This window comes from Pontibacillus yanchengensis (genome assembly GCF_009856295.1).
Classification (GTDB): Bacteria; Bacillota; Bacilli; order Bacillales; family BH030062; genus Pontibacillus; species Pontibacillus yanchengensis_A.
Map to the genome: position 1 here is coordinate 115343 of NZ_WMEU01000004.1, position 57671 is coordinate 173013.

The following is a 57671-nucleotide window of genomic DNA, read 5'->3' on the forward strand; positions in this document are numbered from 1 at the left end:
TTTTGTTTTTTTCTACTTAATAAATATTGACCAAAATCATTTTATAACCTCTAATGAAAATAGGTACGGACATACGATGCGCTATTTTTAACACTCCAAGTGAACATATGGTTTCTTAATTTAACATATCCAAACAATCATAAGCTCTGAAAATATAAAATAGCGTACCAGATGTCCTCAAAATTTATGATAAGCCACTTTTCTACAAGTGAGGCATAATCCAGCCAAGATAGAAAGTATTCTATTATTTTCTTTCAACAATTTTTACCAACATACCAGTCGTTTTTACCGCAAACATCCCCGGTAAATCAACAATCATCCAGAAATATCATAGTGGAACGACGAATTACGACTAAATACGACATAATTTTTCAGAAATTTGCGAAGAAAATAAATTGTTATCATATCTCGGTAATTTTATAATGAAAGTATGTACAAGAGTAACGTATTAAATTTTGATAGACGAGAAGGAGTGTCGGTGTGGTAGTTAATACAGCATTTGAGCATGATGTTTATTTATTTCACCAAGGTAATCTTCGTTATAGCTATCAGCTTCTCGGGGCACATGCAGTAACTCAAAATGGAGAAAATGGGATCCGTTTTGCTGTTTGGGCACCAAACGCTGTTCAGGTAAGTGTAGTAGGAATGTTTAACAATTGGGATGGTCGCGAACATCAAATGGTCAAGCTTAATGACAATGGGATATGGTACATCTTTATTCCAAGGTTAGAAAAAGGAACAATCTATAAGTATGAGATATTAACTGCGCATGGACATTTATCACTGAAAGCAGACCCTTATGCATTTTCGAGTGAGTTACGTCCAAATACTGCTTCTGTCGTTTATCCTCTAGAACCCTATGAGTGGGGTGATGGAGAATGGATGAAGCATAGACAACAAACCAATCTCTATGAATCTCCTATGTCTATCTATGAGCTTCATTTAGGTTCTTGGAAGTATATTGAAGAAGAAGTGTTCTATACATATAGAGAGTATGCAGATATGGTCATTCCTTACGTGAAGGAGCTTGGCTATACGCACATTGAACTCCTACCGTTGACGGAGCATCCCTTTGATCGTTCTTGGGGATATCAAGCCACAGGATATTTTGCTGTAACGTCTCGTTACGGAACACCTGATGATTTTCGGTACTTTGTAGATCAGTGTCACCAAAATGGGATTGGGGTTATTCTAGATTGGGTTCCAGGTCATTTTTGTAAAGATCAGCATGGTTTAAGAAGATTTGATGGAGAACCGTTATACGAATATTCCAACCCTAGTAAAGCGGAGAAGACGCAGTGGGGTACGTTGACATTTGATTTTGGCAGAAATGAAGTACAAAGCTTTCTAATCTCTAATGCAATTTACTGGTTGAAGGAGTATCACTTAGATGGGTTGCGTGTAGATGCGGTAGCAAGCATGTTATACCTTGATTTTGGTAAAGAAGAAGGTGAGTGGGAACTAAACGAATATGGTGGACGAGAGAATATTGAAGCAGTGTCCTTTATTAAGAAGATGAATGAAGCCATTTTTGAAGAGGTCCCAAATGTACTGATGATGGCAGAAGAATCAACTTCATGGCCTTTAGTCAGTGCTCCAACGTATATTGGTGGGCTTGGTTTTAATTATAAATGGAACATGGGCTGGATGAATGACATGCTGAAATACATGGAAATGGATCCAATCCATCGAAAATATCATCACAATTTAATTACATTTTCTCTGTTTTATGCGTTTTCCGAGAACTTTGTATTGCCGATTTCCCATGATGAAGTCGTTCATGGGAAGAAATCGTTATTAAATAAAATGCCAGGTGATTATTGGAAGAAATTCGCAAGCTTACGAGCGTTTTTAGCTTTTATGTATGCTCATCCTGGGAAGAAACTGCTATTCATGGGAAGCGAATTTGGTCAGTTTGATGAGTGGAAGGACATGGAGGATTTGGACTGGGAGTTATTAGATTATGAATCTCATGCTTCTACTTTAGAATATATGAAACAACTTCATAAACTGTACAAGGATATGCCAGCTTTATGGGAGTTAGATCATGAACAAGAAGGTTTTGAGTGGATTGATCCTCATAATTACGAACAGAGTGTCATATCATTCGTTCGTAATAGTCGTTCTTCTAATGATCAATTAGTGGTTGTGTGTAATTTCACACCTCAGGTACATCATGATTACAGAGTAGGCGTGCCTAAGGTGGGTTCATATAAAGAAGTGTTCACAAGTGATGCAACGCATTTCGGTGGCTCTGGCCAAACCAATGGACGTCTTTTAGAAACGATACCTGAACCATGGCAAGGACAACATCAGCATATATCGATGACCATCCCACCACTTGCCGTTAGCTTCTTGAAGCGAACTTCTACACCAAAGGAGGAAAATGCATGAAACAAAAAGAATGTGTAGCCATGCTTTTGGCAGGTGGCCAAGGAACTAGACTAAAATCCTTAACAAAGCAAATTGCCAAACCGGCAGTTTATTTTGGAGGGAAGTATCGAATTATCGATTTCCCTCTTAGTAATTGTACAAATTCAGGCATTGATACAGTTGGTGTATTAACGCAATATGAGCCGTTAATTTTGAATGATTACATTGGAATAGGCTCTTCATGGGATCTAGATCGCAAATTTGGTGGTGTATCTGTCCTTCCTCCATATATGCAAGCTGATGGTGGTGATTGGTACAAGGGGACCGCAAATGCTATTTATCGAAATATTAAATTCTTAAACCAATATGAGCCAGAGCATGTGCTCATTCTATCTGGTGATCATATTTACAAAATGGATTATGAAGAGATGCTTGATTATCATAAGACAACAGAAGCGGATGCGACTATCTCTGTATTAGAAGTTCCTTGGGCGGATGCAAGTCGCTTTGGAATTATGAATACGAATGAAAGCGGTCGTATTGTTGATTTTGATGAAAAGCCAGCTTACCCATTAAATAACCTCGCTTCTATGGGTGTTTATATTTTTAAATGGGATGTATTAAAGCAGTACTTAATCGAAGATGAGCAAGATCCAAATTCCTCTCATGACTTCGGTAAAGATATTATCCCTGCATTTCTAAATGATCAAAAGCGCATGATGGCGTACACATTTAAGGGGTATTGGAAGGATGTTGGTACAGTAGATAGTCTTTGGGAAGCAAATATGGATTTACTAAGCGAAAATCCTGAGCTTAACCTTAATGACTACTCCTGGCAGATTTATTCGAAAAATCCGAATCAACCAGCTCAATATATTGCACCAACAGCATACGTACGTAACGCATTGATCAATGAAGGGTGTCGGATACATGGAACGGTGGACACGTCCGTTATCTTCTACGGAGTCCACATGGAAGATAGTGCACTCGTAAAAGATTCCGTCATTATGCCAAATGTGAAGATTGGAAAGAACGTGAAAATCTATCGCTCTCTTATTGCAGAGGGAAGTGTGATTGAAGATAATACTGTCATTGGAAATCCTGAACCAGACAGTGATATTACCTTACATGCAGAAGAAGGTAGCGTTATGGCGACGAACTATGCTGTTACGAATTAACGAGGGGGATATTATGGATCGTATAGCTGGAATTATAAATTTAGATCATGAGCAGGATTTGCTAGATGAATTAACGTATTTCAGGTGTGGGGCAGCGGTTCCATTTGGTGGACGCTATCGTATGATTGATTTTGCTATATCTAATATGGCGAACTCTCGTATTGAATCCATCGCCGTATTTGCCCGTCGAAAATATCGCTCATTAATGGACCATCTTGAGCAAGGAAAGGCGTGGGATCTCGACCGTAGAAGCGGAGGGCTGTTTATTCTTCCTCCTGATTGGAATGATCCTACTGATATCTCTCGAGGTGATCTTCAACACTTCCATAATAATATGGACTTTATTAATCGTGCACGCGCTGATTATATATTAGTGTCAGGTTCACAAAATATTTGTAACATTAATTTTCAAGATGTACTAGAGGAGCATAAGGCAACAAATGCAGATGTGACGGTCATCTATAAAGATGTAGATGAATTATATCCGGAGCACCGCCTAGCGCACAAACTTAGTATAGATGAACAGAACCGGGTATTGGATATTCATAATGACCAAAAGAATACTAAGGTTTACATGGATATGTATTTGGTTGAGAAGAATTACATGAACGAATTGATTGAAGCAAGTATTGCCCATGGTCATTCTCATTTCTTCCTAGAGGGGATTAAAGGTAGATTACAAGAGATGAATGTCCATGCTTATGAATATAAAGGGACTCATGCCCTTGTAAATTCAATAGAGAGTTATTTTCGTAATAGCAGAAAACTACTAGATCGGGAAGAGCATGATGGTCTTTTTAAAGAAGACTCTCCAATCTTAACAAAAGTCAAGAATGAGGCTCCAGCTAAGTATTTACAAGACTCTGATGTAAAAAATACATTAGTCGCCAATGGCTGTCTCATTCATGGACATGTAGAAGATAGTATTCTATTTCGTGGTGTAAAAATAGGAAAAGGCGCCGTTGTTAAGAACTCTATCATTATGCAGCGATGTGAGGTTGAGGATAATGCGGTGCTTGAAAATGTCATTATTGATAAAGATTGCAAGATTACAGGAGGACGCACCTTTATAGGGGCTCCTGAGAAGCCATATGTTTTAGCGAAGCGAAAATCTATGTAAGTCATCACAGGACTGTCTGAACCCATTATTCTGGCAGTCCTTTTTTACAATAATATGTTTTATAAATTATGAAGGAGTGACGTACACGTGAAAGTATTAATGGTTGGATCCGAATGTACACCTTTTATCAAATCTGGAGGATTGGCAGACGTATTAGGTTCGCTGCCACAAGCTCTTCAAGAGCAAGGTACAGATGTACGTGTTATATTACCAAAGTATCAGGAAATGAAAGATGAGTGGAAAGAACAGCTGATGCATCTGGATGAACTGAACGTGCATATGGGATGGCGAAATCAATATGCAGGTATTGAATACTTGGAACATAATGGGGTTATCTTCTACTTTATCGATAATGAATACTACTTTAAGCGCTCAAACCTTTATGGATATGGTGATGAAGCAGAGCGTTTTGTCTTTTTTAATCGTGCCGTTATGGAGATGATTCGTGCGTTGGAGATGGAATGGATTCCAGATGTTATCCATTGTCACGACTGGCAAACTGGTTTAATTCCTGTTCTGTTACATACTCACTATGAAAATGATGAGTTGTTCCAAGGTATAAAAACAGTATTTACGATTCATAATTTAAAATATCAGGGAATTTTCCCTCAATCTGTTTTACATGACTTAATCGACTTAGATGAGGGTATGATGATAGAAGACGGGATGGAATTTTTCGGAGATATTAATTTTATGAAAGGTGCCCTCAACTACGCTGATACCATTACTACGGTTAGTGAAACCTACGCAAAAGAGATTCAAACACCTTATTATGGGGAAAACCTAGATGGAGTATTACGTAAACGCGCTGATCAACTAGTTGGCATTGTAAATGGAATCAATGATAAAGATTACAATCCAATGAGAGATGACGCGCTAGAATTTCCATACCGTAGTTCCTTAACGAAGAAACGCCAAAACAAAATGTGGCTCCAGGAACAGCTCGGGTTACCTGTAAAAAAAGATGTACCGATGATTGGTATTGTATCTAGACTAGTAGAACAAAAGGGATTCGATCTTATTGGTAGAGTAATTGATGAATTATTACATGAAGAAGACATCCAAATTGTATTACTAGGTACAGGTGAGTACCAATATGAACAAATGCTTCAGTGGGCACAAGATCGTCACCCAACCAAAATGTCTACCAATATCCAGTTTTCTGAGACGCTTTCCCGTCAAGTATATGCAGCAAGTGATTTATTTTTAATGCCTTCTAGGTTTGAACCTTGTGGTATTGGTCAATTAATTGCACTTCGTTATCTTACTGTACCAATTGTTCGTGAAACAGGTGGTTTAGCAGATACAGTACATGCATTCAACGAAAACACCGAAGAGGGAAATGGCTTTACCTTCACCAATTACAATGCTCATGACATGTTATTCACAATCAGACGAGCATTAGAGCTTTATCAAGATATGCCTACGTGGCAACAACTGGTGAAGAATATAATCAAAAGCCAATTCTCTTGGAAGTATTCTGCTAGCCAATATATTGATTTATACAACTCGATACGTGTATATGAATCAATGGAAAAGTAGTGGAGTATGAATGGAGGAAAACTATCATGTTCAGCGAGAAAGAGGAATTTAAGAAAGCTTTTTCAAGAAAGCTACAAGCAGAGCTTGGAGTATATGTAGAAAATGCCACAGAATTTGATATTTATAGAGCTCTTGGATCGCTGGTACAGGATAAGATAGGGGAAGGTTGGCTTCAAACCCAACAGCAGTATAAGGATAAGAAAGAAAAACAAGTTTATTATTTTTCTATGGAGTTCCTGATGGGGCGACTGCTCGGGAATAACTTGCTCAATTTGCAAGTACTGGAAATGGTAGAAGAAGGCCTAAGTGATTACGGATTTTCGTTATCTAGAATTGAAGATCAGGAGCATGACGCTGGCTTAGGTAACGGAGGCTTAGGTCGATTAGCGGCATGTTTCTTAGATTCGTTGGCGTCGTTGGAATTACCAGGTCATGGATGCGGATTGCGCTATCGGTATGGCATGTTCGATCAACGATTTATGAATGGCTACCAAGTAGAGCTTCCAGATAATTGGCTATCGGATCAATTTATTTGGGAGGTACGTCGACCAGAAGAAGCCATAGAAGTGAAGTTTGGTGGTCACGTATCAACGGCTAATAATGGATCAGGTGAGCTTGCGTTCCGTTATAAGAATTATAACACCCTTCGTGCTGTTCCTTACGACGTACCTGTAGTAGGGTATAACAATGAAGTCGTCAACACACTGAGGCTTTGGTCAGCTGAGCCGACGGAGAAGGATATTCTTACAGTTGCCAAGCAACAAAATGATTATACAAATATGTTGAATCATCAACGCTCATTGGAGTCGATTTCCGATTTCTTATATCCTGATGATTCTACTGATGAAGGAAAGACGCTGCGTTTGAAGCAAGAGTATTTTCTTGTATCTTCTGGTGTGCAGAGTGCTGTTCGACAGTTTGAACAATTAGAATTACCTTGGTCTTCGTTCTCAAATCAAGTCGCCCTTCATATTAATGATACACACCCAGCATTGGTGATTCCTGAACTGATGCGTATTCTCCTAGATGAGAAGGAACTAGGTTGGGAGGAAGCATGGGAGGTTACGCAATCGACTGTTTCCTATACGAACCATACAACGTTAAGTGAAGCGCTTGAAACGTGGCCTGTTGATCTAGTTCGTAACCTACTACCGAGAATTTTTATGATTATTGAAGAAATGAATGAACGGTTTTGCCAATCGCTATGGAAAACCTACCCTGGTGATTTTGACCGTATTGCGAGCTTAGCCATTATTGCAGATGGACAGGTGAAAATGGCTCATTTATCGATTGTCGGGAGCCATAGCATTAATGGTGTGGCAAAACTTCATACAGAAATACTGAAAAAACGAGAAATGAAAACATTCTTCGAGACCTTCCCAAACCGTTTCACAAATAAGACCAATGGTATTACGCACCGCCGCTGGTTAATGCACGCCAATAGACCTCTATCCCAACTCATCTCAGATCATATTGGCGAACAGTGGAAAGACCATCCTGAACAGTTAACAGATCTACTAGCAAAACAAGAAGATCCTTCCCTCTTAGATAGCCTATATGATGTAAAACAACAAAATAAGGAGTCCTTCGCGAATTGGGTGCACAAAGAAACAGGAATTATGGTTGATTCATCATCAATCTTTGATGTTCATATCAAGCGACTTCATGGTTACAAACGACAGTTACTTAATGCGCTTCATATCATGCACTTATACAATGAGATTAAATCAGGACATGCGAGAAACATGGTCCCAAGAACGTTCTTTTTTGGTGCCAAGGCAGCACCTGGGTATCATTTTGCTAAGAAAGTTATTAAGCTCATCAATCGCATATCCGATGTCGTCAATAATGACACAGATGTGAATGAACAGTTGAATGTTGTCTTTTTAGAAAATTATTCTGTGTCTATGGCTGAGAGAATCATTCCAGCGGCGAACATAAGCGAACAAATTTCAACTGCAAGCAAAGAAGCATCTGGAACAGGTAATATGAAACTCATGATGAATGGTGCGTTAACAATAGGCACGCTTGATGGAGCAAATATTGAGATCAATGAAGTCGTTGGAGATAATAACATGTACACCTTTGGGCTCCGATCCAATGAAATTCTTCGTTATTATAAAGAAGGCGGATATTCATCAAAAGAAGTGTACGATACTGATGAACGTATTCGACACACGTTAGATCAATTGATTCATTATAGCCCTTTTTCAAAAGGGGAAACAGAGTTCAAGGATTTGTATGATGCCCTTCTCACATACAATGATGAGTTTTTTGTACTCAAAGACTTTGCTAGCTATGTAGAGGCGCAGCAGCAGATTGATGACGATTATAAGCAAACAAGAGAATGGTGTAGGAAAAGCTTGATTAATATCGCTCACTCAGGAAAATTCTCAAGCGATCAGACCATTCAGTCCTATGCATCAGATATATGGCGTTTACAGCAAGTGAAAACGTTACGTTGATCGATTAAAGGAGGACATTATGTGAAGCAGCATGACATGTATCATAATAGCTTTTTACAGTCTTATAGGGAGCCTTTCGGTGCTGCACCGAGAGGCTCAAACGTTTCATTAACGATTGATGTCCACAATCACCATCAGGTTCAAAAGGTAATTGTCCATTATATTTATGATAAATCTGATGAAGAACAAACGAAGGAACTGGATTTATATAGTGAAAAGCATTACTACAACAGTTTCGAGGCGACCATAAAAATGCCGGATGAGCCTCAACTGGTTTGGTATTATTTTGAGATTGTATTAGAAGAATACACGTTTTTCTACGGACGCTTATCGATTGAAGAAAGTGGAGAAGGCGTTTTATATGAACACATCCCTCCGTCTTGGCAAATAACGGTGTACGACCCAGAGTACCAGACACCTAGGTGGTGGAAAAATGCCACCATGTATCAAATCTTTCCTGATCGATTCCATGTAGAAGGAGATCCGGAACTCGAGAAAGCTCCAAAATCGAGTTTAATGCATACGCATTGGGAGAATGATCCATATTACATTAGAGATGAGAATGGAGGAGTTGTTCGATGGGACTTTTTCGGCGGGAACATCCAAGGCATTATACATAAATTAGATTATATCAAATCGCTAGGGGTTACCGTCATTTACTTGAACCCTATATTTGAAGCTGAAAGCAACCATCGATATGATACAGGGGATTATCATAAGATTGATCTATTACTAGGCACAAAAGAAGACTTTGAACAGCTTATCGCTGAAGCGAAAGATAGAGGCATCGAAATTATGTTGGATGGTGTATTTAGCCATACAGGTAGTAATAGTATCTATTTCAATCAAAGAAATGAATACGATTCTCTAGGCGCATATCAATCCAAATCATCTCCCTACTATGATTGGTATATGTTCCATGAGTGGCCAGATGAGTATGAGGCGTGGTGGGGAGTAGGAACGTTACCTACGCTCAATAAGGAAGTGGAAAGCTATCAACAATTTCTCGTTCATAATGAAGACAGTGTCATAAAAACATGGCAACAATCTGGTATGAATCATTGGCGTCTGGATGTTGCGGATGAATTAACAGATGATCTAATTAGACAAATTTATCAGCAGTTGAAAACGAATGACGAATCTAGTGTTCTATTAGGTGAAGTGTGGGAAGATGCATCAAATAAATCAGCCTATGGGAAACGAAGGGAGTATTTTCTTGGAGGCGTACTTGACTCCGTCATGAACTACCCACTTCGCGATTTAATGCTAGATTTTATCAAGGGGGAAGTAGACGCTTACTTCCTCCATCGTCGCTTACTCACGTTACGAGAGCATTATCCTAGAGAGTATTTTTATGCTTTAATGAACATGCTCTCTAGCCATGACGTAGAACGAGTTAAAACGATGCTCGATGCATTTTTGCCTGATGACTTATTGGATGAAGAACGAAGGAACATTATACAACAACAAGTCAAAGCTTTAAGTTTATGGCTCTACACGTTTCCTGGTATCCCATCTTTGTATTACGGAGATGAAGCGGGCGTGACAGGAGGAAAAGACCCCGATAATCGTAAGCCATTTCCTTGGGGGAGAGAAGAGAAAGAACTCGTGCATTGGTACACCAAAATTGGTCAATGGCGTAGCAACCACGCTGCCCTTCGAACAGGAAGCTTTAAACCTCATGCTTTACACGAGGATGTGTATGCATACGAGCGCTGGGTTAAAAATGGGGTGGATGAGTTCGGGAAGAAAGCCAATAACGAACACATGCTGTATCTCATCAACCGTAACTACCAGGAAGAAATTGAAGTGACCTTGTCCATTAGAAAAGGAAGATGGCAGCACATGCTTGACCACCGAATGTTCCGTACTAAAAAAGGAAAGCTTACTATTACATTAGCTCCTTGTGAGAGTATGTTGTTGAGACATATACATTAGATAGAAGTCCTCTGGATGCTCCAAAGCAACCAGGGGATTTTTTATAATTTCATTAGGTATATGGAAGTCCAAATAGATAAAGATAATAAAAAGAGTTCAAAGTTTGAGAAAACGTGCGGATTCTTCAGGTATACTATCCTCATAATACATAATTAATAGTACTTACTGAGTAAGTATCTCAATGTTGATTCATCTAAAATCCTAGAATTTTTCCATCCTTTGTGTGTTTTTTCAATTCTTATGGGTAAAAGAAGTTAATTGATTGCAAGATTAGGGAAAAGATTTTGTATAAATAAGCGAATAGCGGGGTGAATACATGGACAATACATCGCTAACCTTACAGATTGATGGCATGGGACGCTTTGTGATTCCAAAAGAAATGCGTGATGCTTTAGGGTTTGAGGATCAAGGACTCGTCATTAACTCTCTATCTAAGCGAAGAGGGATTTCCATATCTAAGGCGTCAGCTAATACGGCTAAAAAAAATACAAAACGACTAGATGTAGATGGTCGGCTGTTAATACCTGCTCAATTCAGAAAAGAGCTTGGATGGGTGAAGGGAAAAGAGCTCGAGCTAGAAATAGAAAAAGATTATGCCGTGCTACAAGAAAGCCCTAGTCGATGTATTATTTGTGGGAATAAAAAGCAGTTACTTGAAGTGAAGGAATCATTTGTATGTGAGGATTGTTTGTCTACGGCGAATGTCGTTTATATCGAAAGATGGCAGAAAGGTCTAGATAAGCTAGTCCACCAATATAAGTCCTATTGCGAGCAAGCTTTGTCTTTTGAAGATGGAAAGGAACTCCATCAAGCACGTGTGAAGGGAAGACGACTTGAAACCATCCTGTTCTTTATAGGAGTAGGGAAGGACCATGCACTTATTGAACGAATTCAAGAAGCACATGATCGCCTCGGTAAGGTACGTGAAAGTGATGTATTCATAGACTCTTTCAAGAAAAGAGCAGAACAAGAAGAAGATTCAAGCCATGCACAAGTGTACCGTCAATTTGCGGAGCTAAGAGAAGAAAAACGTGAGAAGCATCAAAAGAAGCTAGCCAAAAATTTACCGGAAATCATTGATAATCGGTTTATGGAGCTGTGGGAACAGTTTAAAACAAACGAATTACGAAACTATCTCTTACCTTTAAAGATAGATGAGAGACTAAATGAATACGAACAGACTTTTAAAGAACTAACCCAAACATTTAATGAGGAAGTAACTGAAAAGGGCAAGAATGATAAATCCTCATTAAAAACCCTACACTCCGTTCGGATTAAGGCGAAAGCATTACGGTATATTTGTAAATACCTTGGTGATATGTATGGTAAACCTTATAAGAAGAAAGCCAAACAATATAAGGAAGTGCAACGTAACCTTGGAGATATAAATGATTTACGGGATTTCTTAAAGGAAATAAAACAGAATCAGAAGAAAGTAGATGTAAGCAAACAACAAATTCAACAAGTGAGAGGTCAATTAAACCAGGAGCTTGTTGAATTGTTGGAAAGTTTTGAAGTTAAAGAGCTTACGACGACATCTTAGGTATATTGTTTCACGTGAAACATCCTCATAAAGCATAAAAATCGGTAAACTATTATTAGTTTGCCGATTTTTTGTCTTCTTCTCGCCCCAAAAAGGTTTTCTTCATAAGGGCTGCAAGTTCAAGCTTGGTAATGGTCTCACAGTATGCGGCTTTGATTTTGCCTGAGGTTGACGTATTTGGTTTGGATAAGAAGTCTACTTTATCCCAATCGTCAAACCAGTCGTCGTTACTTGCTTTTTGGTGTCTAATTTCATCCCAGACCTCTTGTAATTTTGGACTATACAATAAAGGAGCTCTCGGCTTTAACTGACACTGGTATGTTTTTAAACGTAAGGGATAAGAGGAAGTGTCTTTAGTATGGTGAAATAAGTGAGGCCAATAATCCATTCGAGATCCCGTGTGTGGATGTTGAGACGTCCAGGCTAATACATTTTTTAGTCTTCGCTTGTCGTTGAATAAAAGGTGATATAACCGCTTTCCTAGTTCAATTCGTTTAAGGATGGAAGCGAAGTGATGCACGGTTTCTCCTATTATCATGATTTCAGTACCTTTTTGATATGGAATTAGAATATGATTTAAACTTAACAAGTCTTGAAGTTTAAATTCTATCGTACCAAGCACGTTTTTCTGTATTTGTTGAGATTGCACCAATCTATCTTCAATGTAGTGTTGCTCATTTGTTATCAATGCGTAGGTTAACATCGTTTTGGAAGGACGGTACCAAAAAAAATGCCAACTTGCTTCCATGAAAGAAGAGATATTCATTGCTGGCAGAAGATGAAATAATGGTTTGTGCTGCTTTTTGCTTTCCTCATAAAGCAATAATTGAGGGTATGCATCTTGGAAAATCAACCAATTCCCTCGTTCAAGAAACATAAAAAAGTCTACCTGTTCTTGTTCGGATAGTAAGTGGGGCAAGCATTCACCCTTTAAATCAGTCATATTCCATCCGGAATTTCTAGATACTAAATGAGCTAACAAAGCCCACTCAATCTCAGGGTACTCTTGATAAAATTTCAGGTATGCTGCCGTGCGAGTCACATTGTCTTTATTATATTGGTTCGTTTTATGTGAGATATAAGTGATGATGTCTTTTTCATCATGTGATAGAGGTGAGGGGGAAGTAGGAACAAGGCTTTCTTTTACTTTATTTTCCTTTATACTTTTCTTCATTTCTTGAATCATTTGGTTGTGTTGCTTCCTATGCTTCCAACTAATTAGGCTCACTTCCCTTCCGTGGTAAAGTGGCATTGTTTGTAGATTGTATGAGGCTAGGAGATGAAACATGAAGGTAGTTCTTTTTTTACATGTTTAGGATGAAAGTTGATACGCAATTAAATCTCTGTCTATATCCAAATGTAAAAGGAGACTTTGTTAACTATTGTGGATGATGTGCCAGAATCGCTCCATTCTCTTGAAGACTTGAGTTCGAGGTAAATACTTTTATTAAGCGTGATGTTTCCGACACCTTAATATGGAATAAAGGTTGCCTGGGAAAAACTCGCGTCCTGCCTCGTGTAGTGCCGCAGGAAAGCTAACTATTTCCCGGCCTTTCTTTTCTCCTATCAATGCAATGGAAACACCCCATTCCCCCCAAACTCTCTCAACTTCAAATCTTCAAGATTATGCCTCTTATGTTTCATAACTTTTTTCTATCAATCTTTGCGGACTTAAATAACCGCGGCATCTGCGTCTAAAGTGGGCGTTGTGTTATGTTGTTTTAGAATCATCCTTTGAATTAGCCCTACATGTATGACAAATATGATATGGTAATGAATAGGAAAAAATGTACGAAGCATGAATTGGAATAGTATATCAGTTAGGAGACGAATAAATGGATAGCTTTAACAGCCAGTTTTTATATTCAGTTTTAATCATCGCACTTGGATATATCTTAAAACGAACAAATTTAATTAAAGAGCAAGATGGTGAAGGTTTAGCAAGGATTATCTTTAATCTGACTCTGCCATCGTTATTAATCGTCACCTTTCATGATATTGAAATCGATTCCTCATTAATCCTGTTAATTGTAATAGCCATCGTATATGGTTTGATTCAAGCGGCGTTGGGTTTACTTCTCTTTAAAAACGAAGAAAAGCGCACAAAAGGAATGCTATCCATGATGGCGCCAGGCTTTAACATTGGACTTTTTGCGTTCCCGCTCGTTGAGGCGATTTGGGGGGAAGAAGGATTAAAATACTTTGGGATGTTTGATTTTGGAAATGCATTGATCGTATTTGGTGTTATTTATGTGATTGGCAGCATTTATTCTGATGCAGGTGAGCGAAAAGATTTGAGGCATGTGGTAGGCAAAGTAACCAAATCCGTTCCACTAATCACATACGTGACAGTATGTACATTAAATTTTACAGGAGTGACCATTCCTTCGGTTATCATTGAGGTTTCAGAAACGATATCCGTTGCTAATATGCCGTTATCTTTATTGCTGCTTGGTATCTACTTAAACTTCTCTTTCGCAAAAGGATCTAGTAGCCAAATTATTAAATTACTTTCTCTAAGATACGTAGTTGGACTAGGAATAGGGATTTTAATGTTTGTGTTTTTACCTTTTGAGAGTATGTTTAAATATACAGTACTTATTGCACTAATCCTTCCTATGTCAGCTTCTGTGTTGCCTTATGCGGTTGAATTTGATTATGATCGTAAATTTGTTGGTACTGTCTCCAACATTACCATTATCGTAAGTTTCTTCCTTCTCTGGGGAGTGGGGACCTTAATAATATAAAAAACATGCAGCGTTTAGGTATTTTTACCTATACGCTTTTTTATTAGGCTGGGGATGTTTTTTGATTATTATGAGGTAAGGCGCTTGCACATTTCTTCATTTTTCACATGTACTATATTGACATCTATTATGAAATGCTTTAAAGTTACGAGTATTCAAAAAATTATAATAAACACGTATAGAACCTATTGCTTTTATCATATAGTGGAACAAACGCTAAAGATGAAAAGGCGATATTTTTTTACCCCTAAAGCCTACAATCCCGATGAATTAACTTGGGATATCCATTTAGAACATAACTCTTATCAGGAGTGACGGAGGGAACTGGCCCGCAGATGTCCGGCAACCTGCTTACAAAAGCAAGGTGCTAATTCCAGCAAAATGACCATCATTTTGGAAGATAAGGCAACATTGCTTGTTAATCTGCCTTTCCAAAATGGGGAGGCAGATTTCGTTTGTGTAAAGCACTATTTTTATCCTGGTCAATCGTTAGGAGGTTGATGGAATGACAACAGTTACGCATGACAATTGGGAAACTAGTGAGAAGCCCGTTTTCGATATTATGACTCCTACAAAAGGAGCGCAAGAAGTGTTGGAATGGTCTTATCATCATTACGGTGATGATATTGTATATGCTTGTAGCTTTGGTGTAGAAGGAATGGTCATGATTGATTTGATTGCCAGAGTGAAGCCGACTGCAAGAATTATTTTCTTAGATACAGGAATTCATTTTAAAGAAACATATGAACTGATTGATAGAGTGAAGGAGCGCTATCCTGAATTACAGATCAAAATGGTAAAGCCTCATCTTACACTTGATGAACAGGCAGAAGAGTATGGAGAAGCCTTATGGGAGAGAAATCCGAATAAGTGCTGTAACATTCGGAAGATTATCCCTCTAGAGAAGGAGTTATCCCAAGAGGAAGCTTGGATTTCAGGTTTGCGAAGAGAGCAGTCTCCTTCTAGAGCATCTACGGATTTTCTAAACAAGGATGATAAATTTAAAGCCGTAAAAGTATGTCCGTTAATTCATTGGACTTGGCAAGATATTTGGAACTATGTGCGTAAAGAAGATTTGCCATATAATCCACTACATGAGCAAGGGTACCCAAGTATAGGCTGTTCTGTATGCACGGCTAAAGTTACCGATTCCGGTGACTCACGAGCTGGGAGGTGGGCTAACACAGACAAAACGGAATGTGGTCTTCATTCCGATTCTTAGAGTAATAGATAAGGAGATTATCCATGACAGTATTGGCGATTGCAGTAGCACTGTTTTTTGCAATGAACATAGGGGCAAGCGGCGCAGCAGCAGCAATGGGGACCACGTTTGGTTCTGGTGCTATCAAGAAAAAACGAATAGCACTTGTTCTATGTAGTGTCGGTGTTGTATTAGGAGCTTCTTTTGGTGGTCAGGAAGTTGCGGAAACGATCGGAAGTGGAGTGATCCCTTCTTCCATTATCAACCTAAAAGTTGTGTTAATTATTCTCTTTTCAGCTACCATGTCCCTATTTATCGCCAATATGCTAGGCATACCATTGTCGACTAGTGAAGTAACAGTCGGGGCTGTCATTGGAGTCGGTATTGCCAGTCAAATTCTCTTCGTAGAAAAACTTTTTTTTCTGTTATTGATTTGGATTTTGGTTCCGATTAGTGCCTTCTTGATAGCTCTATTGTCTGCAAAAGGTATAAAGCTTTTAGAGAATCATTCTACTGCAATCCATCAACCCAATTGGCAAAAACGATTCACGTTTATCTTGATTGGTGCAGGATTTCTCGAAGCAGTGGCAGCAGGCATGAATAACGTAGGAAATGCGGTAGGACCTCTAATTGGTGCAGGGGTACTTTCTATGAATACAGGCACTGTAGTTGGTGGGATTTTTGTAGCGCTTGGTGTTCTCTTGTTTGGAGGCAAGGTGCTGGAAACGAATGGGAAGCGTATTACCCGTTTTTCCTTAATTGAAGGGTGTTCCATTACAAGTATCGGTGCGGGTCTTGTGATAGCGGCATCTATTTTAGGGATTCCAGTCCCTCTAACACAAATTACTACATCCGCCATTATGGGAGTAGGAGCTGGGAAAAGTGGCCAAATCCTTTTCAAAAAGCGCATTATCAAGAGAATGTTAATGGTGTGGGCCGTATCCCCCGTATTCTCCTTAGTCTTTTCTTATGGATTAGTAAAATTGTTTTTAGAAAGTGATATGTATTCCCTTGTAGCCATTGGAAGCATGTTCTTGGCAACAGTAGGGTCGCTGTATCTTATTAAGACAGTACGGGAAGAAAAAGCAATGATTAATGAACAAGGTAGTGGCATTTAACTAATTATTGGAGGGTTACAAAATGACAAAGAGCGTACCACATGGAGGAACATTAATTAATCGATGGGATTCAGACTATTCTTATTCCCATATCCAAACAGAAATCGAACTAGATGCGATTGCATTAAGTGATTTAGAGCTTATTGGCATTGGCGGGTATAGCCCTTTAACCGGTTTTCTAGAAGAAGCAGACTATCACTCTGTCGTTGAGAATATGAAACTAGAGAACGGGCTTCCATGGAGTATTCCGATTACTCTTCCGGTTACAGAAGAGAAGGCAAATACGTTGAGCACTGGAGATGAGGTCCGCCTCGTCTATCAAGGGGATGTGTACGGTGTGCTAACCGTGAATTCGATCTTTTCACCGGATAAATCGAAAGAAGCACAATATGTGTATCAAACAACAGATGCTGCACACCCTGGGGTGAAAAAGGTGTATGATCGTCCTGATCATTATGTAGGTGGTCCGATTACATTAATCAAACGTACACCGAAGGGGCGCTTCACACAATATTATAAAGACCCTGTTGAAACAAGAAACTATTTCACAAAACAAGGTTGGGAAAACATTGTAGGATTCCAAACAAGAAATCCTGTTCATCGTGCGCATGAATACATTCAAAAGACGGCTCTTGAAATAGTTGATGGTCTATTCTTAAACCCATTAGTAGGCGAAACTAAATCCGATGATATCCCTGCTGATGTGCGGATGGAAAGTTATGAAGTCATCTTGGAAAACTATTATCCTGAAGATCGAGTGTACTTAAGTGCCTTTCCTGCAGCGATGCGCTATGCCGGGCCAAGAGAAGCTGTATTCCACGCATTGGTACGTAAAAACTTTGGATGTACCCATTTCATAGTCGGGCGAGATCATGCAGGAGTAGGCGATTATTACGGAACCTATGATGCACAAAAAATATTCTCAAACTTTACCGAAGAGGAATTAGGCATTAAGACGTTGTTCTTTGAACATAGCTTCTATTGCAAAAAGTGTGATGGAATGGCCTCTAACAAAACATGCCCACATGATAAAGAACATCATATGATGCTATCAGGTACAAAAGTAAGAGAAAAACTACAACGTGGAGAAAAACTACCTCCAGAATTTAGTAGACCAGAGGTAGTCGAAACATTAATCAAAGGGATGAAACAGGATGCGGTCCAAACAGGAGGAAAAGAGTAATGAGTGAAGAACGAAACCTAACTTGGCATGCATCTACTATCACGAAAGATCTTCGTCATCGTAAAAATGAACATAAAAGTGCCATTCTTTGGTTTACAGGCCTTTCTGGTGCAGGTAAATCCTCCATTGCCAATGCTGTATCTTTAAAGCTATTTGATGAATCCATCCAGCATTTTGTCCTTGATGGAGATAATGTACGCCATGGTTTGAATAAAGACCTTGGTTTTAGCGAAGAAGATCGCAAGGAGAATATTAGAAGAATAGGCGAAGTAGCCAAACTCTTTATTGATAGTGGCCAATTTGCCATTACAGCTTTTATTTCCCCTTTCCAGGAAGATCGAAATGATGTGCGTGAACTTGTTGAAGAAGATGAGTTCATCGAAATTCATGTGAAATGCTCGTTAGCTGAATGCGAGAAACGAGATCCAAAAGGGCTATATAAGAAAGTAAAACAAGGGGAAATTAAAAATTTCACTGGAATAGATTCTCCTTATGAAGCACCGGAATCACCAGAGATTGTAGTGGATGCAGAGAACGACTCAGTGGAAGCATGTAGTGATCAAATTATTGCATATTTACGCGAGCAACAATATATCTAATAAGAAGGAGTTAATCATAAAGGGGGCCATTAGATGGGGAAGGTATATCTTGTAGGTGCTGGACCTGGGGATGCAGACCTTATTACAGTCAAGGGACTGAAATGCATCCAACAGGCAGATGTTATTTTATACGATCGCCTTATTAACACAGAGTTACTGGAACAAGCCAAAGAAGATGTGGAGCTGATCTATTGTGGTAAGCTTCCGAATCATCATGCATTACAACAAGATACCATTAATCACTTCCTGGTGAAGCACGCTCGTAAAGGTAAGGTGGTTACTAGATTAAAGGGGGGCGATCCGTTTGTTTATGGACGTGGCGGTGAAGAAGCCGAAGCGTTAGCCAAAAACTGCGTCGATTTTGAAGTCGTCCCTGGCATTACATCTGGAATCGCAGCACCTGCTTATGCTGGTATCCCAGTCACCCATCGTGAACTTGGCTCTACTTTTGCATTTGTTACTGGTCATCAGAAAGAAGGAGAGGAAGAAGAGCTGCGCTGGGAAAGTCTAGCAAAGGGAATCGATACATTAGCTATTTATATGGGAGTGAAAAATCTTCCATATATCGTTGATCAATTAACGAAGTATGGGCGTAGCTTTTCAACCCCCGTTGCCCTGATTCATTGGGGAACAACACACGAGCAAAAGGTGACGACAGGAACACTAGCAACTATTGCAGAGGATGCGGAACGAGACGAAGTCAAAAACCCTAGTATGATTATCGTAGGAGAAGTTGTAAGATTCCGCGAAAGCATTAGTTGGTATGAGAAGCTACTAGAGGAGCAAAATGAACAAGTAGTAGCGGCAAATGTGAACTAAGGAGAGGTCGGCAATGCAAGCTGTACTATATGTATGTCATGGAAGTCGTGTAGCAAAAGGAAGACAACAGGCGGTATCATTCATTGAGCAATGCATGGAAACCATTGATGAACCAATACAAGAGGTTTGCTTCCTTGAGCTAGCTCAACCTACCATTGAGGAAGGTGTGCAGGCATGTATCGAACAAGGTGCGACGAAGGTCGCGGTAATACCGATACTGTTACTTTCTGCTAATCACGCAAAGCACGATATTCCAGATGAACTTGAGCCTATAAAACAAGCCCACCCATCGGTTCAGTTCCAATATGGGGCACCATTTGGTGTGCATGAGCGCATTGTTGATATTTTGCTAGAACGTATCCATGAACAGGGAACGGAGCCCACTACAGACGATATGATCTTACTTGTAGGTAGAGGAAGTAGTGATGAAGCAGTCAAGGAAAATTTCCGAGAGATTGAATCCTATGTAAAACAAAAAACCAACCTACATAAGGTAGAAACCTGCTATCTTGCTGCGGCTCATCCGACCTTTGCTGAGGGGTTAGAACAAGCAAAAGCTTCAGAGGCTAAACGTGTATTCGTAGTACCTTATTTGTTATTTACGGGCATTCTCATGCAAGAAATGACAGAAGCGATTGAAGAGTTATCCTCTCCTCAACCGTTCATTCTATGTAACTATCTTGGCTATCATCCTAACCTTCGTGAAGTCTTGCGAGATCGCGTGTATGAGGCAATAGGTGCATGAGTTCCTATCCGGTTATGCTGAATCTTGCCAATAAGAAAGTGCTCGTTGTAGGAGGGGGCTCCATAGCTTACCGGAAGATTTCTGGTCTACAAGATTCAGGTGCAAGTATCCATGTTGTGGCCCAGTCAGTGGATCCGTCCATTGAAGCACTTGAACAGTTAGGTGCTGTTAACGTGGAACGAAAGGCATTTGAGTCGAGTGATCTGGCTGGAGCATTTTTGATTATTGCGGCGACAGACAGCATAGAAGTCAATGAATGGATTAGCAAGGAAGCAGCTGATCATCAATTAGTAAATCGAGCAGATCGGGCCGCGTCTGGAAATACCATCATCCCTTCTAGTATTAAAAGAGGTAAACTGACTATCGCTGTTTCAACAGAAGGAGCAAGTCCGAAGCTAACCAAGAAGATTAAGCAAGAAATCGCAGAGAAATACGACGAATCGTATGAAGCGTATATTGACTTTTTACATGAAGTCCGAGGTCGTGTTCACCATTCCAATCTGAGTCAAGAAACAAAAAAACGACTCCTCGAGCAAGTACTCGAGGAAGAATACCGAACATCCCCCTCCAAGCGACAACATTTCTTGTATCAACTCGAATTTGGGTTTTTGCAAGATGAGTGAGAGGCTTGGGGCGTGTGTAAAGGTAGGAAACCACTCGTGTTGAGTGGTTTTTTTATTGCTCTCTTTCTTGTTGATTCAGAGCGAGGTTGGGAGTGTTGAGCAACTTTCTGAGAGGGGAGGGAGGTGAAATAGAGCTTGGGAGCGACATTTTGGCGAGAAAGAGGAAAAACGGAACGACAATTTCGAAATAGGGGCGACTTTTCTGAAATAGGAGCGAGCGCGGAATTCAGAGGTACCTTAACGCGCGCACCCCGTGCTCCTCCCTTTCTCTTAAATATATATCTTGCGAAAATAGTTAACCAGGTGTACTATTAATGGAGTGAATATATCGAGAAAGGAAGTTTGTGATTGGATCAAGAGAAAATGAAGCTGATTTCTGAGCTGGAAGTTACCATGCGCATGTTTATTAGAGATTTTAGGAAAGAAATGAACGAACAGCTTGGGGACGGGTTTACCAGTAGTGATGTTGCTTTTTTGCGTATAATAAATGAATCAAGTAATCAAAATGTATCGACTCTTGCTTCTACGCTGAATGTATCCAAAAGTCACGCTACCTCTGTTACAGATCGACTGGTGGAGAAGGAGCTTATTACACGGGAGCGATCGACGAGTGATAGGAGAGTTATTGTATTAGCTCTTACAGATAAAGGTAGTGAAGTGCTTACTCATTTAGAGGGCATACGTGAGAAGTATATGCAAAAACGATTTGAGCCATTGTCAAAAGAAGATCTCAAAGAACTTATTCGAATTTATAGTTTACTGAGCAGTGAGGAGGAGTAACGTGGAGCATCTTGAACACAGACAAAAAGTGACCATTATGATTGCCATTATGGCAGCGATGCTGTTCGCCGCATTGAACCAAACCATTGTCGGCACAGCGTTACCCGTCATTGTAGCGGATATTGGGGGGATGGACTATTTTAGTTGGGTCTTTACCATTTACATGTTAACGACGAGTCTTACAGCTATTCTAGTTGGTAAACTCTCCGACACCTATGGAAGAAAACCGTTTATTTTAGTCGGAATAGGTGTGTTTATTGTTGGAGCGCTATTATGTGGAACGTCCGTGAATATCTATCAATTAATCATCTATCGTGGAATTCAAGGCTTTGGAGGCGGGATGATTATGTCCACGGCATTCACAGCTATCGGAGATTTATTCCCACCACGTGAACGCGGTCGTTGGCAAGGATTAATGGCGTCTGTGTTTGGACTTTCCAGTGTCTTTGGACCAACCCTTGGTGGTTATATCGTAGACACCTTTAAGTGGAATTGGGTATTCTGGGTCTTCCTGCCGTTTGGTATTGTTGCTTTTATTATGATTTATAAAATGTTTCCGAACATCAAATCAGACGAAAAAACAACGGTCGATTACCTTGGTGCCATCATTTTAGCTTCAACCATCACACCTCTCTTATTGGCTTTTTCATGGGCAGGGGAAACGTATGCATGGGATTCTGCAGTTATTATTGGCCTGTTTAGTTGGTCTGTAGTGGCGTTAAGTGTATTTGTTTATGTGGAACAGAGAGCGAAAAATCCTGTGATCCCACTACACTTGTTTAAAAATAGTATTTTTACGATTTCAAATGTCAGTGGACTATTAATGGGGATGGGCATGTTTGGTGCTATTATGTATATGCCATTCTTTATTCAAGGCGTTATGGGCATATCGGCTACGAAGTCAGGATTTGTCATGATGTCGATGATGCTTAGTATGGTCATCACGAGTACAGTAGGTGGTCAACTGATTACGAAAACAGGGCGATATAAGGTTTTTGCCATTGCAGGACTACTTATCATGGGAATAGGGATGTTCTCGATGTCCCAGATGAATGTAGACACTACATTAATTGGAGCGGTTCGAAACTTGATGATTGTCGGATTAGGTTTAGGACTTAGTTTCCCAGTTTTAACGCTAACCGTGCAAAATGCTGTTGATTATAAATATTTAGGTGTAGCCACATCGGCTTCGCAGTTTTTCCGCCAAGCAGGAGGAACCATTGGCGTATCGATTATGGGGGCGATTATGAATCGCATTATGACGAATGAAATGCAAAGTCTATCGATTTCTTCTGGTCAAACTTCTCAGCTAGACACTGTGAAAGCAATTGAAGATCCTCAAGTATTGATGGATCCAGATAAGATTAATCAGATTAAAGAAACTGTTCCTAATGAGATGTTACCTGTATTTAACCAGGTTATTGATAAGGTGCAGATTGTGTTAAGTACTGCATTAGGTGGTTCATTTCTGTTTGGGACGTTTGTTTTGGGAGTAGCTCTAGTGCTAATTTTATTCTTAAAGGAAATTCCTTTACGCATGACGAATAAAACTGATGAAGAATCTGCCAATGAGAATACTCATGAGGGCAATGTTCAAGAGTCTGAGGCTACAGTATAAACAAAGCCCCACTGATTATCCGAATTCAGTGGGGCTTTTTAGTATTTTTATTTTAAAATAGACTCTATAGCTTTTGCTACACCGTGCTCTTCATTTGTAGCCGTTACCCAGTTTGCTTCTTTTTTCACAACATCTTGCGCATTTCCCATTGCTACGCCATAGCCTGCCTCGTGAATCATCGCTATATCATTTAAGCTGTCTCCAATAGCCATAACATGATCCATGGAAAGGTCGAGCCACTTCGATACTTTTCGAAGTGCAGTTGCTTTATTAATTCCAACAGGATTTACCTCAATATTGGTTAAGCTTGAGTTGGTCACTTCGAACGTACCTTTTTCTTTTATTTCATTCATTACAGTTTCTCGAAGTTCGTCATCATGTATCTCAAATCCGAATTTGATCCAGTCGTAATCCTCTACTTCTTTTTCGAAAGGAAGTTGGCTACTAAAGCGGCCTTGTACGGTTGAGGACCAGAAAGCTACATTGTGTCGATTCGTAAGTTCCCATAGGTGCTGAACATCTTCCATAGGGAGGGTATTCCGTTCAACAAGGGTAAAATCCTGATCGTAGATTTCTCCTCCATTGATGGTGACAAGGTAGGCAGATTCTCCAAGTGTCGTAATAATATCTTTACAGGTGGACAAGGCTCTGCCTGTGCTAATGACGACATGGATGCCTTGTTCTTTCGCTTTATGAATGGCGTTACGATTTTCTTCAGATATTTCATGATGTTTATTTAGTAACGTACCGTCCATATCTATCGCGACTAATTTAATATCTTTTTGCATGTGTTCTTGTCCTCCTTTTGTCCAACAAACAACCACTCTTATTCTAATACAAAAATCTTAATACGGGTAGGGTTGAGAGCAAGAACTTGTTTATGTCCTATATTAGAAGCAAGTTGTTGAATCTTTTACACGTGTTTCATTCTCAAGTAGTATATACGTAAACGAATGGAAAATGGAGGAGAATGCATGCCACAACAGCAGAGAAAGATAGCTGCGATTCAATTCAATCCGAAGTTAAACCGTCGAAATGCCAATATTAAGGAATTGAATGGGTTAGTCCGTGAGGCAGCTGAAAATGGAGCAGAGCTGATTGTAACACCAGAGATGGCTACAACAGGGTACCATTATCTTGATCGTTCTGCTATATCCCCATATGTTGATACAATCCCTGGACTTACCACAGCTCAGTTCAGTGAAATCGCTAAAGCATATCAGACTCATATTGTCATTGGAATGGCTGAGTTGGATAGTGAAACAGGTCTCTATTATAATTCGGCAGCGTTGGTTGGACCTGAGGGATATATTGGAAAGTACCGAAAAATTCACCAGTGGGTGGTCGAAAATTACTGGTCCTGCTGGGGGGATATTGGTTGTCCAGTATTTGAAACAGAAATTGGGAATATAGCGATGATTATATGTCAGGACGCAACGTACTTGGAGTCTGTTCGTCTTGCTGCAGTAAATGGAGCGGATATCCTATGCTTTCCAACCAATTCTTCAGGAGCATCTATCTCAATGCTTCAGCATTGGGCAGAAATGAATGGCCTCTATATTGTGAGTGCGAACCGGTCAGACAAAGAAGAAGACTTTAATATGATAGGGGCTAGCGCTATTTGGGCACCTAACGGCGAAAAGATTGCAGAAGCTCCGTTCACGAGTGAAGTTACAGGATGTTCCCCTTCTATACTCTATGGAACTATTAATACGAGTGACTACCAGAATCACGCTAAAAGTAGAATGCTGGAACGAAGAATGGATGCGTATAAAGAACTCATGCTTTTTTTAGGTCCGTGGGATTATACGAAAAATACACATTCTCGATCGATAAAGGCAGCTACTCTCCAATATGAACCAATCATTGGGGATAAACAAGCTAACCTTAGTAAGGTAAAAAAACTGGTTAGAGAAAAAGTGGAGGGTGACGTCAATTTAATTGTCTTGCCAGAGCTTTCCTTAATTGGACCAGTAAAAACGATTAGAAAACAAGACATTCATCCTTTTGCAGAAACGGATGATGGCCCCACTATACAGGAAATGAAGCAGCTAGCACGTGAGGTAGAAGCACATATCGTGTTTGGATTTGCTGAACAAGAAATGCCCCACTTTTATAATGCAGCCCTATTAATCAGTCCACAAGGAGAAGTAATTGGCAAGCATCGTAAAATTCATTTAAATGAACAGAATGATAAATGGGCTACACCAGGTGATCGAATCTTCGTGACGCCAGTGAATGGATTTGGGCGTGTTGGGATGATGATTGGGTATGATGCCACGTTTCCAGAAGTTGCCTCTGTATTAGCGGTGAAACGAGCAGATATGATTTGTATTCCAGCGAGTTGGAGTGGAGAACACGGTGTGGAACTATCTATGAACCAACAGATATTTCCGCGACCGTACCCAAAAGGGACCGTGTCTACTTGGGATGCAGTGGCTAAAGGAGCGCAGGCTTATACGATTGTATCGAATTTTGTGGGCACTTCTATAGAGTTTAAAGGACGAAGTGCAATCTACAATCTTGATCAAAATTATGTTCATGATCAAACGGTCATTGCTTCTGATAGCCAAGAGGAAGTATTAGTGAATCAATTCCATACAATGAAAACAGACTGGTGGTTAAATCAAGAAAAATTAATATTAACGAGACGAACATCTTATTACAAACCACTTGTTACGAAAGTCCCTCCCTTTTTATAGAGAGTGGGATAATAGTACTGACAATATTTTCTCAAATTTGACAATTTTACACGAAATTTACGAAAAATTAAAATAATTGAAGTGCTCTCATGTTATTCTTACAACTGTATTCAAAATATGGGAGGGGAATTTCATTGCGAAAAAATAAGCTATCCTTGAAGGTATTGTCAATTGCTGCGGTAACGTCAATGGTACTTAGTGGATTTACGGGAGTATCATCTGTAAGTGCAGATGATCATATGGACAAGAAACACAAGGAGAACAAACATCATAAGATTGAAAATGTTATCTTTTTGATTGGTGACGGTATGGGGCCTGCTTATACAACGGCCTATCGTTACTTAAAAGATGACCCATCTACAGAAATGATGGAGCCTACTGGTTTTGACCCATACTTAGTTGGAATGCAAAAAACAAACGCGGATGACCCTGAAGAGAACATCACAGACTCTTCAGCAGCAGCGACGTCGATGTCATCAGGCATTAAAACGTATAATGGTGCTGTTGCAGTTGATAATGATGAGTCTGAAGTAGAGACAGTTCTAGAGCAAGCAAAAGAAAACGGCAAATCTACAGGGCTTGTGGCAACGTCTCATATCAACCACGCGACGCCTGCTTCCTATGGTACACACAATGTAAGTCGTAATAACTACAATGAAATAGCAGATGATTATTATGATGAATTGATTGATGGGGAGCATAAAGTCGATGTCCTTCTTGGTGGCGGAACGAACTATTTTGACCGTGAAGATCGTGATCTTACAAAAGAGTTCCAAGAAGACGGTTATAGCTATGTAACGACAAGTGAAGAGCTAGAAAACGATGACAATGAGCAAGTAATCGGTTTATTCGCACCTGTTGGTCTTCCTAAAATGAAAGACCGTACAGAAGAAATCCCATCCCTAAAAGAAATGACAACAAGTGCAATTGATCGACTGAATAAAGATGAAGACGGCTTCTTCCTAATGGTAGAAGGAAGTCAAATTGACTGGGCAGGTCACGGAAACGATATCGTGGGTGCTATGAGTGAAATGGAAGACTTTGAAAAGGCCTTTAATGCAGCAATTGAATTTGCGAAAAAGGACAAGCATACATTAGTTGTGGCTACAGCTGACCACTCCACTGGTGGGTTAAGCATTGGTCGTGGTGGACCTTACAAATTTGATCCACAGGCAATAAAAGATGTGAAGCGAACTCCAGACTTCTTTGCTGAAAAGATTGAGAATGGCGCAAATGTAAAAGATATCTTGAACGAATACACAGAATTTGAAATTACCGACGAAGAAGCCCAATCTGTAGAAGAAGCGAAAGAACAATTAGATGAGAATAGTTATGCTGTGTCCGATGCAGTTGCAGAAATCTTTAACGTTCGTGCTCGTGCAGGCTGGACTACGGGCGGCCACACAGGGGTAGACGTACAAGTATATGCATACGGTCCTGGTAAAGAAATGTTCATGGGTATGACGGATAATACCGATCAAGCTAAGAGCATCTTCAAGGTGCTAGAAAATGACAAGGCACGTGATGACCATGGCAAAGATGATGACGATGATAAGAAGAAAGACCACGTGAAATTCAAAGACTTCGATAAGGACGACTTTGGTTTCAAAGAAGTACAAGATCTAGTCATGAAAGATATTATCCATGGTTTCATGGACAATACATTCAAACCACAAAATAAAATCACAGTACGCCAAGCGGAAATTCTACTTGAAAACTCCACAGATGAAGAAGTAGAAGTAGAAATGGAAGGCGACTTAACGTTTGGAAAATTAGCTGAACTTTTCGTAGATACGCTAGACCTTGGCGAAACTGGTTCTTTTGAAGAGAATGTAGAGACAATGAAAGATGCTGGTATCTTCACAGAAGTGGAATATACAGCAAACGACAACGTACCTCGAGTGAAGTTCTCTATTTTCCTTCATAGAGCTTTAAATAACTAATCTAATAATCTGTAAGTCTAGCCTCAGACTATATTGTCTGGGGCTTTTCTAATGATGTGAATCACTCAAAGAAAGGGCTCTTATATCAGGAAATCTTATGTTCTCCTTACTCCCTTTGTTCTATTGAATTTAGACAAGCATAGGATGATAACAACATAGATTTAAGTGGAAAGGGTATGCTTGTTATGATTTCTAATAGAGCGAAGATTGCAGCCTCTTTGTATGCAACGATGTCGATTAGTTTCTGGGGCATTTCGTTTGTCTCCACTAAAGCAGTCCTCGATAAGCTCGATCCCTACACACTACTAGTGATTCGATTTGGGATTGGTGCTTTGTTTTTATGTTTATTATTACTTCTTACGCGCTCCCCTTTAAAGATCCCACTCCCCTACATACCACATCTCATCGTACTTGGGATTATTGGTGTTTTCGTCCATCAAATTTTGCAAGCAACTGCCTTACTTACGATTCACGCTTCTGATGCAGGGTGGTTAATCTCGTTTTCTCCCGTCTTTACCGTTATCCTGTCGATGATTTTTTTACATGAGAAAATCACATTACCTAGAGCTGCAGGGATAATGCTAGCCGTCTTTGGTGTTCTTCTTGTAACGACCTCTGGAAATGGACAATCTCTTCACTTTGCTTTGAATATTGGGTATGTGTTAATGATTTTAAGTACATTAAATTGGGCCGTGTACTCTGTACTGTTGAAGCGTTTGAGGATTCCTCTCCCCTCTCTTGTCATTACGTTTTATATGAGTTTGCTTGGTTTTGTCCTAACGCTTCCTATTCTTATTAAAAAGGAAGGCTGGGTCCAACTTTCTTCCTTAACTTCTGTAGAGTGGGCTCATTTATTATTCTTGGGAATTTTTGTTTCAGGAGTAGCGTATTGGTACTGGGGGAAGGCCCATGAGGTGTTAGAAGCATCGCAGGCATCTGTGTTTATGTATCTTGAGCCTGTCGCCACGTTAATCGCTGCGATTTTCCTATTACAGGAGAGGATATTCCTCATAAGTGTGCTAGGAGGAATCATAATCATAATAGGGGTCGTACTTGTAAATGCACAGCGGAGTTTGGTGTTGCAGAATGTACCTTGGAGAAAGCGGAAATAGTGGTGTAGCATAGCTGAATCTCTCCTGAAAAATATCTAGCGCAATCCACGGCAGGCTCAAGCAAGTCTTAGTTGTCTCGAATGTTGCCAATAAAGGAGGATGTAGCATGACGTTGAATGACCGGATGAACAATATATTGGGTGACCTACAATCTCCCTCCTCAGAGGAAGTTAGAGCAGCATTATTAGCTTTGAATGTGTCATTGAAGGATTTGCAGGAATACCTAGATACAGCTGGTCCTAAGCCATACTATCGTAAGTTGCTATATCAAAACGAACAGGTAGAACTACTTGTGATGAACTGGTCTGAATTAGAATGTGCTCCACATGATCATGGCCATTCGTATGGATGGATTCAGGTGATTAGAGGGACATCAGAAAATACCATATATGAAGTGAACGGAAATCAGATTCCAGAAGAATTGTTTTCTATGAATGAGTCAGAAAGAAGTGTGTTTTTTGCTCCGAAAAAAGGCGTTCATAAAATGAAGGGAACTAGTGATGCAGGACTTGTAACGCTTCATTTATATGCCCCACCTATTACTGGTATGAAAGTGTATGACTTGGAGACCTGTGCGGCATGTGTTGTATCGGATGATTGTGGAGCTTGGTGGCCAGATGAGCAAAGGCAGAAGGTTAGAGAAATTAAGTTAAAGCAGAAGAATGATTAGAAAAGTTAGCTAGTGGATATATTGTTATTGAATTGGAAAAAGGAAGGTATCATCCCAAATAGATGATACCTTCCTTTTTCTTAGTATAGCCGATTTATAGTGGAGCTAGCTTGAATTTCGTTTCATCCAAGTTCCATACATCATCGAAGGAATTCGAATACACTGTGAAATCCAGTTGTTGGCCTATTTCATACTTCTCCACTCGATCAACTGGTACTTCGAATACCTTGCCATGTTGATCTTCGTTATCAGGTGCGACGGTTTTAACTAATAGAATATTTTGATCTGTAACCTTTTCAATCACATATACAGGAAAGTTATGGATGATGGTGTTCTCGCTGTCTTTCCAACGCTTAAAAGTAATAGCATTAACGATTTCAACTAGAAAAGCAAATAGGGCGTACATGTAGACACTCCTTGTATGTCATTTTCCTCATTTTAACATATGGTTTGAAAGTTCACGATACTGCCATATTACCTTATATGAGACAAGCATCTACTATGGTATAACAAAAGGGAAGAGAGTCTTTTGTATAAGGGGGAAAGGGAGAAGTGAAGTACAAAAAATCGATAACGACTCTTGTACTGGTGATTGCTTGTTTAGCTTTTGTAGCTACTATTGTTGGTATTTTTGCAAGTGGAGGTGCTGGGCCTAAGGAGATTCAAACACTTCATGATGAAGTCATTACCTTACATGGAAAAGGATTGTATCAGTTTGATTCTGTTAGCGGCGCTTCTCAAGTTATAGCCCAGGATATTGTGACGTTGTGTTTAAGCATCCCCTTGCTGTTGCTATCTTTAATTTGGTACAAAAAGGGAAGCATAAAAGGACGACTTATGCTCGTTGGAACGCTCAGTTATTTTTTATACACCTATGCCTCGTACGCTTTCTTGTTAATGTATAATCCTCTTTTTTTACTCTACGTCATTCTGTTATCAGCTAGCTTTTTTGCATTTACGTTAGTCATGGTGTCTTTTGATTATGAGAATCTGCACACATACTTCCACAACAACTTACCTACAAAATTAATTGGCGGCTTTCTGTTCTCCCTCTCCTTTTTATTACTGTTCTTATGGCTTGGACGAATAGTACCTCCTCTAGTTAACGGAGGGGTTCCTGTTGGTCTGGAACATTATACGACACTTGTTATTCAGGTGCTTGACCTAGCTTTTATTGTCCCTGTTGCTATTGTGGGAGGGATATTAGTCTTGAAGCGAAATGGGATTGGTTATTTACTAGCAACCATTTTAATTGTAAAAGGTATTACGATGTTAACGGCCATCACTGCGATGATTATCAATCAGGCCAGAGCAGGCATACCTATGACAGTAATGGAATATGCACTGTTTCCTGTTTTTAATATTGTCGTTATATATTGCTTATATGTCTTGCTGAAACATGTTCAGGAACCACGAATACCAGGAGGGATCATGGATGAAAACACTAATCTTGTACGCAACTAAATATGGTAGTTCTGAGAAAGTTGCTCATCGACTAGCGCCAAAACTACCTGGTGATGTACAGACGGTTTCCATTATGAAAGAGACTCCACCATCATTAACATCGTATGAAACAGTTATATTGGGTGGCTCCATCTATATGGGTGCCATCCAGAAACAGTTAAGCAACTATGTGAATGAACATTTAGAGGAGCTCTTAGAGAAACGAGTCGGACTGTATATTTGCGCAGGAGAACAAGACCCAGAAGTGAGATCCAAGGAATTGGTGGACAGCTTCCCGAAATCTTTATATGAACATGCTATTGTGAAAGAGATTGTAGGACACGAATATCATTTTGATAAAATGAATCTGGTCGAAAAGCTTATGCTGCGTATGAAGGGGATAAAAAAGAGTTGCTCCGCTCTTTCTGATGAAAGCATTGATCATACGGCACATATGATGGCTGAAACTCGTCGTTAGTAACTAACGGCGAGTTTTTCTTGTGTTGATTCCCATCACCTATTTAGATACACTAAACATACTGTTATATGAATTGAGGTGACCGCGTGGAGCGTACAGAGGACTTAATTGAATTGTGTTTATTAATAGGGAAAATGATGATGCAAAATGGAGCGGAGACCTATCGTGTGGAAGATACGATGACGCGGATTGCCCAATCTTTTGGACGGGATGAAGCACAAAGTTATGTAACCCCTACCGGGATTGTGTTTACGATTAGCCCTGGTGCCCCTGCAAAATTGGTAAGGATCTCAGATCGAGCGACAAATCTCGAAAAAGTAAAGCTTGCGAATAATGTCTCTAGAAACATTACAAGTGGAGACATGTCTATTCAGGAAGCGTATAAAGAGCTTAGAAAAATTGAAACCAGTCCTACCGATTATTCCATGCTAATGCAAATCATCGCTGCTACGTTAGCGAGTGGTTTCTTTAGCATCATGTTCCAGGGGAGTTGGTACGATTTCCTACCAGCTTGCATAGCAGGAGGGCTAGGATTTATTGCATTAATTAATTTTATTCGATTGTTTGAAATAAAATTTGTTGCTGAATTCATTGCCTCGTTGATGATTGGTTTTACGGCCTTTTTTCTTTTTTCATTAGGTATTGGGGAGGAAGTTGATAAGGTAGTTGTTGGTTCTGTCATGCCGTTGGTACCAGGTCTGCTTATCACCAACGCCGTAAGGGATTTGATGGCAGGTCATCTTATTTCAGGACTCGCCAAAGGGGCGGAGGCCTTTCTAACGGCATTTGCGATTGGGGCAGGTATTGCTGTTATGTTTGCACTATTTTAGAGATCGTGAGGAATGACTATGTTGATTGAACACATCATAGCAAGCTTTTTTGCATCAGCTGCTTTTGGAATCATCTTTCAAGCGCCAAGAAATACGCTCATCAAATGTGGCCTCGTCGGCATGATTGGCTGGGTCATTTACATATCCTTAGTGTGGGAAGAAGTCGATAGTGTCCCTGCTACACTCATCGCCTCCTTTGTGATTGCCATGGTCAGCCAGATGCTTGCACGTATGTACAAAACGCCTATGATTGTATTTAGCGTAGCGGGAATTATCCCACTCGTACCAGGTAGTCTTGCGTATGACGCGATGCGAAGCTTTGTGCAAAATGACTACAGCCTCGCTATCTCCATTGCGGCGAAAGCATTTATGATATCCGGAGCGATTGCGTTTGGGCTTGTGTTCTCGGAAGTGATTAATCAGATTTTGAAAAAGATGAGAAGAACAAAAGCGCAAGTGAGGTGATGGTTGGACCTCACTTGCGCTTTTTTTGGTTTGCGAGCATAATTTGAACTTTGCGATCAATTTTTAAAATTTCAGAGCAATTTTCTCGATTTCGGATCAACTTTTAACATTTCGGAGCATCTACCGAATTTATCCGTTCTTCACCATATCCACATACAATTGCTGATACGCTTTCGCCTCGTGGTTCATGCCGAGCTCATTATACAGTTTCGACAACCACTTCACTGGTTTCGGATTTTGCTCATTGAGCTCCATTTCCCAACTGAAGCACTCAATCGCTTGATTTAGTTGATTGAACTCGTAATACAGTTCGCCCAGCTGCAGTTGTTTGTTTGGATCGTCCTCGAGTTCCTGGATTTGATCCACTTTTGCTATCGTTTGTTGTGCTTCTGGTACATCTCGCAGTGGGTTGAGCCATTGCTGGATATACGAAATGCTGTGTTCTTTCATCAGCATTCGAATCGCTTTTTGCAACAAGGCCTCGGCTTGCCTTGGTATCGTGGTGAAAAGTGAGCCAATCACCGTATTTAATTCTTCTATAGATACAGAGCTTGATTCCAAATCAATGTGGTCGACGATGTGATCAAATGTTTTGACCTGAGAAGGATGCAGTTCTATATGATGCGTTGCAATCAGCTTCAGCGCTCTTTCAGGCTGATCCTGTTTCAAGTACGTATCCAGTATATCCTGTTGGAGCGGTTCAAGATTAGGTGCACGCTCATATAAGTCTTCTAGCAGACGAATCAATTCATCACTCTCGAAGTGAACTTTTATCTTTTCGTGGATTGCTTCATATAATTCATTGGTTTGCTGTTTGTTAAATCGGTCGATGGAAAGGGCTATGTCATCAATCCAGCGTCCTTGTTGTTGGAGGAAAGTGGACAGCTGGTTAAACCGTTCAGGGGTGTCACGGTTCTCATATAAAAATTGCTCGACGTATATTGGGTCTTTTTCAAAAAGGGAGGCATCTAAGTTTTCGTAAAGCGGTGCGTATTTTTTAAAATCTAGTTCGCCGGCAAGTGATTTCACCCAGCTGTGTGTTGGCGCAAAGGCTTGTGCTACTCGATAAATACGATAGCAAGCATACATTTTCCCAGAGCGACGATCCTCGTTATAAAGCGTCTTAATAAATTTCATGAGCTGTTCTTTTTTAATAAAGGATTCAAAAAAGGTCGCAATGAGTGTTGTTTCCTGGAGAGTGTGTTGCTTTTGAAGCTTCGGAAAAAGGTCGTTGAAACGGTGCTTTTTATAAGGTCCAGATGCAGCTATGATGGCATCGATGAGTGGGTGAGGAGCACGGAAGGTAACGCCATGTTCGAAGGCATTTGCAGCATGAGAATTGGGCTTTAGCTCTTTGGCTTTTACGGTGTTGATATACGCATCTTTGTAAAAGAACAAGTAAAAGAGCTGTGCTTCCGCATCTCTAGCCTCGATGATTTTGCTTTGTTTATAAATGGTCATACGTTCTAAGTTGAACGTGTAGGTGTGTTTTTGATCTTTAACAGAAATCGTTGTCGTGGACATGGAATCCCTCCTATTGGTTACCTTGAGGTTATCATAATTTACTTTTTTTAGCACGAGAAAAATAACCCAGGTCTTAGGTTGGCCTGGGTTTAGGATTCTTATTTAATAATGGTTGAACCTTTAATTTTCTCAGGCTTCGCACCTAACACTAGCAGGCTAATCTTAGGATATCCTACTTTTTGGTGGTTTATGAAAAGTTGTTGAACATAGGCAAAATCGCTGTCTTGTTTTAGCCTCTCTATTTCCTCATGATATAACTCCAATACTGAGCTTTTTACGTAGGTTGGGGTATGATTACATGGGTCATCGTCCATTAACAGACATCCCATATAATGATACTGAATTTGCAGTTGGCGAGTTAGGCTTACGACATGAATTAATTTTTCGTGAAGCTTCGGTTCCGTTGATATCAACTGTTCGATAGCTGCCTTTGCGTCATACAATTCGTCAAGACTACTTAACTTTGTCATCATGGCTCCTCCTTTATTCATCCCACGGTTTTAACAAGGTAATATGTTCCGCTAACTCTTTACTTTCTTTCCGTCTCGTCTTTCTTCGTTCAGCACGTTCATTGGCAGATTCATATAGGAATTTTTCTTCCTCTGTTTGTGGTATGACAGATGGTACTTCCACTGGATTTTTATCATCATCAAGGGCTACGAAGGTTAAAAAAGCCGTTGCGGCAACACGGCGATCCCCGTTAATCATGTCCTCTGCAATCACTTTGCAGAAAATCTCCATCGATCTTTTTCCAGTAGAGGAAACAAACGATTCCACACAAACGGAATCAGATTGATGAATCGGATAGAGAAAATCAATCGAGTCGGTTGAGGCCGTCACACATTCGCGGACTCTTGAGTGTCTACGGGCAGATAACGTAGCGCAGTTATCTAATTTTTTCATCAATACACCACCGAACAGCGTATTGTAATTGTTCAGGTCACTCACTAATACTTGATCGGTACTAACAATTAAGCTTTCTTTCGCTCGCTTTGCTTCCATCTTACCTCGGTCCTTTCTTTATGCATGATTTCTATTGGTTCTAGGTAAGACATGTCTTTTCAAACAACGTTGTTTATTACAATCACAGTATAGCCCCGCGAGAAGCTCATGGTAAAATGGTTATCTTTCATGGCACTCATAGACGTTATCTATGTAATGGCTTTCACTTATGTATATTGGCTATGAAAAAGAAAAGCGGAAGCGCCCGTTTACCGACGTATGTGCTGCGGTCCACACGACGTGGGTTGGTTCAATGTTGCTGCGTGATGCAGCGATTTTAATCGAAATTTCCCCAAAATCCGGAGGAGATAAAGGAAACACGAAAACATGCGTGATTTGATGTTGACTTATCATACGGAGGCGAGGGAAGCACACTAGTCGCTGGGCGCTGGAGCTAGAAATCTAGGAACCACACCTATCCTGACTATAAAAAAGACAGCTCTGAATCCAGGGCTGTCTAATGTATGTTTATGCATTTGTTGTGTCATCTGAAAGCTTATCTTGCGTGAAGCGTAGCCATTCTTTTGTTGCATAGGAAAGATATTGATCCTTTTGCCAAATCATAGCCAGGTGATACGGAATAGAAGGGTTCGTTACATTGATTGTAACCAAATTACGTTGAAGATGGTTGCAAATGCTTTCCGGAAGCAACGCTACACCTAAATCAGAGGCAACCATTTCTTCAATCAAGTACCACTGAGAGCTTTCCGAAATGATATACGGATTAAACCCAGCCTGATTGCAAGAAGATAAAATGCGGTCATGCAGTACAAATCCATTATTGAACATAATGAAAGCTTCTTGACGTAACGCTTCTAATTCTACCTCTTGTCGATGCGCTAAGGGGTGGGAAGGCGGAACGACAAGTTTAATATCTTCCTTGATAAACGGAAAATAATGAAAAATATCCTCTTGCGTAGGTAACACAACAATTCCAATATCCAATTGATCCTGTCTCACATCATCCTCCACCCGTTTCGAACCATCCTCCACAAGTTGAAAGGTGATATTCGGATATTGGTCATGAAAGCTACGCAACAAGTCCATGAATTTGTGAGAATCAATAATCGGGGGCAAGCCTATGCGAATATGCCCTTTATTAAGTCCCAATAAGTTATCCACTTCCGTTTCTAAATTCTGAAAGGCTTTATCAATCGTTTGCGCCTGCTCTAAAATAATACGCCCCGCATCGGTGAGAACGAGCTGCTTTTTCGACCGATCAAACAACTCCACACCAAGATCCATTTCCAAATTTTTAATCATCTTACTAATCGTCGGCTGTGTTATAAACAAATGTTCAGCTGCCTTTGTAAAACTGCTAAAACGGGACACTTCAATGAAGTATTGTAGGTGTCGGATATCCATAGGTTCACCTGCTTTGTAGATTAAGTACTAATTATACTGTTTCATAGAATAATAAGATTTGTCTAGAGACTAGGTTAATAGGCTAGTTTTTAAGAATATATCTTTCTTTTTGATAGAAAAAATTCTATAATATATATAATTTAATGTTCTTTAATGAGAACTTTATGGAATCTTATAAAGAACGAAGGTGATGATAAAGCCATGCAAACAGAGTTGAAAGGCAAGCTCACGATTGAGGAATGCTATGGGAAACAGGTGAAAACGAAGCCTAGTATCATTCTTGTAACAAAGGTACAGCCAACTATTATACAATTTCGAAGTTCATTGATTTTGCCAAAAGGGGAAGAAGTAACGTACCGTCTTCAGTTTCAATACAGCCATGAAGTGTTAACGCTAGAAGGAAATATTCTAGATATAACAAGAGTACAGAACCACGGATTTCTCTATACGTTTCGGTTAAAGGAGGAGGGTACAGCCCAATTAAATAGGCTTGTAAATATCCTTCATAATCTGGAGAAATACAAGGAAACGATTCGAATAAACGCATTTCTGAAAAACTCCAATAAAGAACGGAGTCATATTTTTTGATCTAATGTTCTTTATTGAGTACGTTCGTTGTAGCGGCTGAAGTCGAGGGGGAATTTACGAAATATAAAGGAGAAAAGCTTATGAATGGAGAGAAAATAAAAGACTTACGAACAAAGCGAGGACTCTCCTTAACCGAGTTATCGAGAGAATCAGGTGTATCCAAATCCTATTTGAGTTTTCTGGAACGAGGCATGCAACAGAATCCAAGTATCGAAGTTATTGAAAAAATAGCCCATGCCTTGAAGGTAGACGTTCATACTGTTCTAACAGATGAACGACAAAGAGGATCTAGTATGAGTGAGCTTGACTATGATGTATTGGAACTGGCAAGAGAACTGAAAGAGATTAATGTAGATAAAGAAAAGCTTCGGAAGTTGATTGAGTTGATGAAATAGGCGTTGTAGATAAGTTTTAGTGTCGTTCTTTTTATAGGACATAATGTTCTTTATAAAAAACAAAAAAGTAAGGAATTAAAAGGAAACGGAAGAAAACAAGAGTTATGACGTTCTCTATTAAGAAAAATGGGCAGATTTGGAATTTTTCTTTTTAAGGAAAGGCTTATATACTCATAAGTGTAAGTTCGATATAAAGAACAAAACAGAACGACAAAAGCAAGAGTGAGAAGGGGGAGATTCCTCTGGAAAAGAGATCAAAGCGTATCAAAAGAGAACAAAAAAATAAAGCTAAAGAATCTCTACAAATTGCGAAAACCTTAACATCAGGAATAGCACTTTCATCATTACTTATTAGCAGCATGTCTTATCTGACATCTACTCCAACGTATAGTCAGTTTAATGATGTGGAGAGAGTAACAGGTCAGGTGGAAGCTTGTAAGGTGTTTCCTGGAGCTGTTGAGAATGAGCTTGAAGAGTTACAGAGAGAGATTGATCATTTATATAAATTATTGGAAAACCTTTTCGATCTTAAGTTCGGTAACCTTACTGTTAATAGCAATATTGATGTAACAAATGATGCAAATTCAGAGGAGCTCTATAAAGCAACAGATAGAGTTTCTAATAGAATCCACTCCTATCAAAACAACTTACAAGATGTAATAGAAAAGTTACATAAAGTTATAAAGTTAAAGATTCAAATTAGTAATCAGATCAAAGAAGTCAGCAAAACAGTTGATCAAATTCATCACATGACTAAAGGTAACTTTTCAGATTGCTTAGATATAGAAAAACATGTTCTATGGAACGATGTTAGTAAAATCCTTTTGAAATGTGATTTAGATATTAATACTAATAGCCAATCAATCAGGATGTCGTCCTTTTCAAGGAATGCCAAATCTTCATCATCTAATGAAAGTTATTCTCTATCAGATAATAAGTTACTAAATCGTATTAACGATATGATGAATGATCTTAAAGATCAAGAAGAAGAATTAGAATCCTCAATTGGAAAGCTGAAGAACAAAAAAGAAGATCTTGAAAAGAAAGCTAAAGCTAAGGAAAAAGAAGAAGAGGAAGCTACAAAAATAGAGGAAGAAAATTCTGAACAGGCAAATGAAGAGAATAAGAAAGAAAAACAAGAGACAGTAGTAGATAAAGAACCATCTACAGATAAAGATGGTAGTAAAACTTCTCAAAGAGAAGAAGTAAAGAAGAAGGATGTTAATAAAAAAGAACAAAATGCTCCTAAAGAAGAGCAAAAAACACCAAGTACTTCTGATACTGATAAAGAAAAGTCAAATACAGAAAAAAACAAACAAAAAACAAACAAAAAATCAAATGAACCAGAAAAGGAAGCTACTTCTGATTTTAATAAAGAATCAATAGATAAAAATGAATCTAAGAAAACTGAAGGTAGTTCTGAAAGCAAAGTAATAAGAAAAAAACCTTCTGATGAAGAGAAATCAAATAAAGAAGAAGTAAGTAACGAAACCGTAGATGAGAGTAAACAAAATGATAGTTCTAAATCATCCAAGGCTGAGTGACTAGCCACAAAAATTATAGAAAGGATGTGAAAAGTAATGTCATGGAAAAAGTCCCTTTCTATGTTAGGGAGTACCTTGAATATTCTTTTATTTATAGCGATGGTATGTATGATTTTTGTTGTTATTACTTCAAAAGCATCTGGTGGAGAACCTAATGTTTTTGGATATCAATTAAAAACAGTTTTATCAGGGTCAATGGAACCAACTTTTAAAACAGGGTCAATAATTGCTGTGGAACCCATAGAGGGAGATGCGAAAAAGCAACTTAAAGTTGGAGATGTCATTACATTTGTAAAAGAGGATAACACATTGGTTACTCACCGTATCCTAGAAGTTAATGGAGGAGAGAATGCAGTTACGTATCATACAAAAGGTGATAATAATGACGCTGCAGATGTGAAGCCTGTATTGGCAGAAAATGTAGTAGGTAAATATGCCGACTTTACCATTCCATATGCGGGACATGTGATGAAGTATGCAAATTCCAAAGCTGGAAGCATAGCATTAATGATTATCCCGGGAGTTTTATTAATTCTATACTCAGTAGTTTCAATTTTTAGATCATTTAAAGATTATGAAAAAAGCATAGTGGAGAAGAACTCCGCTAACAACGAAAGTTTGTAACTCCTTATCTACATAAGGGTTCAAAATAAAAAAATATAATTTTATTAGGAGGATGAAGAATGGGAATTAAATCAAAATTGGCAATGGGTGTTATGACAGGGGCTCTAGGATTATCATTAGTTGGTGGGGGAACTTGGGCAGCATATAACGATACTGCTACTATTAACAATACTTTTGCATCTGGTGAGTTAGATTTAGTAGTAGGGAAAAGTTCCAATAAGCCCATTAGTTTTGACTTATCTAACCTAAAACCAGGAGATAACATTCAAAGAATTTTTAAGTTAAATAATGCAGGTTCTTTAGCAATTAAAGAAGTACTTTTAGATGTAACAGCTGATAATTTTGTTGATGGTAGTGAAGATGGTAGAGATAGCTATCTACAAGGTTTCCTTGGTCAATTTGAGGTTGATTTTATGCAAGTTGACGGAGAATCTTCACAATGGGAGCCAAGAAATAATGTTGTTATGAATAATGAGAAACTAACATTACAAGATCTTGTGAATAATGATTTGTCTAAAGTTAAACCAGCATATAAAAATGGAGATAGAATTAATCTAGCACCATTAACTGTAGCACCAGGTGCTGAGGTGGAAAAAGGTTTACCAGTAGATCCAGCAGATACAGATGAAGTATTTATTCAAATTACATTTAAAGATGATGATACTAGGGTAGCAGGTCCTAACTCTGAGTTTGTCCAAAATAAATTCATGAATGATAGTGCTAAATTCTACTTTAACTTAGAAGCAACTCAGTGGGATGGTGTTCATGTAGATACTCCTAATGGAAATGGTGAAGTGAATAACGGTGTTCAAGGTTCTGCCGATGGTTCTAATATGCCTTCACCGATAACTAAATCCAAAGATAATGGAAATGGCGATGAAGTTGTAGATAATTAAGAAAAATTTGAGGTGGGCTTACCCCACCTCTTTTAATATAAAGACATAATGAGGTAAAAATCATGATAAAACTAAATAATCTAATTAAGTTTATTTCGGTTTATTGCTTATTTATGCTATTACTTAATGTCATTATCCCTTATGGAGAAACAGGGGCTACTACTAACTCTCCAATAGTTAATATTTCTACATTACCCCAAGATCATTTATTCCAAATAAGTAACATTAAACCTGGTGATACAATAAATAGAACAGTAAAGGTTAAGAACGATGGTAATACTGATTTTTACTATAATCTATCATCTGAATACAAAAGCGGTTCGGAATTATTTTATAAGCAATTATTATTAAAGGTTTCACAAGGTGATAATATCCTTTTTAACAAAAAATTGAGCGAATTTACAGGTTTAGAAGCCAGAAGTCTTTCTGCTTTTGAAAGTGAAGATCTATCGATGAAGGTTGAATTTCCTTACGAGTCTGGAAATGAATTTCAGGGATTAACTACGTCAGTAGCCTTCACTTTTGTAGCAGAAGGTAAAGGAACCCCACCGCCACCAACATCATCAGATCCTAACCTAGACATAACACTATCCGGCTCGTGTGAACTAGCAACTGCCACCTTCGAAAACAATAGTAAAAAACGCTCCACTATCAAACCTACTTACGAACTACGCTATTCTGAAACAGATAACTTCACTACTTCCGAAAAGATAGAGTTAGAGAATCAAAAATCCATAAGCTTGAAAAAAGGTGAAAGTGATTCTATCAATTTCACTCCTACTAAGACAGGCTATTACAAAATATCTGCTAAGCATGCAGATGGGAAAGAGCTTAGCAATGAGTTGTATGCGGATATGACAGATTGTGATAACCCGCCACCGGAGCCTCAAGTGGACGTTGAGTTGTCTAGTTTGTTCTCAGGAACGTGTGAGGAGATGACATTGTCGTACACCAATGAGAGCGACTCTGATGTAAGCATTTCTCCTTCTTATGAAGTGTATTGGAAAGAGTCGGGGGATGCGAAGCAGGGTGTGAAAATTACACAGTATGATCAAACGGATAGGTTCTCTGTTGATCAAGGTGACTCGCATACATTGACGATGAAACCGGAGCTTCCAGGAAACTATGTTGTGAAGACGACATATGAACTAGATGGGGAGACGGTTGAAATGTGGAGTGAGTCTGTCACTATTCCAACCAATTGTGATAGTGATGTACCTGAGGACCCAGAAGATCCAGGGGACCCAGGTGATGAGACACCTGAAACGCCAGATAACCCTGGAGATGAACCAGATGAACCGGGTGACGATGGTGATCCTGAGCAGCCAGGTGAGCCTGGTGATGGAGATGATGGGAAACCAGATGAACCTGGTGAACCAGGAGATGGGGACGAAGGGGACACACCTACACCTTCTTCAGAGCCAACACCAGAGGATGGTTCGCTACCTCAAACAGGCGAGGCAGCTCCGACTGCATTTTATATCATTGGTAGCTTGCTCATGCTTGGTGGAGCTACGCTATATGGCATTACGTATCGCAGACGAAAAATAGAGTAGCATGTATATTAAATCAAAGGAGTATTTATGAAAGTAGATACTCCTTTTTCTTTTACATAGTTGAAATCATCAAGAAGGGAGAAATATATCTTTTCTAAAGGAGGAAGAGAATGTTTCGTAAAGAGTGTTCTTACTGTCGGAAGTCATCTTTTGGTAGCGATGATAGAGGGGAGTGGGTTTGTCCTTATTGTTCCAAGGATTTAACGTTACAGTCTGTATTACCTACTCACGTAAATCCAGATACAAAGGTTATTGTGGAAAGTTCATTTGGAAGGGAGAAAGAATAGGTTATCTATTCGTTCGCTTATGAAATGGATAGCATTGCTCTTTATTGTCATTGGTATCGGTGTGATTAGTTTTCCGTTTGTACAAAATCAGTATGTTGCTTATGAACAAGACAAGCTCCTTCATCAACTGGAAGCGGAAGAAGGGCAAGAGGTTTCTGGTGAAGAGTCGCTTCCTCAACGGTATGAAGAGCTAAACGCTATACTTGACCAGGAGGCAGCTTCAACAACCTCACCTGAAACAAAGGAGAAACCCTCTAAGAACTTGATCGGAAAAATGGAAATCTCCGCTATTAATCTGGAGTTACCCATTTTGAATGGGGCTAGTATGGAAAATTTGAAAGTAGCTGTTGGTCGTCTTTCTGGGACTGGTATTCCTGGTGAAGTAGGGAATACAGCGTTAGCAGCGCATCGAAGTTATAAGTATGGAAAGCTGTTTAATCGACTAGATGAGGTTAAGATAGGTGATTCCATAAACATAGAGACAGGCAATCACACATATGCTTATCAGGTGGAGAACGTCTTTCGTGTGTTACCTACCGATTTATCTGTTTTGAAGCAACCAGAAACAGGTTCAATACTTACGTTAATTACTTGTGACCCCATACAAGATCCTACACATCGACTCATTGTTCAGGCTTCTTTAGTCAAGACTTCATAAACGTGGTGCTCATCATGAATGTACATATGTTTTCTCTACTCAACCTTGAAATTTAGGAGGCTACATGTATATGAAAATGGAAGAAAAGAAAGCATTGGACCTAGATTGGATTAGACTCGTACAACAAGCAAAAGCATTAGGGTTTAGCATCCAAGACATACGCTTGTACTTAGAAAAACAAAGCCAGGTCACGCGCTCTTAACTATTCTAGACCAGGAGGTTACACGATGTTTGGGGATCGATTCAGACATTTTCGCTACCAAAAGCGAATGTCCTTAGATGAGATAGCGGGAAGGACTGGAATACCAAAGCCTATTTTGAAAGAAATCGAAAAAAATGCTATTCCGAATCCCTCCGTGTTTATTAGGAATAAGATTGCAACTGTATTGGAGATTCCTTTGGATCAAATGCTTGATTCATCTAGTTCTAATACATATGAGGAACTGGATGAGGAGTGGTTGAAGGTTGTAAGGGAAGCAATGGAATCAGGGATATCGAAAGAGGAGTTTAGTGAGTTTTTAGAGTTTTATAATGGTGGTATGATAGATGAATAACCCGCAAGGCTAACGAATCTATAGCCTTGCGGGTTATTGTTTTTCAGCTCGTAGATATCTAGCTCCAGCGCTTTTCCTTATTCCATACGCTCCAGCATGCCTTTGATAATCGTAGTAGAGTTATCGATAGCTTGTGCTTTGAATTCTTCCCATTTCATAACCGCTTCTTCGCCGGCGTCATCGGAAGCGGAGCGGATGACGATGTACGGGACGTCGTTTAGGTGGGCAACTTGGCCTACGGCTGCACCTTCCATTTCCACAACATAAGCGTTAAATGTATCCAAGATCCATTGTTTCTTTTCTTCGTTGGCGATGAATTGGTCGCCTGATGCGATGCGTTGGGTGAATACTTGTGTTTTTTCTGGTAGTTGTTTGGCTGCTTTTTCGGCTAGCTTGACCATTTGTTCATCTGCTTTGAAATACCCTTTCTCTAAGCGGGGGATGATGCCTGGTTCAAAACCTTTTGCCGTTTCATCCATATCGTGTTGGACGGTATCTTTTGAGATGACAATGTCACCAAGTTCCACATCAGGATGTATTGCCCCGGAAATACCAGAGTTGATTAGCTTGTCGACGCCAAATTCATTGATAAGTAGCGTAGAAGCCATCGTTGCGTTCACTTTGCCGATTCCAGATTGTACGAGTACGATAGGTTGGTCTTTCAATGTACCTTCAAAGAACGTCATGCCTGCGATATTTTTTTTATTTTCAACCGTCATGTCCTCTTTTAACGTTTTAATTTCTTCTTTCATTGGTCCGATAATGCCGACTGCTTTCTGTTCTTCTTGTTTTTCTGATGATGCTTCTGCGTTGGCTTGCTCGTTTTGTTGCTGTCCGCATCCGATGAGTGCGACGGATAAGACGAGTAGGATGAGTGCGTGTTTGCTTAGAGAAATAAATTTCATTGGGAAAACTCCTTCTAGATGTATGATTTATATCTAATCGGATGGGATAACATCCGGATTATTAGTTGGTTGTGCTTCTACTGGAATATGGGTGAACCGTTCCACATCAAACAGGCCCGTGTCTGTCAGTTTTATGGAAGGAATGACAGGTAAGGTTACAAAGGACATCGTTAAAAATGGATCAAACGTGTTTGCAAACCCAAGTCTAGTAAGTGCCTGATGAATGTCATGGAGCTGGTTGTTCACCACATCATATGGTTGTTCAGACATAAGGCCTGCTACAGGTAAAGGCAATTGTGCCTCTACCACACCATCTTTGACGACTACCAGTCCGCCATGAATAGTTTTTAAAGCTTCAATAGCAGCAAGGATATCTTCATCATTCGTGCCGGTAGCAACGATATTATGGGAATCGTGAGCAATGGTTGTTGCGATTGCGCCTGATTGAAAGCCAAATCCATTCACAATACCTACGCCTATGTTGCCTGTATTGTGGTGACGTTCAACTACAACGAGCTTTTGTTGGTCCTTCTCTACAGAAGGGGAAAAGGAGCCATCGACAACATGTACAGTGTCTACGATCTTTTTCGTCACTAAATCATTCGGAGTGATTTGGATGATGGATGCAAATGCTTGATTCTTTATTGGAATGCGTAAGTCATCCACTTTCATTTCAGGTGCGTGAACGGTATCCGTTAGCTTGGCTGGGGCAGGTTCTGCAGTGGATTCATTACCAACGTATGAGCCATTTTTCGCAACTAACCGCCCACCTTTATACACCTCATGAATATCAATGGTCTCCAGATTATCTAGTAATAAAAAATCTGCCTCATAGCCTGGCGCTATAGCACCTTTTTGCTTGAAGTCATAGCACTGAGCGGCGTTCAAACTTCCCATTTGGATTGCTTGAATAGGAGATAGGCCTAATTGAATGGCTAATCGAACGTTATAGTCAATGCTTCCTTCTTCAATCAGATCATCTAAGTGCTTATCGTCTGTACAAAAAAGGCAACGATGAGTGTTTTGCGGTGTAACAGCTCCGATTAGGGAGGTAAGGTCTTTGGCAACAGAGCCTTCTCGAAGCATTAAATACATGCCTCGTCTCAAGCGTTCACGCGCGTCCTCTTCCTTTTTGCACTCATGGTCCGTCATCACCCCTGCTGTACGGTAAATGTTGATGGCATGGGTGTCTAAACCTGCGAGATGCCCATCAATATGGTTACGATGTTCATTGTTTTGTAAAATCTTATCGACAATCCAGTCAGCACCATTTTGCAAGGAAGGATAGTCCATTACTTCCGCTAATCCATGTACGCGTGAGTGGGCATAAAACCCTTTTAAATCAGTAGATGCAAGGGTTGCTCCGGTATTCTCAAAAGGAGTTGCGGGTACACAGGACGGTAGCATAAACCTACTGTCTAGTTCCAGTTGATCTGAATTCTGTAGCATGTAATGGATTCCAGATGTACCAGCTACATTGGCGATTTCATGTGGGTCCGTTACGACAGTGGTGACCCCATGGGGAAGGACTACTTTTGCAAACTCATTGGGGGTTAGCATGGACGATTCAATGTGCACATGCCCATCAATAAAAGAGGGGGAGACATAACTATTTTGAGCATCGATAACCGTTTTTCCATCATAGTTCCCAACGCCAACAAAAATACCTTCACATATGGCGACATCCCCCTCCACGATCTCCCCGTTGAACACATCGACAATGCGTCCATTTTTGATGACAAGGTCAGCAGGAATTGTCTTGTTGGCTACAGCAATCTGTTTTTGAAATTGATTTTTGTTGTGAGTCATTCCCATTCCTCCTTTTGAAATCTAAAGCGCAAGCGCTGGGCGCTGGATGTGTCTCCATTGCACCTATATAAACCAGTTAAATTGTTAATTCCTATACAAAAAAACTCCAGGTGTACCGAACACCTGGAGTTTGACAGAAAGGGGGCAAAGGATAGACGTATATCGATATACGTCAGGTCTCAACCCCCTCTCGTAGTCAAACCATTTACGGTAGTTTGGTAGAAACTTATGGACCATATCTCCAAGATTATACGTCGGGATTTCATAATAATATTTTTGCTTAAAGTTTAATTAATATTCTAGGCAACGCAGATCGTGATTGTCAATATTCTTTTTAAACAAAGTGAATCCAGAGCTGTGGTAGCTCTGGATTCATTAGTTGTGTGATGACTTGTATATAACGTAATAAGTTATAGAGGCCACGTCCAGCTGCAGCGCCCAGCGACTAGCAAACTTCCTGCATCTCCTTACGATGAGTCAACATCGAATCGCTACCGCTCGTCGTGTTTTCTTTCGGTCTACACGACGTAGGTTGATTCGATGTTGCTACGTGATGCAGCAGTTTAATCGAACACCCTATAATGCATACTTAGGAAAGTTTGTACGTCGTTAAACGGGCGCTTCCACTTTTACTGAAGGTACATATGAACGCCTGGTCCAAATGGAATACCAAGCAATGCGAATGCTAATAGAAGCACGATCCATACACCTAAGAAGCATAAACTGTACGGCAACATGAGCGAGATCAGTGTACCGAGTCCAGCCTTTTTATCGTATTCTCGCATGAAGGCGAGGACGATAATGATATATGGGTTCATTGGTGTAATGATGTTTGTAGATGAGTCTGCGATACGGTATGCAGCCTGGATGAAGGCTGGGTGATAGTCTAATAGATAGAACATTTTAATAAATATTGGTGCTTCTAGTGCCCATTGTGCGGAACCACTAAAGACAAGTAGGTTCATTAGGGCAGTTAGGAAGACGAAGCCAATGATGACCGGAATACCTGTCATATTCATAGCTTGTAGCGCGTTAGCACCACTTACGGCAATCCAAGTACCGATGTTTGTCCAATCAAAGTATGCGATAAACTGAGCGGCTGCGAAGATTAGTACGATAAAGCCGGACATATCTTTCATGGCCTCTCCCATGAATTTGGACACGTCTTTACCACTTTCAAGCTTGCCAACTGTTTTACCATACGTAACACCAAGTACGATGAAGAAGAACAAGATGATTGGGATGATTCCGTCTAAGAAAGGGGATGGAACCAAACCGCCATCTTCATTACGTAATGGAGAACCTGGCCACGCAATGGCAAGGACAAGAAGAGCAATATAGCCTAATCCAGCAAAAGTTGCGTTACGAAGGCCTTTTTTCTCAAGAGGCGTTGAAGCCTGCATTTCGGAATTCATGTCACCTTCGTATTTACCCAAACGAGGTTCAATGATTTTTTCTGTTACAAGTGCACCTGTAACAGAAAGTAAGACAACGGATACGACCATGAAGTAGTAGTTATCCACTGGTGTTACGACAACACTTGAATCAAGACTTTGCATCACTTCTGTTGAAATACCTGATAGTAACGCGTCTGTTCCTGCAATAATAATGTTTGCTGTAAAACCAGATCCAACCCCGGCGAAACCAGCTGCAAGACCTGCTAATGGATGACGGCCAATCGTGTAGAAGACCATCGCTGCAAGTGGTGGAACGATAACGAATGCAGCGTCTGAAGCTAAGTTACCTAAAATACCTACAAAGATGACAGCGTATGTTGTTAAAGCTGTAGGAGCTTTCAAAATAGTACTTTTAATCGCTGTTTCTAACAATCCAACTTTATCAGCTAGTCCAATGCCTAGCATCATCGCTAATACGAGTCCAAGTGGCTTAAATCCAGTAAAGTTCGTGAGCATGGACGTTAGTATATATTTTAGCCCTTCACCTGACACTAAACTTTTAATTGGAACAATCTCACCTGAGCCAGGTTGTTTAACCGTTACGCCAAAGCTTGATACAAGCCATGATAGAAGTATGATAAATAATGCAAGATACACGAACAGCATGAACGGGTCAGGAAGCTTGTTACCTGCTCGTTCAATAAAGTTTAAAAACCTCGACATTCCTTTGCTTTGTTTTTCTTGAGAGTGCTCTTCTGTAGCCATTCTTTTCACCCTTTCTGTGGATTTAGGAAAATTTCCTTAAACATTCCGTTTTTATCCAAAAATAGTCAACCATTGTCTTTTTGTATTTTTATGCAGTTGTAAAGGTGTACACTTTTCTTGGTCGTCCTCGTTCCCCTGATTGAGCTTCTCCGCATTGTTGAACTAGTCCGACACGTTCCATTTCGGTTAAAATCCTACGTCCGTTCCGCTCTGTGCTTTGAAGCCACCTCGATAAATCCTGAGAGGTAAACTCTTGGCGACCATATTGATTAGAGTAGGAGATGATTTTCGATACAACTCCTGGACTCAATGCGGCACCTTTGATTTTTTCGAACCAGGCAGATCCTGTCTCCATCGTCTGATAGGATATTTCATTTTCCTGCTGATGCTTTAGTGTAATCGTTTGGTCTTCATCCATAATTAAGATGGTCGGTTTTTCATAGTGTTTCGTGTGTCGGAAGCCAAGGCGTACATTTTGTTCGGCCTGGGAGACGGTTTCCCCAAATCCTATGGCGACTTTAGCATGGAGGCTAGTTTGAAGCTTGACTTCCTCCATTAAGGCGTAAAGGTCACTTTCAGACTCATCACTTAGCTCGCCGCGGGTCGTAAAAATAAAGAATAACCCGTCTCCAAGCTGCATGAGCGAACCGTTCGTTTTTTCCGCCAGTGTAAGCAAGTATCGTTTTAAATCGAGTTCTTGATGTTTTGTTTTAAAAGAATAGTAGAGCTCTTCTAGTTCATCTGGGTTAAAATCCATTCGACAGCCAATCACGGCAACTTGAGCATTACGGTAACGATTGGATTGAGCTCGTTCTTCTAAATATTGAATCACTAGTTTGATGGATAGGTAAGAAGGAGTCACCCGAAATACTGGGATGTGCATGTCTTTTAATCGATAATAGACGTCTTTAATAGAAGTGATTACGACTTCTGTCTTGCCTTGTTCATATAGATGTCGATGAAACTCGACCAACTGCTCCGTTTTTCCACCACCTTCAAAAGGGTGGTTATAGTACGTTAATGAGCTTAACTGATAGTAGGATAGTATTTTATCAATTTCTTCATTTTTGATGGTATCAATGCTTACGCTTTTAAACACTTTGTCTGTTGTGAGTTGAGCTTCTAATAGAATCCCAAAGAAGCTTGAACCATGAAGAGGAGGGAATGTCCCTTCTTCATCTGTAATGAGATCTTGCTCTTTAGCGTAGGTGTAATTGAGTACGCCTGAAAAAAGCCATTGATCCACTTCATAGCGGTGGTTTGTCAATATGTCCGTTACATCAGACAACTGCTCATACGTATATGGGAAAAAGGATATTTCTTCAAATTCATCCGCAACATACATGATGCGTTTTACGGAATCTTTAGGCCCGATTACGCCAATCTTCGTTTTCATGGTCATCACCTGTCTCTATTCGTAAATATTCTGCTATAACATGGGTGCCTTTGTGCAAATCCTCTATAGAGGCATATTCTTTAGGGTGATGGCTAATTCCTTCCCGGCAAGGGATGAAAAGAAGACCAGACCGCCATCGCTGTGCCATATTCATCACGTCATGACCTGCGCCACTATCCATAATGATACTGTTTAACTGGAGGTCATTTGTGACATGTGAAAGTTTCGATTGAATGGTTTGATCAAGGAAAACAGAATCGTTATCGACAAGTGTTTCAATAGAAATGGTAACGTTTCGCTCCCGTTCAATTTGCTGGCAGTATGCTTCAATTCGATTGGTGAGTTCACGCTTAGACAGGTCATTCACACTACGAATATCAATACCTAATTGGACTTCACCTGGGATGACATTCATGGCATTGGGTTGTAAGTGAACCGTACTTACAGTTGCTACGATTGGAAGCTCTTGTTTCTTATTCATCGAATTGGCCTGCTCCTCAACGAAGGGAATCAATGGAGCAATGGCTACAAATGCATCTGAGCGTTTGTTCATCGGTGTCGTCCCTGTGTGGTTTGCCATCCCTTTTACATTCACTTGTAAGCGAATAGGGCAGGCAACTCCTCGTACAATACCGATTTCAGCATCATTATCCTCAATTTGCGTTCCCTGCTCGATATGAAGCTCTAAAAAGCTCTCAAGGTCATCGGGCGATTTCTCTGCTTGATCGATTGTTTCCCAAGAGAGGCCAAACGCTTCGATAGACTCACGAATCGTCACGCCATCCGCATCCGTAACATGTTCAAGGTCGTGTTTGTCTAAGATACCTGAAATCGCTTTACTTCCAATCGTTGAAACACCATAACGAGCTGATTCTTCGGATGCAAAACAAATAACAGCGATGTTTTTCTTAGGTTCCACCTGTAAATCTTGAAGGAGCTTGATGGCACCTAAGCCAGTTAGAACACCAGCCACACCGTCATAGCCACCCCCACCATGAACCGTGTCTAAATGAGAGCCAACAGCAACGGTTGGGGCGTGTTCATCCACTTTCCAAGTTGCCCATTGATTCCCTGCTCCATCTGCATAAATATGCAATCCGAGATTCTTGGCTATTGTACGAAATGCTTCGTGTGCTTGCTCCTCCTCTGGGGTGTAACTTAAGCGGGAAAAGCCATTTTCGTAGTCCATTTCATTGACGAGATTCAATTGTAAAAGGTGGTTTTCTAACCAATTTGTCAAGTCGTTCATGTTGTAGTCCCTCCCTGTAAAATATGAATGTACGTTTCTAATGCAACGGCAAGTGCGTCTTCTTCAAAATCAAAGGAGGGGTGATGATGATTAAACGGTAAGGCTGTCCCGAAAAGCATATAGGTTGCTTTTCCACCGTGAGCTTGGACTTCATTGATCATAAAGCTAGCATCTTCAGAACCTGATACCTTTGCAGAAGTAAGGATTTGATTCATATAGCTATCTTCCTCTAAGGGGATGGATGATAGCATGTCTTCATCACATACAATTCCTTGTGATTCTCCTACAAATTCGATCGTTGCTTCTACGTTATACATAGCGGCAGAAGCATGGATGATTCGCTTTGCTTCTTGAAGCATAAAGTTATTAATGTTCCCAGTTTCCCCTCTAGTTTCAAGCTCAAGGTAGCCGGTATCAGAAATGATGTTACGTCCATTTCCGGCTTCTAATTTGCCTACATTAACCCTAGAAGGTCCTTCACTATGACGTGGTATGGTGTACAGTTGCGTAGAAGCAGTAGCTGCCGCTAGTAGTGCATTACGTCCATCCTCTGGTTTCATTCCTGCATGGGATGATTCCCCTCTAAAGTGAACATTTAGTTTTGTGGAAGCTAGAAAACCTTCCACACTAGCTGCAACCGTACCAACTTTCATAGGTGTAATACCTAGATGGCTGGTATAAAAGGAGTCCACGTCTGTGAGCCATCCTTTATCGACCATCGCTTTAGCCCCGCGTCCGCCTTCTTCTGCAGGCTGAAAAAGTAAGGTGAAAGTACCCGTTAGCTCACTAGGCTGAGCCGCTATATAATGAGCAAGCCCAAGGCCAATGGTAATATGACCATCATGCCCACAAGCGTGCATCACACCAGGGTTAGAGGATACAAAACCTTCCGAGTAGGGGAGGTGAGCTTCTAATTCCGTCTCATGAATCGGCAATGCATCGATATCAAAACGAAATCCTTTGTGCTCGCCTTCTTTACCGGTATCCCATGTTGCAACAAGACCAGTGTGTCCACCTCTCATCTTGTCCATCCAGTCTGCATCGACACCTAATGAGGAAGCTTTCTTCTCTTGTTGATGTAGTAGGGGAGGAGCAGGAACGCCATAACGAGCTGAGCTTGCTAAAGCCTCTCTTCCGATATGCACTGTAAAACCTAGTGCCTCAAGCTCTTTGCCAATTGTGTAGGTAGTATAGTATTCCATAAATCCAAGTTCAGGATGTTGATGGAACCATCGTCTCCATTGAATTAGTTGATCTTGAATGGAATGAACAAATTGCTTTTCTTTACCCAATTATCTCACCATTTTCCTGGTCTGATAGCGTCTTGAGTGTATCAATAGCAAGATTCACCATATAAGAGCTGCCAATTGGCAATGCTTTTTCATTTAGCTTGAAAGCTGGATCGTGAAGAGGTTTTTGCTCATGTTTGTCTTCGATTTGAGTGCCAAGCCAAATAAAGGCACCAGGGTAATGTTCAAGAAATCTAGCAAAATCTTCACCAGCCATAACTGGATCTAAACTAGGTGTAGCCTGTTCACCAAGAAGTTTTTGTGCAGATTGTCTAGCTTGTTGAGCCCATTCTGGCGTATTGATTGTAGCCGGGTAACCATCAAGGTATTCAATCTCCACTTCTCCTTCAAACGCTTCAACAGTTTGTTGGACAATGGTGTGGAAACGTTGCCTCACTTTTTCCTTCACTTCTGGTTTATACGTCCTTACTGTTCCTTCAAGCGTTACCTTATTTGGAATGACATTGTAGCGATAACCTCCATTTATACTTCCAATCGTAACTACAGCCGAATCTATTGGATTCACATTACGGCTTACGATCGTTTGTAAGCTAGAGATTACCTGATTGCTAATGATAATCGCGTCATTACCATCTTGTGGCATGCTGGCATGACCACCGCGACCTTTAATGGTTACAGTAAAACGATCTGATGCACCCATCATAGCTCCATCTCGCACACCAATTTCGCCTACAGGAAGAGAAGGCCAGACATGTTGTCCGAATATCACATCAGGTGTGAATTCATCAAACACCCCGTCGTCCATCATTTGCTGAGACCCTCCAGTAGGGGAGTTCTCTTCAGCAGGTTGAAAAACGAGTAGAACCGTTCCTTCTATATAATCACGCATGTTTTGGAGTGTATATCCTGTAGCTAATAGCATCGCTGTGTGTGCATCATGGCCGCATGCGTGCATCGTACCTGGAGTTTCGGAAATGAAGTCATGTGTGTTGGCTTCTTGGATTGGTAGTGCATCCATATCAGCGCGTAGAGCAACTGTTTTACCTGGTTGATTTCCTTTAATGATTCCAAGAACACCAGTGTTAGCGAAACCTGTCCGATAATCAATTCCGTATTCCGCTAAGGTCTCCTGAACGAGAGCAGAAGTAGCGAATTCTTCATTACTTAGCTCTGGATTCTTGTGCAAGGAGCGTCGAATACGTATGATATCGCTTTCTATAGTGGATATATAATCTTGAATCATGTCCTCCAAATAAACAACCTCCTTTATTTATGGACATTTTCCTTTAATATTCCGTTAATATAAGTATAACAGAAATTTTAAATAAGTCATCCCGTTGTTATTGAATTTTTTGAAAAATTCGACTTCCAAATTCACACATAGTTTATAGGTAAGCTGAAGAATTGGTTGATCAAGCCTATGTAAACAGGGGGTATGAGTTGAAAATATATACAGATAAGTCATACCTGTAGGGAGGTCATAAAGACTCAATTACTAGACTTTCAGAAAGAAAAATAGAATGTATACAAAAATGATTACAAGAAAACAACTTGAACACAAATTGAATACATAAGTGTATACATGTAAACAAAAGCGTATGCATATTGATTTGAAAGGATGTGTTCAAAAATGTAAACAAGTGTACGTTTTTGTTGTCATTGTATACATTATTGTATACAAGGCATGCACGACAAATGTCTGATTGACTATTTTGAAAATCTTCTATATTTTAGTAATAGATCCTTAAAAAACTAAAAGGACTTTTAATAGAAAGGAAGATTCACATATGAGTCAATCAAGAATAGCTGCAGTAGATGTTGGTAATGATGCACTCAAAGGTTTATATGGAAATCTAGACTCTGAGCTGTACATACCGAATGTGATCGCCAGAGATATAGAAGACCGCCCGATTATCGGAATTGAAGATTTAGATCAGAAGGATCCAATGGATGGAATTCATATCCGAGTTCACTCCCCTGCCCTACAAGAGAACAATGTTGTCTATCGTGTTGGTAATCTAGCAACGAAAAGTGACAATGCTTCTGAATTAGACCCAGGTAGTAGTAAATCGGAAGAAGACCAAACCCTTATTATGCTGTTTGCTTCATTAGCACTAGACGCAGTTCAAGATAAAAACGAAAAGACATTCAGTCGAAATAATGGCACCGTGGAAGCGAATTATACGCTAGGTACTGGTTTACCATTAAGAGAAGTGAAAGAAGGTAAGGATGTCGGCTACCGTTCTCAGCTCCTTGGCTCTGTTCACCAGGTTGAGTTTTTAGTAACTCCTAAATATCAAGGTATTAAGGTTAATTTGAAGTTTGATGAAGTGAAAGTGTATCCAGAAGGCTTCGCTTCCTTTATTAACCTAGTAATGGATAATGACTTAAACATTACGAACAAAGATTTAATTGATAAGCGTATTCTAATCCAAGACATTGGTGGTCTTTCTACTGATATTGCAGTAATCAAAGACCGTAATGTAGATGATGATAAAGCACAAGGGTTTAATCTCGGTGTATCTGAATCACTAGAGAAAATTCGTGAAGAAATTCGTTCCAAGCACGGTGTTGAGTTAGATAGTCGTCGTGACGTAGTAGATATTATTACGAAGAAAAACGATCGGAACCACATCATGGTAAAAGGTAGTCGGACAAGTGTGCACGACATTACCGACCGCATTTTACTAGAGCTTGCCAAAAAACAATACCGCCATCTGCGTAACGTATGGCAAAAGAACTCTCAAACAGAAATCTGTTACTTTGTAGGCGGAGGTTCTGTTGTATTAAAAGAATACATCAAGTCCTTGAACAATAACTTAGATGGCTACAACATTGATTTCTTCGAAGACGAGAAAGAAAGCATCTGGATGATGGCCAATGCGTACTACAAGCTCGTTAAAGACTTCCAACGCAAAAATAAGAAGGAAGAAAATAAAAAAGTAGAGCAGAAGCAGCACGCAAATACCTCTAAGTAGGGTGAAATAGTATGACACAGAACGGGATCCAGAGGGGACAAGCGATCACATTTCGCATTCCCTCTGACACACCGGACCATATATTAAGACAACTTCAGAACCTGAAAGAAACCGAACGGAGAAATTTCTCTAGTACCATCGCTGATTATGTGATTAAGGGTGTTAGCCAGTCTATGGCAAAGGAAAGGGAAACGATTAGTATCCCTCTTCCGAAGCAACTCAATAAAGCGCAACGTGACTGGGTGAAACATGAATATTCCGAGGCGTTACTAGGAAGTATTCTCTATCAGCTTATATCTGATCCTGTGCGTTCAAGTGCTCTATTAGCATCATTTAACAGTAATGCTCTTGATATCAATGAAGCTCTTTATCTACAAGAATATGATGAAGCATCTTCTAATCAAGATTCAGAACCAGAAATACACGAAGACGCATATCCACAGCAAGAAAGCGCTTCTGCTTCAGAAGAGAGTTACTCTTCTGAAGAACCAGATACAACTTCCACAGATGAAGATCTCGATAACCTTGATTGGGAAAGCCTCAGTCAAGATATATCATCAGAGTCTGAATCAGAAGAAGACGAGGAAGTTTCCTATGATGACGTTTTAGGTGGTTTTCTAGACAAACTAAATCAATAACATGAAAAAGGCTAACTGACATCGCGTCGTTTAGCCTTTTTTTGTATAGAATGCTTCTACTTATGCTGGCTTTGGTTTGTTTTTTTGCTCGGTCCAGCTCCGTTTATGCTCGCTCTGCGTTGCGATTTACTATCTTCAGCTCCATTTCATGTCCCCCCTAATGTCGCCGGAAGCAATTAAGAAGGGTTCTTTACAATCTTGAATGTATCGTTAAGTAACAGCCAATTTTGAGGGAAGTCATAGCCTAGCACCCAGTAACTGATTCCTTTTAGATCATACTGAATAACTGTATTAAACTTCGCCTGAGCACTGCGCGCATCCTCAAACCACACTTCATGTGTCTGACCTTGAGCATCTACATATCGATAAAAAGGGGATTGTGCAGATTCATTGTATTGTATCGTTGCCCCATACTGTAACGCCCGGTTCACAGCTTCTTGGGGGCTGAATGTTTCTGCTTCTTGCCCTTCTTCAAACGGTAACGTCCAGTCACGGGCATATAGTTGAAATCCCATGAACAATTTGTCCCTCGGTATCACATTAACAGCGTAATCTAGTACATTCCTAATTTCATCGAGAGGGGAAATGGCTCTTGGTGGTCCAAAGCGATAGCCCCATTCATACGTCATTAACACGACAAAATCGACAATCCGGCCATGAGCTTCATAATCATGTGCCTCATACAATAAACCTTGTTGATCCGCGCTATACTTAGGTGCTACAGCTGTCGATACAGAATATCCCTCTGGGTGTAATCGATCAACAGTGCGTTGTAAAAATGCATTGTAAGCTTCGCGATCCTCAGGTAAGACGTTCTCAAAATCTACATTCAGGCCTTGGTAACCTTTTGTATTTAAAATTGCGAGGATGTTATCTAATAAGGTGTTTTGCAGTGAAGCATCGTTTAGGATAGTGTTTGCTAAGTCTGAACCTAAGTCTTGGTATGTGAAATTGGTAATAGATAGAATAGGAACAACCGAAAACAAAGGAGCCATTTCTAACACTACATCATCTGAAAATGGAGTAAGACTTCCATCTTCTTGAATTTTGTAAGCA

Annotated in this window: 52 protein-coding genes, 1 pseudogene and 2 riboswitches (1 of these 55 cut by a window edge); of the genes and pseudogenes, 38 read left to right on the forward strand and 15 right to left on the reverse strand. The window is 40.0% G+C overall.

Translation table 11 applies throughout. The features are described 5' to 3' along the window. The first annotated feature begins 480 nt into the window (after positions 1–480). From glgB to GLW08_RS13200, 7 genes are all read left to right on the forward strand, one after another. Entirely contained in the window at positions 481–2394 is a 1914-nt protein-coding gene (gene glgB, locus GLW08_RS13170) for a 1,4-alpha-glucan branching protein GlgB (protein ID WP_160849112.1), read from the forward strand. Then, entirely contained in the window at positions 2391–3551 is a 1161-nt protein-coding gene (locus tag GLW08_RS13175) for a glucose-1-phosphate adenylyltransferase (protein ID WP_160849113.1), read from the forward strand. Before glgB ends, GLW08_RS13175 begins: the two co-directional genes overlap by 4 nt. 13 nt (positions 3552–3564) lie before the next feature. Next, on the forward strand, positions 3565–4671 hold the full coding sequence (glgD, locus tag GLW08_RS13180; protein WP_160849114.1) for a glucose-1-phosphate adenylyltransferase subunit GlgD: 1107 nt from the start codon (positions 3565–3567) through the stop codon (positions 4669–4671). An 87-nt stretch (positions 4672–4758) separates the two neighbouring features. After that, a complete protein-coding gene (gene glgA, locus GLW08_RS13185; RefSeq protein ID WP_337193938.1) occupies positions 4759–6213 on the forward strand; it encodes a glycogen synthase GlgA in 1455 nt (484 codons plus the stop codon). A 26-nt stretch (positions 6214–6239) separates the two neighbouring features. Next, positions 6240–8678, forward strand: coding sequence for a glycogen/starch/alpha-glucan phosphorylase (locus GLW08_RS13190; RefSeq protein ID WP_160849115.1), 2439 nt, complete (start codon positions 6240–6242; stop codon positions 8676–8678). A 21-nt stretch (positions 8679–8699) separates the two neighbouring features. Beyond that, the gene (locus tag GLW08_RS13195) at positions 8700–10616 is read left to right on the forward strand and encodes an alpha-amylase family glycosyl hydrolase (protein WP_160849116.1); all 1917 of its coding nucleotides are present in this window, start codon (positions 8700–8702) and stop codon (positions 10614–10616) included. 316 nt (positions 10617–10932) lie between these two features. Further along, positions 10933–12159, forward strand: coding sequence for a CHAD domain-containing protein (locus tag GLW08_RS13200; RefSeq protein WP_160849117.1), 1227 nt, complete (start codon positions 10933–10935; stop codon positions 12157–12159). A gap of 55 nt (positions 12160–12214) precedes the next feature. Here GLW08_RS13200 and GLW08_RS13205 read toward each other — a convergent pair whose 3' ends face one another. Continuing rightward, positions 12215–13345: a DUF2515 family protein gene (locus GLW08_RS13205; RefSeq protein WP_160849118.1), complete on the reverse strand. Its 1131-nt coding sequence runs from the start codon at positions 13343–13345 to the stop codon at positions 12215–12217. Between the two features lie 649 nt (positions 13346–13994). Here GLW08_RS13205 and GLW08_RS13210 point away from each other — a divergent pair. The 10 genes from GLW08_RS13210 (at position 13995) to GLW08_RS13255 (ending at position 23592) form a co-directional block, all read left to right on the forward strand. Then, positions 13995–14906: an AEC family transporter gene (locus tag GLW08_RS13210; RefSeq protein ID WP_160849119.1), complete on the forward strand. Its 912-nt coding sequence runs from the start codon at positions 13995–13997 to the stop codon at positions 14904–14906. A gap of 299 nt (positions 14907–15205) precedes the next feature. Next, positions 15206–15313: riboswitch (SAM riboswitch) on the forward strand. Positions 15314–15411: 98 nt separating this feature from the next. Beyond that, complete coding sequence (locus GLW08_RS13215) at positions 15412–16128, forward strand: phosphoadenylyl-sulfate reductase (protein WP_160849120.1); 717 nt, start codon at positions 15412–15414, stop codon at positions 16126–16128. Between the two features lie 23 nt (positions 16129–16151). Next, entirely contained in the window at positions 16152–17225 is a 1074-nt protein-coding gene (locus GLW08_RS13220; RefSeq protein ID WP_160849121.1) for an inorganic phosphate transporter, read from the forward strand. 22 nt (positions 17226–17247) lie between these two features. After that, positions 17248–18408 carry a sulfate adenylyltransferase gene (gene sat, locus GLW08_RS13225; protein ID WP_160849122.1) on the forward strand — a complete coding sequence of 387 codons (1161 nt, stop codon included), beginning with the start codon at positions 17248–17250 and terminating at the stop codon, positions 18406–18408. After that, positions 18408–19007: an adenylyl-sulfate kinase gene (gene cysC, locus GLW08_RS13230; RefSeq protein ID WP_160849123.1), complete on the forward strand. Its 600-nt coding sequence runs from the start codon at positions 18408–18410 to the stop codon at positions 19005–19007. Before sat ends, cysC begins: the two co-directional genes overlap by 1 nt. Positions 19008–19040: 33 nt before the next feature. Continuing rightward, a complete protein-coding gene (cobA, locus tag GLW08_RS13235) occupies positions 19041–19826 on the forward strand; it encodes a uroporphyrinogen-III C-methyltransferase (protein WP_160849124.1) in 786 nt (261 codons plus the stop codon). Positions 19827–19839: 13 nt separating this feature from the next. Next, positions 19840–20571 carry a sirohydrochlorin chelatase gene (locus GLW08_RS13240; protein WP_160849125.1) on the forward strand — a complete coding sequence of 244 codons (732 nt, stop codon included), beginning with the start codon at positions 19840–19842 and terminating at the stop codon, positions 20569–20571. Continuing rightward, positions 20568–21194 carry an NAD(P)-binding protein gene (locus GLW08_RS13245; protein WP_160849126.1) on the forward strand — a complete coding sequence of 209 codons (627 nt, stop codon included), beginning with the start codon at positions 20568–20570 and terminating at the stop codon, positions 21192–21194. The genes GLW08_RS13240 and GLW08_RS13245 overlap by 4 nt, the downstream gene beginning before the upstream one ends. 348 nt (positions 21195–21542) lie before the next feature. Then, a complete protein-coding gene (locus GLW08_RS13250) occupies positions 21543–21974 on the forward strand; it encodes a MarR family winged helix-turn-helix transcriptional regulator (protein ID WP_160849127.1) in 432 nt (143 codons plus the stop codon). Between the two features lies 1 nt (position 21975). Continuing rightward, positions 21976–23592 carry a DHA2 family efflux MFS transporter permease subunit gene (locus GLW08_RS13255; RefSeq protein ID WP_160849128.1) on the forward strand — a complete coding sequence of 539 codons (1617 nt, stop codon included), beginning with the start codon at positions 21976–21978 and terminating at the stop codon, positions 23590–23592. 47 nt (positions 23593–23639) lie between these two features. On the opposite strand, the gene GLW08_RS13260 is transcribed toward GLW08_RS13255, so the two are convergent. Then, positions 23640–24380 (reverse strand): Cof-type HAD-IIB family hydrolase, encoded by a 741-nt coding sequence (locus GLW08_RS13260; RefSeq protein WP_160849129.1) that lies wholly within the window; start codon positions 24378–24380, stop codon positions 23640–23642. A gap of 186 nt (positions 24381–24566) precedes the next feature. Here GLW08_RS13260 and GLW08_RS13265 point away from each other — a divergent pair, with 186 nt between their 5' ends. From GLW08_RS13265 to GLW08_RS13280, 5 genes and pseudogenes are all read left to right on the forward strand, one after another. Further along, positions 24567–26294: a nitrilase-related carbon-nitrogen hydrolase gene (locus tag GLW08_RS13265; protein ID WP_160849130.1), complete on the forward strand. Its 1728-nt coding sequence runs from the start codon at positions 24567–24569 to the stop codon at positions 26292–26294. A gap of 188 nt (positions 26295–26482) precedes the next feature. Continuing rightward, positions 26483–27799 (forward strand): annotated as a pseudogene (locus GLW08_RS13270) (alkaline phosphatase); the annotation flags it as partial. Positions 27800–27862: 63 nt separating this feature from the next. Then, a complete protein-coding gene (locus GLW08_RS21935; protein ID WP_337193946.1) occupies positions 27863–28237 on the forward strand; it encodes an S-layer homology domain-containing protein in 375 nt (124 codons plus the stop codon). 176 nt (positions 28238–28413) lie between these two features. Further along, entirely contained in the window at positions 28414–29349 is a 936-nt protein-coding gene (locus GLW08_RS13275) for a DMT family transporter (protein WP_337193939.1), read from the forward strand. A 106-nt stretch (positions 29350–29455) separates the two neighbouring features. After that, positions 29456–30019, forward strand: coding sequence for a cysteine dioxygenase (locus GLW08_RS13280; protein WP_160849132.1), 564 nt, complete (start codon positions 29456–29458; stop codon positions 30017–30019). A 94-nt stretch (positions 30020–30113) separates the two neighbouring features. Here the strand turns inward: GLW08_RS13280 and GLW08_RS13285 are convergent, their stop codons facing one another. Continuing rightward, the gene (locus tag GLW08_RS13285) at positions 30114–30425 is read right to left on the reverse strand and encodes a hypothetical protein (protein ID WP_160849133.1); all 312 of its coding nucleotides are present in this window, start codon (positions 30423–30425) and stop codon (positions 30114–30116) included. Positions 30426–30571: 146 nt separating this feature from the next. Here GLW08_RS13285 and GLW08_RS13290 point away from each other — a divergent pair, with 146 nt between their 5' ends. The 4 genes from GLW08_RS13290 (at position 30572) to GLW08_RS13305 (ending at position 33235) form a co-directional block, all read left to right on the forward strand. After that, positions 30572–31483 carry a hypothetical protein gene (locus tag GLW08_RS13290; RefSeq protein WP_160849134.1) on the forward strand — a complete coding sequence of 304 codons (912 nt, stop codon included), beginning with the start codon at positions 30572–30574 and terminating at the stop codon, positions 31481–31483. Next, the gene (locus GLW08_RS13295; protein WP_160849135.1) at positions 31455–31940 is read left to right on the forward strand and encodes a flavodoxin domain-containing protein; all 486 of its coding nucleotides are present in this window, start codon (positions 31455–31457) and stop codon (positions 31938–31940) included. Before GLW08_RS13290 ends, GLW08_RS13295 begins: the two co-directional genes overlap by 29 nt. 86 nt (positions 31941–32026) lie before the next feature. After that, positions 32027–32770 (forward strand): threonine/serine exporter family protein, encoded by a 744-nt coding sequence (locus tag GLW08_RS13300; RefSeq protein ID WP_160849136.1) that lies wholly within the window; start codon positions 32027–32029, stop codon positions 32768–32770. 18 nt (positions 32771–32788) lie between these two features. Next, positions 32789–33235 (forward strand): threonine/serine exporter family protein, encoded by a 447-nt coding sequence (locus GLW08_RS13305; RefSeq protein ID WP_160849411.1) that lies wholly within the window; start codon positions 32789–32791, stop codon positions 33233–33235. Between the two features lie 129 nt (positions 33236–33364). Here GLW08_RS13305 and GLW08_RS13310 read toward each other — a convergent pair whose 3' ends face one another. The 4 genes from GLW08_RS13310 to cidR all read right to left on the reverse strand — a co-directional run bounded on the left by GLW08_RS13310 (position 33365) and on the right by cidR (position 37126). Beyond that, complete coding sequence (locus tag GLW08_RS13310; protein ID WP_160849137.1) at positions 33365–34759, reverse strand: hypothetical protein; 1395 nt, start codon at positions 34757–34759, stop codon at positions 33365–33367. A gap of 98 nt (positions 34760–34857) precedes the next feature. Beyond that, complete coding sequence (locus GLW08_RS13315) at positions 34858–35232, reverse strand: hypothetical protein (protein ID WP_160849138.1); 375 nt, start codon at positions 35230–35232, stop codon at positions 34858–34860. Positions 35233–35242: 10 nt separating this feature from the next. Next, positions 35243–35761 (reverse strand): acyl-CoA thioesterase, encoded by a 519-nt coding sequence (locus GLW08_RS13320; RefSeq protein WP_160849139.1) that lies wholly within the window; start codon positions 35759–35761, stop codon positions 35243–35245. 468 nt (positions 35762–36229) lie between these two features. Further along, on the reverse strand, positions 36230–37126 hold the full coding sequence (gene cidR / locus GLW08_RS13325) for a cidABC operon transcriptional activator CidR (protein ID WP_160849140.1): 897 nt from the start codon (positions 37124–37126) through the stop codon (positions 36230–36232). A 201-nt stretch (positions 37127–37327) separates the two neighbouring features. Here cidR and GLW08_RS13330 point away from each other — a divergent pair, with 201 nt between their 5' ends. The 10 genes from GLW08_RS13330 to GLW08_RS13375 all read left to right on the forward strand — a co-directional run bounded on the left by GLW08_RS13330 (position 37328) and on the right by GLW08_RS13375 (position 44228). Next, a complete protein-coding gene (locus GLW08_RS13330; RefSeq protein WP_160849141.1) occupies positions 37328–37714 on the forward strand; it encodes a hypothetical protein in 387 nt (128 codons plus the stop codon). 80 nt (positions 37715–37794) lie between these two features. Continuing rightward, on the forward strand, positions 37795–38109 hold the full coding sequence (locus GLW08_RS13335; RefSeq protein WP_160849142.1) for a helix-turn-helix domain-containing protein: 315 nt from the start codon (positions 37795–37797) through the stop codon (positions 38107–38109). A 440-nt stretch (positions 38110–38549) separates the two neighbouring features. Next, positions 38550–39653, forward strand: a complete 1104-nt coding sequence (locus GLW08_RS13340; protein ID WP_160849143.1) for a hypothetical protein — start codon at positions 38550–38552, stop codon at positions 39651–39653. 36 nt (positions 39654–39689) lie between these two features. Further along, on the forward strand, positions 39690–40277 hold the full coding sequence (gene sipW / locus GLW08_RS13345) for a signal peptidase I SipW (RefSeq protein WP_160849144.1): 588 nt from the start codon (positions 39690–39692) through the stop codon (positions 40275–40277). A gap of 59 nt (positions 40278–40336) precedes the next feature. Next, positions 40337–41173, forward strand: a complete 837-nt coding sequence (locus GLW08_RS13350) for a TasA family protein (protein WP_160849145.1) — start codon at positions 40337–40339, stop codon at positions 41171–41173. 62 nt (positions 41174–41235) lie between these two features. Further along, positions 41236–42729 (forward strand): LPXTG cell wall anchor domain-containing protein, encoded by a 1494-nt coding sequence (locus GLW08_RS13355; protein WP_160849146.1) that lies wholly within the window; start codon positions 41236–41238, stop codon positions 42727–42729. 110 nt (positions 42730–42839) lie between these two features. Next, positions 42840–43016, forward strand: coding sequence for a hypothetical protein (locus GLW08_RS13360; RefSeq protein ID WP_160849147.1), 177 nt, complete (start codon positions 42840–42842; stop codon positions 43014–43016). Next, complete coding sequence (locus tag GLW08_RS13365) at positions 42997–43674, forward strand: class D sortase (RefSeq protein WP_160849148.1); 678 nt, start codon at positions 42997–42999, stop codon at positions 43672–43674. The genes GLW08_RS13360 and GLW08_RS13365 overlap by 20 nt, the downstream gene beginning before the upstream one ends. A 70-nt stretch (positions 43675–43744) precedes the next feature. Then, positions 43745–43876 (forward strand): DNA-binding anti-repressor SinI, encoded by a 132-nt coding sequence (gene sinI, locus GLW08_RS13370; protein ID WP_160849149.1) that lies wholly within the window; start codon positions 43745–43747, stop codon positions 43874–43876. A 25-nt stretch (positions 43877–43901) separates the two neighbouring features. After that, entirely contained in the window at positions 43902–44228 is a 327-nt protein-coding gene (locus GLW08_RS13375; RefSeq protein ID WP_160849150.1) for a helix-turn-helix domain-containing protein, read from the forward strand. 77 nt (positions 44229–44305) lie between these two features. On the opposite strand, the gene GLW08_RS13380 is transcribed toward GLW08_RS13375, so the two are convergent. The 7 genes from GLW08_RS13380 to GLW08_RS13410 all read right to left on the reverse strand — a co-directional run bounded on the left by GLW08_RS13380 (position 44306) and on the right by GLW08_RS13410 (position 54242). Then, a complete protein-coding gene (locus tag GLW08_RS13380) occupies positions 44306–45133 on the reverse strand; it encodes a 5'-methylthioadenosine/adenosylhomocysteine nucleosidase (RefSeq protein ID WP_160849151.1) in 828 nt (275 codons plus the stop codon). A gap of 33 nt (positions 45134–45166) precedes the next feature. Then, positions 45167–46942, reverse strand: a complete 1776-nt coding sequence (gene ade / locus GLW08_RS13385; RefSeq protein ID WP_160849152.1) for an adenine deaminase — start codon at positions 46940–46942, stop codon at positions 45167–45169. A gap of 173 nt (positions 46943–47115) precedes the next feature. After that, a riboswitch (purine riboswitch) is annotated at positions 47116–47217 on the reverse strand. Positions 47218–47571: 354 nt separating this feature from the next. Continuing rightward, positions 47572–49104: an AbgT family transporter gene (locus tag GLW08_RS13390; protein WP_160849153.1), complete on the reverse strand. Its 1533-nt coding sequence runs from the start codon at positions 49102–49104 to the stop codon at positions 47572–47574. An 88-nt stretch (positions 49105–49192) separates the two neighbouring features. Beyond that, positions 49193–50500 (reverse strand): hypothetical protein, encoded by a 1308-nt coding sequence (locus GLW08_RS13395; protein ID WP_160849154.1) that lies wholly within the window; start codon positions 50498–50500, stop codon positions 49193–49195. Beyond that, a complete protein-coding gene (locus tag GLW08_RS13400) occupies positions 50469–51749 on the reverse strand; it encodes a M20 family metallo-hydrolase (protein WP_160849155.1) in 1281 nt (426 codons plus the stop codon). The genes GLW08_RS13395 and GLW08_RS13400 overlap by 32 nt, the downstream gene beginning before the upstream one ends. Continuing rightward, positions 51746–53041, reverse strand: coding sequence for an amidohydrolase (locus GLW08_RS13405; protein ID WP_202410173.1), 1296 nt, complete (start codon positions 53039–53041; stop codon positions 51746–51748). Before GLW08_RS13405 ends, GLW08_RS13400 begins: the two co-directional genes overlap by 4 nt. Further along, positions 53034–54242 (reverse strand): M20 metallopeptidase family protein, encoded by a 1209-nt coding sequence (locus GLW08_RS13410; RefSeq protein ID WP_160849413.1) that lies wholly within the window; start codon positions 54240–54242, stop codon positions 53034–53036. The genes GLW08_RS13405 and GLW08_RS13410 overlap by 8 nt, the downstream gene beginning before the upstream one ends. Positions 54243–54786: 544 nt before the next feature. Here GLW08_RS13410 and GLW08_RS13415 point away from each other — a divergent pair. Both GLW08_RS13415 and GLW08_RS13420 read left to right on the forward strand, forming a co-directional pair. Continuing rightward, a complete protein-coding gene (locus tag GLW08_RS13415; RefSeq protein ID WP_160849156.1) occupies positions 54787–55977 on the forward strand; it encodes a ParM/StbA family protein in 1191 nt (396 codons plus the stop codon). A gap of 11 nt (positions 55978–55988) precedes the next feature. Then, entirely contained in the window at positions 55989–56615 is a 627-nt protein-coding gene (locus GLW08_RS13420) for a hypothetical protein (RefSeq protein WP_160849157.1), read from the forward strand. A 176-nt stretch (positions 56616–56791) separates the two neighbouring features. On the opposite strand, the gene GLW08_RS13425 is transcribed toward GLW08_RS13420, so the two are convergent. Continuing rightward, positions 56792–57671, reverse strand: partial view of a LysM peptidoglycan-binding domain-containing protein gene (locus GLW08_RS13425; RefSeq protein WP_160849158.1) — the 3' portion only. The gene runs 539 nt beyond the window's last position; only the last 880 of its 1419 coding nucleotides appear in the window; its start codon lies off the right edge, out of view; its stop codon occupies positions 56792–56794.

Bases quoted from the DNA above. Each gene is read 5' to 3' on its own strand.
- GLW08_RS13175 (WP_160849113.1), top strand. From the start codon at position 2,391: ATGAAACAAAAAGAATGTGTAGCCATGCTTTTGGCAGGTGGCCAAGGA.
- glgD (WP_160849114.1), top strand. From the start codon at position 3,565: ATGGATCGTATAGCTGGAATTATAAATTTAGATCATGAGCAGGATTTG.
- GLW08_RS13190 (WP_160849115.1), top strand. From the start codon at position 6,240: ATGTTCAGCGAGAAAGAGGAATTTAAGAAAGCTTTTTCAAGAAAGCTA.
- GLW08_RS13200 (WP_160849117.1), top strand. From the start codon at position 10,933: ATGGACAATACATCGCTAACCTTACAGATTGATGGCATGGGACGCTTT.
- GLW08_RS13205 (WP_160849118.1), bottom strand. From the start codon at position 13,345: ATGATTCAAGAAATGAAGAAAAGTATAAAGGAAAATAAAGTAAAAGAA.
- GLW08_RS13210 (WP_160849119.1), top strand. From the start codon at position 13,995: ATGGATAGCTTTAACAGCCAGTTTTTATATTCAGTTTTAATCATCGCA.
- GLW08_RS13215 (WP_160849120.1), top strand. From the start codon at position 15,412: ATGACAACAGTTACGCATGACAATTGGGAAACTAGTGAGAAGCCCGTT.
- GLW08_RS13220 (WP_160849121.1), top strand. From the start codon at position 16,152: ATGACAGTATTGGCGATTGCAGTAGCACTGTTTTTTGCAATGAACATA.
- sat (WP_160849122.1), top strand. From the start codon at position 17,248: ATGACAAAGAGCGTACCACATGGAGGAACATTAATTAATCGATGGGAT.
- cysC (WP_160849123.1), top strand. From the start codon at position 18,408: ATGAGTGAAGAACGAAACCTAACTTGGCATGCATCTACTATCACGAAA.
- cobA (WP_160849124.1), top strand. From the start codon at position 19,041: ATGGGGAAGGTATATCTTGTAGGTGCTGGACCTGGGGATGCAGACCTT.
- GLW08_RS13240 (WP_160849125.1), top strand. From the start codon at position 19,840: ATGCAAGCTGTACTATATGTATGTCATGGAAGTCGTGTAGCAAAAGGA.
- GLW08_RS13245 (WP_160849126.1), top strand. From the start codon at position 20,568: ATGAGTTCCTATCCGGTTATGCTGAATCTTGCCAATAAGAAAGTGCTC.
- GLW08_RS13260 (WP_160849129.1), bottom strand. From the start codon at position 24,380: ATGCAAAAAGATATTAAATTAGTCGCGATAGATATGGACGGTACGTTA.
- GLW08_RS13265 (WP_160849130.1), top strand. From the start codon at position 24,567: ATGCCACAACAGCAGAGAAAGATAGCTGCGATTCAATTCAATCCGAAG.
- GLW08_RS13275 (WP_337193939.1), top strand. From the start codon at position 28,414: ATGCTTGTTATGATTTCTAATAGAGCGAAGATTGCAGCCTCTTTGTAT.
- GLW08_RS13280 (WP_160849132.1), top strand. From the start codon at position 29,456: ATGACGTTGAATGACCGGATGAACAATATATTGGGTGACCTACAATCT.
- GLW08_RS13285 (WP_160849133.1), bottom strand. From the start codon at position 30,425: ATGTACGCCCTATTTGCTTTTCTAGTTGAAATCGTTAATGCTATTACT.
- GLW08_RS13295 (WP_160849135.1), top strand. From the start codon at position 31,455: ATGAAAACACTAATCTTGTACGCAACTAAATATGGTAGTTCTGAGAAA.
- GLW08_RS13305 (WP_160849411.1), top strand. From the start codon at position 32,789: ATGTTGATTGAACACATCATAGCAAGCTTTTTTGCATCAGCTGCTTTT.
- GLW08_RS13310 (WP_160849137.1), bottom strand. From the start codon at position 34,759: ATGTCCACGACAACGATTTCTGTTAAAGATCAAAAACACACCTACACG.
- GLW08_RS13315 (WP_160849138.1), bottom strand. From the start codon at position 35,232: ATGATGACAAAGTTAAGTAGTCTTGACGAATTGTATGACGCAAAGGCA.
- GLW08_RS13320 (WP_160849139.1), bottom strand. From the start codon at position 35,761: ATGGAAGCAAAGCGAGCGAAAGAAAGCTTAATTGTTAGTACCGATCAA.
- cidR (WP_160849140.1), bottom strand. From the start codon at position 37,126: ATGGATATCCGACACCTACAATACTTCATTGAAGTGTCCCGTTTTAGC.
- GLW08_RS13330 (WP_160849141.1), top strand. From the start codon at position 37,328: ATGCAAACAGAGTTGAAAGGCAAGCTCACGATTGAGGAATGCTATGGG.
- GLW08_RS13335 (WP_160849142.1), top strand. From the start codon at position 37,795: ATGAATGGAGAGAAAATAAAAGACTTACGAACAAAGCGAGGACTCTCC.
- sipW (WP_160849144.1), top strand. From the start codon at position 39,690: ATGTCATGGAAAAAGTCCCTTTCTATGTTAGGGAGTACCTTGAATATT.
- GLW08_RS13350 (WP_160849145.1), top strand. From the start codon at position 40,337: ATGGGAATTAAATCAAAATTGGCAATGGGTGTTATGACAGGGGCTCTA.
- GLW08_RS13355 (WP_160849146.1), top strand. From the start codon at position 41,236: ATGATAAAACTAAATAATCTAATTAAGTTTATTTCGGTTTATTGCTTA.
- GLW08_RS13360 (WP_160849147.1), top strand. From the start codon at position 42,840: ATGTTTCGTAAAGAGTGTTCTTACTGTCGGAAGTCATCTTTTGGTAGC.
- sinI (WP_160849149.1), top strand. From the start codon at position 43,745: ATGAAAATGGAAGAAAAGAAAGCATTGGACCTAGATTGGATTAGACTC.
- GLW08_RS13375 (WP_160849150.1), top strand. From the start codon at position 43,902: ATGTTTGGGGATCGATTCAGACATTTTCGCTACCAAAAGCGAATGTCC.
- GLW08_RS13380 (WP_160849151.1), bottom strand. From the start codon at position 45,133: ATGAAATTTATTTCTCTAAGCAAACACGCACTCATCCTACTCGTCTTA.
- ade (WP_160849152.1), bottom strand. From the start codon at position 46,942: ATGACTCACAACAAAAATCAATTTCAAAAACAGATTGCTGTAGCCAAC.
- GLW08_RS13390 (WP_160849153.1), bottom strand. From the start codon at position 49,104: ATGGCTACAGAAGAGCACTCTCAAGAAAAACAAAGCAAAGGAATGTCG.
- GLW08_RS13395 (WP_160849154.1), bottom strand. From the start codon at position 50,500: ATGAAAACGAAGATTGGCGTAATCGGGCCTAAAGATTCCGTAAAACGC.
- GLW08_RS13400 (WP_160849155.1), bottom strand. From the start codon at position 51,749: ATGAACGACTTGACAAATTGGTTAGAAAACCACCTTTTACAATTGAAT.
- GLW08_RS13410 (WP_160849413.1), bottom strand. From the start codon at position 54,242: ATGATTCAAGATTATATATCCACTATAGAAAGCGATATCATACGTATT.
- GLW08_RS13415 (WP_160849156.1), top strand. From the start codon at position 54,787: ATGAGTCAATCAAGAATAGCTGCAGTAGATGTTGGTAATGATGCACTC.
- GLW08_RS13420 (WP_160849157.1), top strand. From the start codon at position 55,989: ATGACACAGAACGGGATCCAGAGGGGACAAGCGATCACATTTCGCATT.